Here is a 54,982-nt window from a genome sequence, read left to right on the forward strand (position 1 = left end):
TCACCAACACACCCCAAAATCCAGCGCGAAAGCGGGCTTCCAGCCGGCCTCGGCCTGCCCGGGGATGATTTTCGACGATATCATATACCAGCGCCTTCCTACCTCCAGGGTGCGGGCCAGCGCCTCATCGAACGCAAAGGGCGCGCCGCCGCCGCCCGTCACGACAAGCCCGCCGCCAGCTTCCGCGGCTGCCTTGACCTCGCCACCCTCCTCCGCGGATTGTCCAGCGAGCCTTAGCGGCGCGCCGGCGGATCACGGGAGAGGCCGCGCGTGGCCAGTTCCGCCTCATAGGCAGCCCAGCGCTCCGCCTCCTCGCGGCCGAGTCGGTACAGGTAGTCCCAGCTGTAGATGCCGCTGTCGTGCAGATCGTCGAAAACCAGCCGCACGGCGTAGTGCCCCACGGGCTCGACGCGCATGATGCCAACCGCGCGCCGGCCGGAAACGACCTTCTTCTGGCCAGGCCCATGCCCCTGCACCTCCGCGGACGGGCTTTCCACCCGGAGGTACTCGGCAGGCAGGGAGAAGGCGGCCCCATCGTCGAAGCGGACCTCGAGCCGCCTCTCCGCACGGAGCAGCCGGATCTCGACCGGGTTGGGCATCAGCCCTCCAGCTGACGCGCCTCGTCGGGCAGCATGATGGGGATGCCATCCCGGATCGGGTAAGCCAGGCCGGCCTGCTCGCTGACCAGCTCGCCCTTCTCCCGGTCATAGCGCAGCGGCCCTTTGGTGACCGGGCAGACCAGGATCTCCAGCAGGCGCGGGTCAACCGGGCCGCCAGGCTGGGCGGTGGAGGCGGCGGGGCTGTGTTCGTTCGGGTTCGTCATGTCGGGGGATTCCTGCGCCGCGACGCGCCGCGCGTCAACGTGTCTGCGTCAACTCGGCCGCTCAGAACCAGTGCCGGGGCCGACGCTGTCCATCCGCATCAGGGAAACCAGCATGGCCGCCCGCTGCCCGAGGTCCGGCGCTTCGAGCAGCGCCTGCTTCTCGGCATCGGTGAAGGGACAGACCATGCAGAGGGTGGTTACAAGGGTGGGCGTTGCGGTGCGCTCGATCGCGGCCCAGTCGGCCTCGATGCGCTGCGCCTGGAAATAGGCCCGCACCGCGCCAAGCAGTGCGGCCCGGTCTCCCGTGGTGGATGGCGGCTCGGTTCGGTCAATGGCATAGGGGCCATAATCCGCGCGGACCCGGCGATAGCCGCGCGGGCTATCCGGCAGCTCCTCCGCGACCCGGAAGCGGCTCACCCCGAGCAGGGTGACGAGGTAGCGGTCATCCTCCGTCTCGGCAAACGAAGCGATGCGACCCAGGCAGGCCACCCGGTAGAGGGTGGCGCGCCCCCCTGCCCGGGACTGCACCGGGTCGGGCAGCACCATGGCGAACATCCGCCCCGCCGCCAGCGCATCCTCCACCATGGCGAGGTAGCGCGGCTCGAAGACGTTCAGCGGCAGGCGGCCACCCGGAAGCAGCAGCGCGCCGGCGAGCGGAAAGACCGGAACCGTCGCCGGTAGCGGGGCCGCCCAGGAAAAGGCGGGGTCCATGCCCTGCCGGCCCCTGGCTCAGCTGAAAAGAAGGGTCGAGAGGCCGCGGCGCGCCTTCACGGTCGCCGGGTCGGTCGGTCCCCAGGCCTCGAAGAACTTCAGCAGCTGCTTGCGGGCAGCATCCTCGTTCCAGCTTCGGTCACGCTTGATGGCGTCGAGCAGCGCCTGCGCCGCCTCCGAGCGCTGGTCCATGGCGTTGAGCGCCACCGACAGCTCGATCCGCGCGGCATGGTCGTTAGGGTCGGCGGCCAGCCGGCTCTCGAACTCGGCCAGCCGGGCGCGCGCCTTGCGGCCCTCGGCCGCCAGCTCCAGGGCGCTGCGAACGCCGGCCACCTCGGCATGGTCGCGGATCTTCTGCGGCACCGCCTCGATCACCTCAAGGGCGCGCTCCTCCTCGCCCATGGCCATCAAGGTGCGGGCCAGCCCCGCCACCGCCTCCGCATTCTCCGGCTCCTGCTGCATCAGGGCGGCGAAGAGCTGAAGCGACGTTTCATGGTCCCCCTGCTCGGCCGCCTGCCGCGCCTCGGCCAGCAGGTCGGCCGAGGGCATCTGGCCGCCCGCCAGCTTCAGCAGGGTCTCGATGAAGCGCTTCAGCTCCGATTCCGGCAGGGCGCCCTGGAACAGGTCAGCGATCTGTCCCTGCCAGAACGCCACCACCGTGGGCACCGACTGCAGGGGCAGGCCCATCTGGGAAAGCTGCTGCACCAGCGCGCGGTTCTGGTCGATGTCGATCTTCACCAGCCGCACGCGGCCCTGCGCCGCGGCCACCACCTTCTCCAGCGCCGGGGTCAGCTGCTTGCAGGGGCCGCACCAGGTGGCCCAGAAATCCACCAGCACAGGCACTTCGCGGCTGGCATTCACCACGTCCTGCATGAAGGTCTTGGCGTCGCCGTCCTTGATGATGTCGGCGCCGCCCGGAGACGGGTGATTGGGGTCGAGGATCGTATCCATTGTGAAAGCACCGGTTCCGGAATTCCTGTCTGCATAAATGCGCCGCCGGCCGGCCGGCGCAAGGCGGAAGGCGCGTTTTGCCGGCGGCTCAGGGGGCGGGCCCGAGATCCAGCAGTTCCGGCTCGTGGCCCAGGGCGCGCAGGAAGCGCAGCAGGTCCTCCGGCGCCAGGGCGGTCGTGGCGGTGTTGGCCAAAGGGTGGAAATGCACGGCCTGCACCCCGTCCAGAAGGGCTCGGTCGATCGCCACCCGCACCCGCCCCGGCAGGGCGTTGACCAGCGCCAGCGGCGTCACCGCGCCGGGAAGCACGCCCAGTTCGGCAAAGAGCTCCGGCGCCGACCCGAACTGCCCGCGCGGCACCCCGAGCCGCCGCAGCAGCGCGTTGACGCTGGCCTGTCGATCCTCCTCCAGCACAACCAGCAGGTAAGGACCCGGCGCCTTGGGCCTGAGGAACAGGTTCTTGGCATGGGCTCCCGGCAGGCTCCCGCGCAGCGTCTTGCTCTCCGCCACCGTGCGCAGCGGCGGATGCTCCACAGTGCGCGCGGCGATGCCCAGCGCGGCCAGCCGGGCGAGCAATCCTTCCTGGGTTTCGGGCACACGGCCGCTGGACAGGGCGAGAGGCCCGGCTTCGGTGGTCTGCATCGGTCGCTCCTGCATGACTGAGCTGAACGCCGCCTGCGCCAGCGCACCCTGTGGTGCAGTCGTCTCGCGGTGGCGGAATTCGCGCGGTCAGCCGGCCAGGGCGGTTCTGTCAAGGCCAGGCGGCTGTCCTCCCCTTCCAGCGGCGGGAACGAGACAGGAGACGTGCCGAGTGCCGCAGCGAGCGCGCGCCGGCCCGGCACCCGGCCGCGCCCAAGGTGCCGGAAAACTCCCCGAAAGCGGCGGAAGAAGCCCCGCAAAGCCACCCCCTCCCCAAGCCAATCCATCCCTAAGCCACCTCATCCCCCGGGCGGCCGGCTCCCCGCCCCTCATCACGAGCGGAAGACGAAAAAATCCGCCTCCGACGCCTTGAGGGGGATTGCGGCCCGCCAAACTCCGTGACATATCCCCGCCCACGCCAGACGGAGCGCGGGCGTAGCTCAGGGGTAGAGCACAACCTTGCCAAGGTTGGGGTCGAGGGTTCGAATCCCTTCGCCCGCTCCAGTCGGACTTTCAACGCCATTCCCTTTTGGGCCGCCGACACCGCCACACGCGGCGTTCTGCCGTATCTGCGTGGATGGGGGTTGATACTTCGAGGTCGGAACGACCGGCTTTCCCACCTCCCCAGAGCCATTCTCTCTCCGAAGCTCGGGACTTGGGCGGTTGAGGCTACAAGCCTTAAACCCCGAGCCAAGGCCGATCTCCCGGCACGCCCCCCCGATTGGGGTTGGAATGAGACCGCTCGGGCGGTCGCCGTCCGGTTCCAACAGAGCCTCGCAAGGCCCGAGCCGCCCCGAGAAGATCCCCGAAATCGGGGTAGTCCGCCCTCCGCAATGGCTGCGGAACCCTCTCCCCCCTATTCGGTATTCCCCCGCCCGAGTTGCAGGGTGAAGCGGGATTGCCGGGACGGCAGCGGGCACAGCCTGAGGACAATGGGGCACCCTGCCGATTGACGACTATGGCCGCGCTCGCGCCACGTGCCCCAGGAACCCGCCCCTGTCCCGCACCCGCTGTGTCTCGGGTCCTCGGGCGTGGGGGGGTTTCAAACGGCCTGGTTCTTCTTGATGCAAGGCTGCTCTCCAGCGTTTCCCGGCCTCGCCATCTACGCGCCGTCCGCTCACTCGGACACGCGCTGCCAATCCTTGTCGGGATTGAACGCCTTGATCGCAGCCGCTTCGCGCTCCGTCGCGGGTCCGAGATCTTGCTCCCATACCACGCCGTCATGGCTGATCATGAAGGTCTTGATGCCGGTGGAACCGTAGCGGGCGGGGGCGGCGATGATGGCGAAGCCGCCCATCATCCGGCCGTTGACAACATAGTCCATCGCCCCGCCCGGCGCCGCCGGTCCCTGGCGTTCGAGGATGCGATAGACGTAGCCTTGGTAGGGCTCGGGCCTTTCGCCACGCTGCGCACGGTCATAGCCGCCGGCACTCGCCGCCGCGGCGAGCGGGCCGAGCGGGCTCTCGGGTTCACCTTCCGCCGCGGGCCAGTACAGCCCATCGCGATGGCCCGGGGTGGAGAAAAAGCGCCGCGCATAGGCGCGCAAGCCGCCTTGCCGCCCGGCCGTGCGCGCATAGTCCTGTTGGGCGTCGGCCATGGCGCGCAGCGTCTCGATCGTGTCGAGTTCGTTGTTCCCGATCCGCCGATCCACAATCTCCTGGGTCGCGGCGGCGGAATCGAAGCGCCAGGTGTTGCCGCGCCTGACCATCGGCAGCGGCATTTCCCAATCATCTGTACCCACTTGCAGCACGGCCTCATCCGGGCCGGGCTGGAGGATCTCGTTCCTCGCGTCATACGCCGTGATCACCTGGTCGCGCGCGGCGCGGTCGGCCACGCGGTCGCCGGAGCGAATCAACCGCGCTCCCGCCGTTCCCAGAATACCGAGCAAGGCACGCTCGTCATGCGCGCGCATGGCGGTGATCAGCGCGGTGAACCCCTCCTGCGGGGAGCGGAAGGCGCGCGGCGGGATCGGGCGGGGCGCCGCAGGCCGCGCCGGTTCGGCCGTGGGCTCCGATGCGGTGGCGGGTGGCTGCACCTGCGCGCCGGCGGGCGTGGCTGCAAGAACGCCGAGGAAGATCAAGGCTAGGCGGCTCGTCCTGTCCATTGCGTTGCTCCTCACCGGTGCCGCCGCCCGCCGCCGCCTCGCTGGGCAGGCGCCGCGTGCCGTTGCTGCGCCCGGGCCTGGGCCGCCGGCTGTCCCTGCCGAGCGGCTCTGCCGCGCGCGGCGGCGGCCCGTTCGCGGTCCCCATGCCCGACGCCGCGCAGGCCCTGCGGCGCCTGACGGCTGCCTGCCGGGCGGGCCTGCGGCCGCCCGCTCGGGCGGTGCTGCACCGTGGGCTTGTGGACCGCGGGCCGGGTAGCTCCGCCTTGTCCCCGATTGCCCTCAAGGCGGGGTCGGCTGGCGCCATCGCGTCCCGGCAAGTGGTCGCCGAGGTTCGGGTGGCTGGCGTTCGTCTGCTGAAGGCGCCCGCGAAACTGCTCGCGCGCCGCGGCACGGTCACCGCCAGCAGGACGATGGGCGCCCACGCGGTCCCGCACGCGATCGCTGCTGTAGTTCACGCCATGGCGGTGCGAGCCGTCGTGCTGCCAGCGATTGTTCGTGATCCGGTTGCGGTTCACGTTGATGTTGTTGAAGCGGTTCACGTCGATGTCGACATCGCCGCGTCCCCAGGCGGGCCGCGCCCATCCCCAGAGCGAGTCCACCACCGCGACGCCGCCCGCGAAGGCCATGCCGGTCAGGATAGCGTTGCCGACACCCCAGCCGGTGGGCGGGGGATAGTAGTAAGGCGGACTGCCGGGGTAGGGCCAACTGCCGTAGACGACGGACGGGTTGTAGGCTGGCACGTAAACCTGTCCCGGATCGGTCGGTGCGATGGCGATGGTCTGCTGCGGCGGCGGCACCGCGGCGCCCTGGGTTGGTGTGACGTTCACGTTCTGGGTCACGGTCACGGTTTGCTGCGGGCCACTCTGCAGCGATCCATTGGCCTGCGCGCGGCCGCGCAGGGTCTGGATCGCGTTCATCACGTCCTCCTGCTGGGCCAGCACGGCGTCGCCCACCTGCTGCGTCCAGTCGAGCTGGTCGTTCATCAGCGTCAGCACGTCAGGAAAGGGCACCAGCGACTTCACCGAAGGGTCCCAGGACTGGGCATTGAGCGCCTGCACCAGCGCATCGCCGCCCAGGGAACGATGGTCCTCCTGGCCGAGCCAGCGCTGCGCCTGCACGATCTCAAGAGGGTAGGTCGAGGCGGTCAGCACCTGCATCAGCAGGTCGTCCGGGTAGAGTGCGACGGGTGCGAGCAACTGCTCCAGCCGCTGCTGGCTCAAGCGATCCTCGTCAGCGGGCGCTGCCTGCGCCGCGCCGGCCGGGGCCGGTTGCGCCACGGCCCGCCCGACCGCAACGGGCCACGCGGCGAGCCCGACGGCCGTGGCGAACACCAGATGCAGCACGACAGGTCTGGCGCGCATCGCGGCCAATCCGCTGGCCCATCGCGCGCGACGCAGGAGATCCTCTCCGCATCCCATCAGTGAACCCCTCGCTGAAGTCCCTTCCGAAACGCCTCCTGCTGGCCCGATCTGGGCCTGGTTCCCGCCGGTGCTCATCGCGGAACCACGAAGACAAGGTTGGGCCTGATGCCCCAGTCGTTGCCACCATCCGGCTTCTCAGCGACGTGGCGCACACCGGCGCCGATCTGCTTGCGCGGGTCGCCGAGTGTCACGAGCTGGTCGACGCCAGCGTGAATCGGAACCGTCCATTGCGGGCGCGTCCGGCCGCAGGTGCTCCCGGTCTTGAGAAAGAAGGTTGCCTGCGCTGGCGCCACGCGAATGATAATCGGCGCTGTCGGCGAAAAGAGGAAGCTTTGCGTCACGCCGCCGCATCCGGCTCGGCAATCTGGATGGACGCGCTCATTGTACATGCCCGGCAGGAGGGTGCGGACGACGAGGTTCCGGTCCGAGGTGAGCGCGGACGGCACGGCCAGCTGGATGTTCAGCGTGTAGCGGAACACATCGCCGGTGCCACCGCCGAAGTCGGAGTTGGTCTGGAACGGCAGGCCGATCCGTGCAGCGGCCGGGTTGGCGAGCGCCGCGGCAAGACCCGCGCCACTCCGCGCCAGTGCGGGGGCGGCCGAGGCGGCACAGAGGAAAGCGACGGCGACTATCCGGGGCATCGGCATCATGTGGCGTCCTCACGCAAGCGGCGATCAACCCGGGAAGTTGCGCGGCCAGTCGCCGCGCATCGCGACGACCTGCCTGCCGTGCGCTGGTGCCCTGTCCAGTGCACGCATCGCCGGGAGGAGGGCCCGGCAGGATCACGGAATGAGAGCGGCGCGGTGCCACGCCGCGGCAGAGCCACCTGACCCGACGCGTCCGGGACGCGGCCCCGCCATGTGCCGGCCGCCGTCATTCCGCTTGCCGCCGTGGTGGCGGCGACGAGCCCATGAGCCCCTTGAGCCCCAATCCCCAGGAGGAGATCGCCTTCAGGAAAGGCAGCAACGGCACGTCGAGCAGCGCGACGCGGTCCGCCGCCAGGATGTGGAGCGATCCGGACATCGCCGTGGGCGAGCCTGGCACGAAGACCAGAAATCCACCGTCAGGGAACTCGTCCATCACCAAGGCAGGCGCCTGCGCGTCGTCGAAGGCGGCGATCGCCGGCCGCAGCGAACCGCCCTCCGCGCCGGCAAGCGGTCCATCTTCGGCGAAGGCCTTGAACAAGCGGTAGCCGGGGATCTTCTCGAACAACGCGGCTTCGAGAGCATGCCGGGCCGCCCGCCCGATCGCCGAGCGCACCATGTAGCCGACCGCGATGCAGATTGCGACGAAGAGCAGCGTGCCCATGACCATCGGATGCACGAACTGGCCGGCGAGCGGCGCCGTCGCGTCGCGCAGCGCGTGCAGTATGCCCAGCACGAGCAGCACGACGGCGCCGATCGGGACGACGACCATCAAACCGTCGATCACCACCCGCAGGAACGGTACTCGGTTCAGCGGTCGTTTGGTGCTCATGGTCACCATCCTTGCCGGTTAGACACCCCTGCCCATGCTGCCTGCGCTATCCATGATGCCATCCACGCTGAAGGAGGACGGGCATCTGGCCGATGATGAAGGCGGCGCAGCCGGCGGTGCAGGACTGCTTGGCAGAGTGGTCGCCCGAGCCCATGCGACGCACGCCGCGGGTGATCCAGATCATTCCGGGCGGCGGCGCGGTATCGGCGGACCATCGGGCCGCGCTCATGGGTGGCCCGTCAGGCATCCGAACCTCCCTCGCGCGATGCCGCGGCACTCGCCCCTGTCCATTGAATGGAGCAAGGACGATTGCCTTCTTCGGCGGTGCAACACATGGTTCCCCGGAACGCTCAGGTTCCAGGGACAACCCCTGGCAACCTTGCCGGATGACCCACGCATTCCACAATTTCCGCGTTTACAACTTTTCGTTGCGAGTTGCGATATGTTAGAAATCAGGCAGATCGGGTTTGGTTTCGTGGTGGCGCAGCACGGCCATCTGGCGCACGCGCGCGAAGTCTCCGCCATGTCTCCCTCCGCGCTGACGCGCGCGGTGCCAGTGATCGAGGACAAGCTGAGCCCGCCGCTGTTCGACCGGTCGCGCCGTGACTTCAAGCCTCCCCCTCTGCCGCGCAATCATCGCCAGGAGCGGCCAACTAGTAGCCAGGGCGAATGAACGGGTCGCGATCGTGGCGCAGCTCGGCAATCAACCCAGGGACCGGCGGATCTTCAGCGCAGGGCCGGCGGCATTCGACGCCGTCGCTGGCCTAGCCGTCGCCATGCTGCTGTCACGCCAACCCGCCGCGCAGGCATTGATCCTCGACCGGTCCGCGATGGATGCCCTCCACGCCCGGCTCGAACGGCGCGCCTCGCTTGCGGTCGCCGAGGTGATGGACCTCGACCGCCCCGATGAACGGGTCGCCGCCTCCCCGCGCCGTCACCCGTTTCTCGTCCTGGTCCGGCGTGGACATCCACTCCTGGCGCTCGCCTGAAGACCTCTCGCAAACGGAATCTTCCGCTTTCCGTTTCTCGCGTCGTCCTATGTCTCGACGCGGCTCGTGCCGCACCTGTCGCCGCCGCTCGGCCTGGCGCGCAGCCATCATGATCATCATCCGCTTCCCACCATCGTCGTGGAATGCCGGCGCCTCGCAGGCGATCGCCGTGCGGCTGGACGCGCTCCTTCCTGTACGACGCGTGGCGCTCTGTTTCACCTGCGCTCAGGCGCGGCGAGCCTGGTGCCGTGGCGGCCGACCTGGCTCAAGACGAAATTCATGGCGATGTGCCTGCGCGGCATGCGGCCGCGGGCGGCGTGCCAAGCGATGATCGAATGTCTGCTTGAGGCGGACGCCGCCTAGCTTGCCGCACCGGGCATCGCGCGGCGCTCAAGATGCCGCTCAGTGCACCTCATCACAGTGTTGCAGGGTTCCATGGATGCCGCATTTCCTGGAGCTGATTCGGCTGTACGTTACCTGGCCATCACACTTCTTCTCCGGATTGCCTGATGATCCGGAAAGAACCACCTGAGTTGGAGATCGGGGATGATTCTGATCGGCCAGTATGACTCGCCCTTTGTCCGGCGTGTCGCTATCGCCCTGCGGCTCTACCGCATTCCCTTTGAGCATCGTCCCTGGTCCACCTTCGGCGATGCAGATCGCCTGGCAGCTCATAATCCTCTGCGGCGTGTCCCAACCCTCATCCTCGATGATGGAGAGGTGCTGGTCGACAGCGTGACCATCCTCGACCATCTCGACGAGGCCGTCGGCCAGGACGCAAGGCTGATCCCCGCTTCCGGACCGGCACGCAGGGCCATGCTCCGGATCACCGCAATGGCGACCGGCCTCTGCGACAAGATGGTGGCCCTGGTCTACGAGACGCTGCTGCACGATTCTCCATCGCAGGCGTGGGTCTCGCGTTGCGAGGCGCAGATTTCAGGCGTGCTCGATGCACTGGAATCGCAGCAGGCGGCCTGCGCGCAACCCTTCTGGTCGGGTGCCGCGCCAGGTCATGCCGATATCGCGGTGGGATGCGCGATGCGCTTCCTCGCCGAGGCACATCCGGCGTTGCACACCCCGGACCGTCATCCGCATCTGGCAGCCCATGCGGCGAGGTGCGAAGCGCTGGAAGCCTTCAAGGCCATCGTGCAGGCCTTCAATCCTCCCGCCAGGCAATAAGGCCGCGGCGCCTCCTCACGGCTTCCGCGCCATGACCGGCAACGGCGCCGCGTGGCGCGGCCGCGCATCGATGGGGAAGTGCAGCGCGGCCGCAACGACGCCCGCCAGCGCCGTCGCCATCCACACCAGCGCATAGGACCCGGTCAGGTTGAACACGAGGCCCCCTGACCAGGAGCCGACGAAGGATCCCAGTTGGTGACTCAGGAAGCACAGCCCGAACAGCATGCCCAGGTGCCGTACCCCGAACAAGGTGGCGACCAGCGCGCTCGTCAGCGGGACCGTCCCCAGCCACATCAGCCCCATGGCTGCAGCGAAGATGAAGACCACGCCGCTCGTCTTCGGCGCCAGGAAGAACAGCAGGATCGCCGCGCCCCGCAGCAGGTACAGCCAACCCAGCACCTGCTGCTGCGGCAGCCGTCCGCCAAGCCATCCACAGGCCCAGCTCCCGATCATGTTGAACAATCCAATGACGGCGAGCGCCATGGCGCCGGCGCCCGATGGCAGGCCACACAGCATGAGGTAGGCGGGCAGGTGCGTGCCGATGAAGGCGAGCTGGAACCCACAGGTGAAGAAGCCAAGGGTCAGAAGGCGGAAGCCGCGATGCCGCATCGCCTCGCGCACGGCAGGCCGCCATGGCAGCTCGGCCGCGGCTGCCGCCGGAGCGGCAGGTGGACGACTGAGAAGAAGGCCGAGCGGCGCGGCCAGCAGCAGGCAGGCGGCGAGGGTGAGCAGCGAGGCGGCGGTGCCGGCATGCAGGCTGACACCCTGGGCCAAGGGGACGAACAGCGCCTGGCCGAGAGAACCGCCTGCGCTGGCGAGGCCCATGGCCATGCTGCGCCGCTCGGGCGCGACGGCCCGGCCAAGTGCCGCCATCACCACACCGAAGGTGGTGCAGCTGATCCCGATCCCCACCAGCAGCCCCATCCCGATCAGGAGCGCCGCGGTGGTGGCGGACAGCGCAACGAGAGCGAGGCCGGACGCATAGAGAACCGCGCCGGCGGCAACCACGGGCGCCGGGCCTAGGCGGTCCGCCGCCGCGCCCGCGAAGGGCTGGGCGAATCCCCATGCCAGGTTGTGAAGGGCGATGGCGAAGGCGATCAGCCCCAGCGGCTGCCCATAGCCTTGCGCCAGGGGCTCTAGATACAGGCCGAAGCTCTGCCTGGCCCCCATGGCGACGCTCATGATGGCGCCGCCGGCGACGATCGCGGCGGTCGCACCCATGCGCCCCGCGGCGTTCATGCGCCGCCGCCCGGCAGCAGATCGGCCAGCACCTGCATGACGCGCGGATCCGTGCTGCGGCTGACATTGAAGCGGAAGTGCCGGCTGGCCTGCCGCCCGGGACGAAAGAGTGGTCCACCGGCCAGGGCGAGCCCGCGGGACCCGGCCGCGGAGACCAGATCGTCCGGCGCGGTGCTGGGCGCCTCGGCCCACAGGAACATGCCGTCCTCGCCATCCGCGATGCCGAAGCCCAGCGCGCGGAGGCGCGTGGCGACGAGCCCCCTGGCGGCCGACAGCCGCGCACGCAGCGTGTCCAGATGCCGCCTGTACTGGCCGGAGGAAAGCAATTCGAGCAGCAGCCGCTCCTCCACGCCCGAGCCTGTCAGGGCCGTCGTCACCTTTGTCCGCAGCAGCGCCTGCGCACGTTCCCTCGACGCCGCCGCGAATCCGGTTCGCAGGCCCTGGCCGACCAGCTTGGTGAAGCTGCCGATGTGAATAACGGTGGCGCCCCCATCCATCTGCATGAGGCGCACGGCCTCGCCGCCATGCAGATCGCCATGCGCGTCGTCTTCCACGAGCAGGAGGCCGTACCGCTCGGCGATGCGAAGAAGGCGATGGAGATTGGCGGCCGCCGCCGTCCCGCCGGTCGGGTTGTGCAGCACGGGCTGCACGAAGAACGCCTTCGGCGCCTCCGTCCGGCAGGCACGCTCCAGCGACTCCAGGCATGGCCCGTCGGCGAGGCGCGACACCGGCACCAGACGCAGCCCACGCTGCTCCAGCATCGGAAACAGCATGAAATAGCCCGGGTCCTCCACCAGCACCGTATCGCCGGGCTGCAGGAAGGTCTGGACAACGAGCTGCAGGGCCTGGGAGCCGCCCGCCGTCATCACGATCGCCTCGGGCGCGGCGACGATGCCGCGCGCGCCCAGGCGCTGGCTGATGTGCTCGCGGATCTCCTGGCCGCCCTGCGGCGGTGCCGCGCGGCGCAGATGCGCAGGCAGGTTGCGGTTGAAGCGGGCGAGCACGCCGTTCTGCCAAGCGGATTCCGTCCAGCTTTCGGGCAGCAAGCCGCCGCCGGGGCACAGCACATCCTCCCGCGCTTCCAGCATCGCCATGGCGATGCCTTCAGCCAGGTTCGGGTCAGGGGCCGGAAGCGGCGCCGGCGGCGGCAATTCGGAAGGGCGGATGACGTAGACGCCTGATCCGGCTCGCGAGCTGGCCAGGCCGGTGGCGACGAGGCGCGCATAGCCCTCCACCACGCTATGGACACCGATCCCGCTCCGCCGCGCCAGGGCGCGGATCGAAGGCAGCCGGCTGCCATGCGGCAAGGTCCCGGCGCGGATCATGGCGGCCAGCTGGCTTGCGATCTGGTCGGCGAGTGGTTCCGGCGCGGCGCGGTCAACGGCGAGGGCGAGGCGCGCATGCCCTCCGAGAACAAGCCGGAGCGGCGGCTTGGTCGCGACGGCGGATCGCGGATCCCGGGCCATGCGTTGCCTCTGCGTCGTTGGTCCCCGCGAGCATCCTCAGGTCGGGCGCAACAGGCAAGGCACGGTTGCGGCCCGGCTCGGCCAACTGTGTCTCCCGTCCGACGGAACAGTTCGGGCTGTCCGTGCCTGGGCCGGGGGCGTCACGGCAATGGAGAGTACGCGCTTCCGCCCGGAGCATCCGATGACGATCTGGCCGCTTCTGGTATTCGTCGCCGTGTCAGCCTTCACGCCAGGAGCCGCCACCGTGATCGCCATCGCGTCCGGCGCCCGGTTCGGCTTCCTGCGCTCCCTGCCGCTCGTCGCGGGTCTGGGTGGCGGGCTCGGCCTGCTGGGGTGCCTGGTAGGCAGCGGCCTTGGGACGGCGCTTGTCATGGTGCCCTCGGCTCAGGGCGTGCTACGTGCCGTAGGCTCCGCCTATCTGCTCTGCCTCGCCTGGCGCATTGCGGGTGCAGGGCCGCCCCGCGGCGGCACGGCGAAGCCGGGCGGAATGCTGCTGGGCCTGCTCCTGACGCTGCAGAACCCGAAGGCCTGGGCCGTCACGCTCAGCGCGGCGGCATCCTTCTCCGACCTCGCGGATGGGCCCGCTGGACTGGCACTCCTGTTGGGCACGAGCTTCGGCGCCTGCGCGCTCCTTGCCTTGTCCTTCTGGTGCATCGCTGGCCAGGAGATGGGACGACGGCTGCGCAGGAGGGGACAATGGGCGGTCGTGAACGGCGTGCTGGGCGCGCTGCTGGCGGCATCCGTCATCCTTATCTGGTTATGAGCGATGCTGCCGCGACCCTTCAGGTGCGATCACCGTACCGGCGGAGCGGCGATTCAGTTCAGCTCGCGGCGGCTGGATCGTGGCCTGTTCGGGCTGGCATCGCGGCAGAGAATGCCGCCATGGAAATGCGCTTCACCACCACGGTCTCCACTGACACGGCCGGTTCCAGCGCAGGCCGCCTGGCGATCCCGGGGGATGCCTGGGCGCGGCTGAGGCACCAGCTGCGCTGCCATCGGGAGCGCCAGGGCTTGCTGGACATGGATGACCGGATGCTGCGGGATATCGGACCTGACCGATGCAGGGCCAGGCGGGAGCGGCGCAAATGGTGGTGGCAGGCGTGATCATCGCCGCCGAGGAAAGGCCTGTTCGGCGGATGAGCATGTCCCGCTTCGCCTTCCCTGGGGGACGCGCCAGGCTCAGGAGCAGGAGGGGGTCCGCATGTCGTCATCCAGGCTTGTCATCGTCACCGGCGGCAGCCGCGGCATCGGTGCCGCCATCGCCGTCGGCCTCGCCCGCGCGGGCTATCGCATCGCGATTGGTTGCCGGCATCCGGGCGAGGCGGGCGCGGTGCTGTCCGATGCCGCGCAGGCCGGCAGCGAAGCGGTGGCCATGCCCCTCGATGTGGCGAGCGAAGCCGACATCCGGCGCGTCTTCGACGAGGCGGAGATGCGCTATGGCGCGCTGCACGCGCTGGTGAACAATGCCGGCATCACCGGCCCGCTCGGGCGCTTCGCAGACCTCGACCCGGCTTGGATGCGGCGCGTCGCGGAGGTGAACCTGACCGGCACCATGCTCTGCGCTCAGGCCGCCCTGCGATGCTTCGGCAGGGCGGATGCGCGGGGGCGATCGATCGTGAATATCTCCTCGATCGCCGCGCATACGGGAAGTCCGGGCGAGTATGTGCACTATGCCGCCAGCAAGGCTGGTGTTGAAGCCTTCACGTTGGGCCTGGCGCGGGAGGTGGCGCCACTCGGCATCCGCGTGAACGCCGTCGCACCAGGCACGGTGAACACCGGCATTCATGCGCTGGCCGGTGATCCCGGCCGCCCCGCACGGGTCGCGCCGCGCGTGCCGATGGGAAGGGTGGGCGAGCCGGACGAGATCGCTGCGGCCGTGACATGGCTTGTCTCCGACGCGGCTTCCTACTGTACCGGAGCCGTGCTGCGAGCTTCGGGGGGATTATGACGTGAACAGGAGAAACCGCGTGGTATCCCGACCTTCAGTGCAGGCGGCCACGATCCCTCCGAGGGTACGACCCTCGAACTACCCGCCGGAATTCGCGGTCCGCGTGCAGGGCCGCACCAAGCGAGCCCTGGGCGATGCCTTCGGACTGCGGAATTTCGGCGTCAACCTCACCGAACTGGCACCCGGGGCGGCATCCGCGCTGCACCATGCGCATAGCCGCCAGGACGAGTTCATCTTTGTCCTGGAAGGCCAGCTCGTCCTCGTGACCGGCGACGGCGAGGAAACGGCGCTGCAACCCGGAGATTGCGCGGGCTTCGCGGCCGGGGGGCCTCCCCATCACCTGGAGAATCGCGGCACCGAGGCCGCATGCTTCCTGGAGGTGGGCGATCGGACCGAGGGGGACGATGTCTCCTATCCCACCGACGACCTCGCCGCCGTCAAGACCGAGGCAGGCTGGCGCTTCAGCCATAAGGACGGGAGACCGTACTGATGATGGCCGAAGCAAACGCGGCCCCAGGGGCTTCCGCAGCTCGCTCCCGAGACCTGCACCAGCGGACCGGCCCGCTCATCCTCGCCAACGCCTGGAGCATCGGCTCAGCCAGGAAGCTCGAAGCCATGGGCTTCGCGGCGATCGGGAGCAGCAGTGCGGCGCTGGCAGCCGGATATGGGCTGCCGGCCAACCAGGTCGAGCGAGAAAGGGTGCCATGCCACGCGGCGGCTCTGGCAGCGGCGACGCCGCGGCCCGCCCCGGCCGATCTCGAGGATGGCTTCAACACGCGCCCCGGCGATCGCGCCGAGCCGATCCGGCTCGCCGTCGCAGCCGGTTTGGCTGGCGGATCGATGGACGACGTCACCGGGGATGAAGCCCGTCCGATCCACGACTTCGGCATCGCTGCCGCGCGCGTCGCGGCCGCTGCCGGCGCCGCGAAGTCGAGCGGAACCGGATTCGTGCTGACCGCCCGGGCCGAGAACTTCGCCCGGGGTCGGCCTGAGCTGGACGATACCGTCGTCCGGCTGCGCGCCTCCGAAGCGGCAGGGGCCAATGTGCTGTTCGCGCCCAACCTCCCAACGCCGCAGGCCGTGCGCGCCGTTTGCGCTGCGGTCAGCCGCCTGGTGAACGTGCTGATGGGACCCTTGTGCCCGGATTGGACGCTGGAGGAACTCCGGGCGGAGGGCGTGCGCCGTGTCAGCCGGGGTCATGCGCTGGCGAAGGTGGCGGATGATGCCTGGACTGCGGCAGCCCGCGGCGTACTGGAGGAGGGGCGCTTCCGGTACAGGCGCGCCGTGGTCGAGCGCCTCGGGCCATGAGGCCCGGCGAGGGTGTCCGCATCCCGTGCACGGACGGCGTGCTGCTGGGCGGCCACATCTGGAAGGCGGAGGGCGCATTGCGGGGCGCGGTGGTGGTGAACCCGGCGACAGGCGTGCTCGCGCGATACTATCATCGCTATGCACGGTTCCTCGCGCGCCACGGCTTCGATGTCCTCACCTACGACTACCGGGGGATAGGCCGATCAAGGCCGCAGCGCCTGCGGGGCTGTGGCTATCGGTGGCGGGACTGGGGGATCCTGGATTTCGATGCCGCGCTACGCTTCCTCCGCACGTCGTGTCCAGGCGTGCCGCTCCTCGTTGTCGGGCACAGCATCGGCGGCTTCCTGCCCGGATATGCCGAATCGGCGCCAAGCATCTCGCGCATCCTGACCGTCGGCGCCCAGTACGCCTATTGGCGGGACTATGCCGCGCAGCGCCGGCGGATGCTGTTCCTGAGGTGGCATGTCGCCATGCCCCTATTGACCGCTGCCTTCGGCTACTTCCCAGGCCGGCACCTTGGCTGGCTTGAGGATCTGCCGGCCGGTGTCGCCAACGAATGGAGCTTCCGTGGCCCGCGGATCGAAAGCCGCCATGCGCCAGGCGAGCGAGCTGAGCTGATAAGGCGGTTCGCGGCGGTGAAGGCGCCCATCCTGGCCGTCGCCACCACGGATGACGAGTATGCGACGCCGGCCGCGGTGCGCCGCGCGCTGTCCTACTATCGCAGTGCGCGTCGTACCGTAGCCCTTCTGTCGCCGCGCGAGCTCGGCTTCGAGGCCATCGGGCATTTCGGCTTGTTCCACGCGCGCCATGAGGCGACGTTCTGGCGCAGCACGCTTGCATGGCTCAGGGATGGTGAAGACCCCTGGAAGGGCGAGCAGCTCTCTCCTTGCGGGACACGATGATGCAGAGCACGCCGGCAGGATCCCATAGATCGGCGACGCGAGGATCCTGGCTTTTCCACTTCGGCCCATCCGTAGCGAACGATCTTGCGCAAGGGCCGCTGGGCGCCACGGCAGGGCGTTCCCTCGCCGTTCGCGAATCTCGCCTCAACACGCACGGATATGCGACATCCCTGGCTCGTCGCTCCAGGGAGTTCCAGCTCGCAGTTCCCGCTGCCGCTGCCATCTCCTGGAGAAACACCGTTGGCTAGGGTGGGCTCGCTTCGGATTGCCCGCGCGTCGGCGCCGGTTCCCGTCTCTGGAGGCGCTGGGGCGAAGGCCATGCCGAAGGCCTGTGGAGCTTCGCCGCACCGTTGAAGAAGGTCTGCCGGTGCGCCCGCCTCGCCTTCAGCGCCTGCCCAGGCCCGCGGCCGCCACCGTGGCGTGGAACTCGCCAGGGCCCATGATGAGGAGCAGCCGGCCTTCCGAAGCTTCCCGCAACAGCGACAGCGGAATGGTCAGGGGCGTTATGCCGATGCCGAGACTGGCCACCGGCGCGACCATGACGGTTGAGGGGGCGGAGTTCCGGCCCTTGGCGATGATCGTCCCGATCGGCGTTTCGTCCATGCTCCAGACCTCGCGCCCCTGCAGGTTGTCTGGCAGTTGCGCGCGGGGCGCCGCCTTGGCGGGGCGCACGGCACAGGCGAGGAGCAGGGCAAGGGCGCCTCTGCGCGCGGCAGCGGCGATCGGTCTTTCCGGCAGCGAGGCCGAAAGGCAGGGCTGAACGAGCATGAGCGGGAGATCCCCCGCCCTGGCGAAATTGGCAAGAGAGCAGAAGCGGCGGAGCCCGGCCTTTCAGGCCAAACGACCAGCCGGCGCGGGCAGCCTCCCCGCCCAGGAAGCCTGGAGATGCGGAAAGGCTTCGAATCCCAGTGGAACCTGCCTCGGCACGGAGCCGGCGCGCATGGCTTCCACGGCTTCAACGCTCTGGAGCAGCGCAGCCATCTCATAGGGCTTTGGAAGATAGCCCAGCGCCACGTCCTGCGCCTGGCGGGCAGCCAGCACTTCCCCGCTCGCGAAGATGGCCACCAGACCCCAGCGCGCGAACAACTCCCGCGCCACTTCGATGCCGGAGCTGCCATCCTGCAGGTTGATGTCCAAAATAGCCAGCTCAGGGATATCCTCCCGGCACAAGTCCAGCGCTTCGCCCGCGGTTGCAGCCGGGCCGATGATCGCATGACCGGCCTCCTCGAGATGCTCGACCACAAGCGCAGCGATTAAGGCTTCATCTTCCACAATCAGGATTTTCATCTTTTCCGACTCGCTCAGCCCTTGCAAGCAACCGAGCCAGACAGAATGGGTTCTGTCCTACAATGCACGAATCCTTGTGAATGACTTCGCCCCATCATGGGGCTGGCGGAGCTTCCTGCCGCCACCGGCGCCAAAGGCCTGCTCCCGGCAGGCGAGGCTTCGCAGCGCCCTTCTTCCCCACTCCCCTTCTTCCCCGCCCCTCAGCCCCGGCCTCATCGGCAGCACGGCCCTTCAAGCGTCCGGGGCCGGCACGGCATGGGCCGGCGGCTGGTTGGCCAGGGCACGCCAGAGAGCGGCAAGCTCGCTGAGGGAGGTGACGATGGTCTGCCCCGCCGACTCGCGCCGCAGCTCCGCCAGCACCGGACTGTCCGGCGCCGCCTGCCACAGCCCAATGGCGATCTGCGCCTCCGGTAGCAGCTTTTCCCAACGCCGCGCCAGGTAGCGCAGGCTGGCCGCCGTGCTGCTTTCCTCCAGCACGGCGATGCAGCAGAGCCGCGCGGCGGCAGCCATTTCCGGCGGCGGCTCGACGCCTTCGGCGATCACCGAGGCCGGCAGCCCCTCGGCCTGCAGCGCCTGCGCCGCCATCGCCGCCGAGATGTCGTCCAGGCGGCCACGTGCCGACGTGCAGAGGCACAGCCCGGTGGAGGGATCGAGCGGCACCTCGGCGACCTCGTGCGGCAATTGCTCCAGCAGTTCGCCAAGGCGTGTGCGGATCTCCTCCAGCTGCTCGGTTTCCAGCACCTCGCGCGCCCAATCCTGGTCGGCGAGCACCAGCCCGGGCAACGCAACGGTGTCGTGATAGGCGATCAGCGATGGCTGCGCCCGCAGCTGCAGGCGCATCTGCTCCAGCAGGCGGGGCAGGTTTCCCTGCAACAGGTTCTGATAGAAACTTTCCTCCGGCCGCAGCGAAGGCCGGTCGCCGAGCATGACGTCGAGGAAGTCGAGGCTGGGCACGTGGCGCCCCAGCACCACCAGGCAGACCGTCAGCGGCACCGCCAGCAGCAGGCCGATGGGGCCCCAGATGAAAGTCCAGAAGGTTGCCGCGATGACCACCGCGACGGGCGAGAGGCCGGTGCTGTGGCCGAACACCATCGGCTCCACCACCTGGCCCATCAGCAGTTCCGCGGCCAGGAACAGCCCCGTCACCCAGAGCGCCAGTCCCCAGCCCGGATCCACCGCCGCGGCGAGCAGCAGCATCGGCGCGAGGGCGATGTAGGTGCCGAGGAACGGCACGAAGCGCATCAACCCGGCCAGGATTCCCCAGAGCGCGGGGCTGGGCAGGCCCAGCACCCAGAGCGCCAGGCCGATCGTCACGCCCACCCCCGTGTTCAGCGCCACCTGCGCCAGGAACAGGCGGGAAAGCCGGCGGGCGGCGTCGTTCAGCGCCACGGTGGTGCGATGGAGGTCGCGGCTGCCGGCGAGCCGGATCAGCCGGTCGCGCAGGTCCTCCCGGTAGAGCAGCACGAAAATGGCGAAGATCACCACCACGGCGGCCGTGGCGAGCGGCGCCAGCACCGAGCCTGCGACGCTCTGGATCACCTCCAGCGGCGGCGCCCCGGCCTCGGCGGCCGGGGCGGCCGGCACCCCGGCCTCGTAGCGCCCTCCGCCGTCGAGCATGTCGCGCAGGTTCTGCATCGCGGTCTGGGCCTCGTGCATCAGCTCGGCCAGGTGCAGCCCCTGCAGCTTGCTGCGCAGGTTCTCCGCGTAGGTGGAAAGGTTCCCCAGCAGGCTGCCGGCCTGCCGCGCCATCACCAGCCCCAGGCCCAGAACGGCGGCGGCGCTGAGCAGCACCGCCAGCACCACCGCCAGGACATGGGGCACGAAGGCGCGGCGCAGCATCACGACCACCGGTGCCAGCACGAAGGCGAGCAGCACCGCCAGCACCAGCGGCACGATCACCTCGCGGCCGAAGTAGAGGGCCGCGATGATCAGCCCCAGGGTGAGCAACCCCGGCCGCTGGTTGGGCGGGGCCGCGGAGGCGGAGGCCTCGGGATCGGTCATGGCCATGTCGTCATCAGCCTTTGCAGCCTCGTGGAGCTTGCGGCCATGGGGAGCATCTGCAACGCCGCGGCAGAGCCATTGGTTGATGGCGTCAGCTTCGCAATGACGAGGCGTGAACCCGGGGCCGTCGCTGCGCGTTACCTCAGGCCCCATCCGGAACCGACCGCCTTGCCCGACGCCACGACCTCGCCCGCGCCCGACACCGCCCCGCCCCATCGCGGCAGGCTGCGCCCTGCCCTGCTGGGCGCCGCGCTGCTGCTGCTGGTGGCCCTCGGGACGGGACTTGGCGGCTGGTGGGCCGCCAGCGCCAGCCGCGCCGCCATTGTCGCCGCCTCTTCGCATGTCCTGAACGCGGAGGCGCTGCTCTCGGCGCTGAAGGATGTGGAAACCGGGCAGCGCGGGTTCGTGCTGGTGGGCGACGCGGCCTATCTGGCCCCCTATCACGACGGGCGCGCGAAGGTGGAGGCGCTGCTGAAGGCGCTGGAGGGGAGCGCCATCCCGCCGGCGCCGGGCGCCACCGAGGGCGAGCTCACCGCCGGCTCGCTGCGCCGGCTTGCCGAGGCGAAGCTGGCCTGGACGGCCCGCGTGCTTGAAGTCCAGCGCGAGCGCGGCCGCGACGCGGCCCTTCGGATGGTGGCGACGCGCGAGGGCAAGGAGCTGATGGACACCGCGCGCACCGAGGTGGCCCGGGTGCAGCAGGCGGCACGCGACCGCCTGGGCCGGCTGATGGTGAGCAACGAACAGCGCTCCACCTGGCTCACCGTGCTCTCCCTGGTGTCCGCCCTCTCTGCCTGCCTGCTGCTGGCCCTCTATGCCCGCAACCGCCGCCGCGCCGAGCGCCGCGCCACCGCCTTGCTGGACGGGGTGATGGCGCATGCGCCCGTCGGCCTTGGCTTCCTCGACCGCGCCCTGCGGCTGGACCACGCCAACAAGGCCCTGGCCATGCTCGACGAGCGCGTGCTGGGCGCCCATGGCGGCCGCCTGCCGGAGGCGGTGCGCGAGCAGGTCGAGCCGCGGCTGCGGCTGGTGCTGGAGGGTGGCCAGGCGCAATCCGACATCGAGGTGATGCTGCGGCCCGACGGTCCCGACCGGCCGGCACGCCACCTGATGATGAGCTTCTTCCCCCTGGGCAACCGCGGCGAGCAGGCCGCCCTGGAAGGCGTCGGGCTGGCGGCCACCGACGTCACCGCGCGCCGGCGGATGGAGGAGCGGATCCGCCGCAGCGAGGCACGGATGCGCATGATCATCGACTCCGTGCCGCAGCTCGCCTGGATGACCGACGCCGAGGGCGCGGTGCAATGGTACAATCGCCGCTGGTACGAGTATGCCGGCGGCACGCCGGAGGAGATGCGCGGCTCCGGCTGGCAGGCGCTGCTCCATCCCGATCATGCGGAGACCGTCATCCAGCGCTTCGGCGAGGCGGTCGCCGCCGGCGAAGCCTGGGAGGACACCTTCCCGCTGCGCGGTGCCGACGGGCGCTTCCGCTGGTTCCTCTCCCGCGCCCTGCCGCTGCGCGACGCGCCGGATGCCGAGCTTCCGGAGGGCCGGCTGATCGGCTGGTTCGGCACCAACACGGACATCACCGAGATGCGCGAGGCGGAGGAATCCATGGCGCTCGCCAAGGCCGCGGCGGAGGAGGCGAACCGCGCCAAGAGCCAGTTCATCGCCAACATGAGCCATGAGCTGCGCACGCCGCTCTCCGCCGTCATCGGCTATTCCGAGATGCTGGAGGAGGAGGCCGAGGACCTCGAAGGCGCCGAAAGCTTCCGGGAGGACCTCGCGAAGATCCATTCCAATGCCCGGCACCTGCTTTCGCTGATCAACGACGTGCTCGACCTTTCCAAGATCGAGGCCGGCAAGATGGAGGTGCAGGCGGAGGATTTCGACGCCGCTGCCCTGCTGCGCGAGGTGGCCGGCACGGTGGACGCGCTGGTGCAGCGGAAGGCGAACACGCTGGCGGTGGAGATCGACCCCGAACTGCCGCCGATGCACTCCGACCCCGTCAAGCTGCGCCAGTGCCTGTTCAACCTGCTCGGCAACGCCGCCAAGTTCACCGAGAAGGGGCGCGTCACGCTCAGCGCCGCACCGGTGGCGGACCGTCCGGGCTGGATAGCCTTCCGCGTCACCGACACCGGCATCGGCATGACGCGCGAGCAGCTTGAGAAGCTGTTCCAGCGGTTCACCCAGGCGGACAGCTCGACCACCCGGCGCTTCGGCGGCACCGGGCTGGGCCTGGCCATCACCAAGGCCTTCGTCACCATGCTCGGCGGCCATGTCGACGTGGAAAGCGAGGCCGGCGAAGGCACCTGCTTCACCCTGCTGCTGCCGGCCGACCTCCGCGAGGTGCGCACCGAGGAGGGCGAGGCCGCGGTGCAGGCCGGCGAGGCCAGCCTGGCCGCCGAGGAGCAGGGCGGCGCCGGCCTGGTGCTGGTGGTGGACGACGACGTGGCGACGCGCGACCTGCTGGCGCGCTTTCTGCGCCGCGAGGGCTTCGCCGTGCGCACCGCCGCCGACGGCAAGACCGGGCTGGCCATGGCGCGCCGGCTCCGCCCCGCCGCCATCCTGCTGGACGTGATGATGCCGCGGCTGGACGGCTGGGCGGTGCTCTCCGCGCTGAAGGCCGATCCCGATCTGGCCGAGACGCCCGTGGTGATGGTGACCGTGGTGCAGGAGCGCGGCCTGGCCTTCTCGCTCGGTGCCGCCGACTACCTCAACAAGCCCGTGGAATGGGGCCGCCTGAAGCAGGTGCTGGACCGCTTCCGCATGCAGCCGGCATCCACCACCGCCCTGGTGATCGAGAGCGACACGGAGCAACGCGCCGAGCTGCGCCGCCTGCTGGAGCGCGAGGGCTGGACCGTGGAGGAGGCCGGGAACGCCGCCGGCGCCGCGCAGCGCATGGCGTCGCCCCCCCTGCCGGACCTGCTCCTCGTGGAAGTTCAGGGCAACGGCGCCGGGGATGGCTTCGCGCTGATCCAGGAGCTGCGCCGGCGGCCCGAGGGGCGCAGCCTGCCCATCATCGCGCTGACCGGCAGCGGCGTGGACGAGGCGGAGCTGCGCCGCCTGCGCGCCACCGTGCACGAGTTGACGCCGGGGGAAGAAGGCATCTCCGGAGAACTGGTCCAGGAGCTGCGCCGCATCGCGGCGGGCTCGCCTCGCCTGACCAACGCCACCACGGAAGGAGGAACGCGATGACAAAGATCCTGCTGGTCGAGGACCATGAGGAGCTGTGGGATTTCCTTTCGCGCCGCCTGCGCCGGCGCGGCTTCGAGGTGGCGCTGGCGCATGACGGGCAGGAAGGGCTCGACAAGGCGCGCGGCGAGAAGCCGGACGTCATCCTGCTCGACATGAACCTGCCGGTGATGGACGGCTGGACCGTCGCCCGCACCTTGCGGGGCGAGGAGGCGACGGTCCGCATCCCGATCATCGCGCTCACCGCCCATGCCATGGCCGGCGACCGCGCCAAGGTGATCGAGGCGGGCTGCGACGACTACCACCCGAAGCCGGTGGACTTCACCAAGCTGCTCTCGCAGATCGACGCGGCGCTGCTCGGCGAAACAGCGGAAGCCAGGGACGCCACGCCTGAAACCCCACCGGGATGACCGTGCCACTCCGGGCCCCGCCACCGCCCCGCAGGAAGCGCGGGAAGGGCCGGTGCCTTCCCGCGCGCCCTTAAACCTTCTTCAATCCTGCCTCGTTAAGCTCACCCTCCACAGGGGGAGCCGACGCGATGGACATGGGCAGCACGTTGATCGAAGCCGAGGGCGCCGGGCTTCAGGACGCCTTCGCCAACCTCGTGGCGGCGCATCACGCGGAAGCCTCCGTGCGGTTGCGCACGCTGATCGCCATCGGCAGCCTTGCCGGGCCGGAGGGGCGGCACGCCGTCGCCGAGGAACTGCGCACCGTCTTCGCGGAAATCCAGGCGGTCACCACCCTGGGCAACCGCCTCAATCTCGCGGCATGAGGCGCTTGCCTCAGCCTGCGTAAAGCCGCTCCGGGTTGCGCACCAGCACGCGCTCCCGGTCGGCCGGGTCGGGCGTCCAGGCCAGCAGCAGGTTCAGCAGCCGCCCGTCGTTCGGCATCCGCTCCGCGGGAATCTGCGGATGCGGCCAGTCGCTGCCCCAGACCACCCGCTCCGGCGCGGCACGCAGCACCGCCTCGTGCAGCGACCTGGCGTCGGCGTAGTCGGGGCCTTGCAGCGAAACGCGGTAGGGCGCCGACAGCTTGGCCCAGGCGCCATGCTCCCCCACCAGCCGCAACAACGCCCGGAAGCCGGGCGCCTCCGGCCCCTGCCGCGCATCGCTCTCGCCGAAATGGTCGAACACCACCGGCAGGCGGGCGGCAAGCCGCGCCAACCGCTCCTCTTCCGCCGGCAGCGCCCGCGCATCGGCCCAGAACTGCGCGTGCCAGCCCAGTTCCAGCAGGGTAGGCAGGAGCGCCTCCACCGCATCCCAACCGACGCCGCGCCGGTAGTCCGGCCGGTGCTCGGGATGGAACAGGTGGAAGCGCAGGCCGCGCACGCCGGCCTCGTGCCAGCCGCGCAGGGTGGCCGCGTCGGTGCCGGCGGGCGTGATGGCGACGCCCCGCAGCCGCTCCGGTGCCGCCGCCAGGGCCGCAAGCATCGCACGGTTGTCGAGGCCATGCGCGTTGGCCTGCACCACCACCCCGCGCGCCAGACCCAGCGCGTCCAGGTGGCGGAGGAAATGCGCCGGCGGCGCATCGGGCGGCGTGTAGCCGCGCCCCTCGGCATAGGGGAACCGGTCCGAAGGGCCGAAGATATGCGCGTGGCAATCCCAGCCGCCGGGTGGGGGCGCCGGGGAGACCGGCTCGGGACGTGGATCCGGGCCAGGGGTGGGAAGGGTCACGGGGAGCTCACTCGACGTGGATGTTGCCGTCGCGCACCACGCGGTGCCACTTGTCCCACTCGCCGCGCAGGAAGGTGGTGAACTCTTCCGGCGTGTTGGGGCGGGTGCCGACGTTCAGCTCGGCCAGCCTTGCGGCAACCGCCGGCGCCCGGATGGCGGCGTTCATCGCCTCGTTCAGCCGCGCGACGACGGCATCCGGCGTGCCGGTGGGCACGAAGGCCCCGTTCCACTCGTAGGCAACGGTGTCGGGCAGCGTGTCCGACATCGGCGGCACGTCCGGCAGCGAGGTCAGGCGGCCGCTGCCGGTGTGGCAGATCGCGCGCAGCAGGCCGCCCTTCACATGCGTCATGGCTCCCGAGGCGTTGGCGAAGCCGTAGCGGATCTGGCCGCCGATCACGTCGGTCGCCAGCGGGCCGCCGCCGCGATAGGGCACGTGGTTGACCTCGATGCCCGCCGCCAGCCGGAACAGCTCCAGCGCCATGTGCTGCGCCGATCCGGTGCCGGAGGAGCCGATGTTCAGCCCGCCCGGCGTTGCCTTTGCCGCGGCGATCAGCTCCGGCAGGGTCCTGGCCGGTGCCGCATTGGTGGCGATCAGCAGGTTCGGCACCACGGCCGCCAGGAACACCGGGCGCAGGTCGCGCCAGAGGTCGAAGGGCAGGTCGGAGCGCAGCGCCGGATTGATCACCTCCGGCGTGGCGTCGTAGAGCACCGTGTAGCCGTCCGGCTCCGCGCGCGCGGCGGCGGCGGCGCCCACCGCGCCGGCGGCACCGGGACGGTTCTCGATGACGAAGGAGGCCTTCATGGCCTCCGCGATGTGGTTGAACAGGATGCGCCCCACCGTGTCGGCGCCGCCACCCGGCGGCCAGGGCACGATGACGCGCACGGTGCGGTTGGGCCAGTCCGCCGCCGGCTGGGCAAGGGCGGGCGCGGCGAGCACCGCCGGTGCGGCCAGCATCAGGCCGCGCCGGCCGATCCCCCGGCCGGGCATGGTGGAGCGGATCATGGGCTTCCTCCGGTTCTTGTTGCGGAAAGGATCGCCTCCCCCGCCGGCGCTGTCCACCCGGGGATCGGGCGGCCGCAGGCGCCGGCCGCCCTCCCCCCACCCGGCCCGGACGGCAGGATGGCCGCTCAGGTGAAGAACCATTGCTCCGGGTGCCCGCCCCAGGGGGTGCGGCAATGCTGCGAGATGGCGGTGCGGGCGGGCACGTTCTCCAGCTTCCGGTTCACCACCCGCACACCCATGAAGGCGGGTGAAAGGCCGACCAGCCCGATTCCCCATTGCTGGTCCACCGCCAGCTTCCAGATCTCCTTCGCCGTCTCGTTGCGCTCCGCCTCCTTCTGGCTGGTGGCGGCGCGCATCAGCGCGAAGGCGCGCTGCATCTCCGGCTCCGCCGGCTGCTTTCCCTGCGCGCCGTTGGAGGCGTACCAGGCGGCATAGGCGTTGCTCATGACGCCGCCCAGCGGATCCACCGGCAGCACGTAGCGCGGGAAGAGGTAGAGGTTCTCCGTGCCGTTGTTGGTCCAGAGCGCGATCTGGTGCTGGTCGGCATAGGCGCGGGTGTACCAGAGGCTCCGCTCCATCACCTTGACGTCGGCGGTGATGCCGATCTTGCGCCAGTGCTGCACCACCATCTCGGCCTGCTGCGGCCAGGTGGGCGAGAGCGTCTGCGCCACCGCGATCTCCAGGCGCAGCCGCTGCCCGTTGTCGCCGCGCAGGCGGAAGCCCTCGCTGTCCTTCTTCAGGCCGATCTTGTCGAGCAGCGCGACGGCCTGCGCCGGATCGTGGGTGGACCACTTCCGCCGCCATTCCTCGCCCGGGCTCTGCGGCATGCTTTCATCCGGGATCACCGAGCCCGGCGTGCCGAGGCCGAGCCAGAACGCCTCGTTGAGCTGCTCGCGCTCGATGCCGAGCGCCAGGGCGCGGCGGAAATCGGCGTTGCGCAGCCACTTCCCGATCTCGGCGTCCTCCGAGTAGGTCAGCGTGGGATAGAGCGCGGAGTCGGCGCCGTTGAAGCCGAGGTCGAGATGCACGCGGTAGCCGCTGCGGTCCTGGTTCTCCAGCAGCACGGGCAGCTTGCCGAGGTCGATGAAGCGCTCCTGGTAGTCGTACTCGCCGGCCACGGCGCGCAGGTTCACCACCTCCGGGTTCTCGGCCAGCGTCATCTGCACGCGGTCAATGTAGGGAAGCTGCTGCCCTTCGCTGTCGACCGCATAGAAGTAGGGGTTGCGCTCCAGCACCCAGAGCTGCGTGTTGATCGGCTGCACCATGCGCCAGGCGCAAAGCGTCGGCACCTCGCGGTTCAGCCGCCAGTCCGACCTGAACTTGAAATGCTCCACCCAGTTGCCGAAGCCGGCCGCCTTGGCCTGCCGCGTCAGCTCCTCCACCGGGGTGTATTTCGGCAGGTACTTCTTGAGGTAGTGCATCGGCGCGTAGAGCGCGTAGGTGCGGCCGTCGGATTGCAGCCGCGTGCTGCCGCCGCCGACCAGGGTGTCGCCGGCCAGCATCTGCGGGAAAAGGAAGTAGGGCTCCTCGAACTCGAAGCGGATGGTGGCCTCGTCCACCTTCACCATCCGGCCCGGCTTGCCGTTGGAGGCCAGCTCCGGCGCCGGGGCGGGGACCAGGTCGCGGTTGCTGTAGAGGTCCTCGAACCAGAACATCCAGTCGTCGGCGGTGCAGGGCGAGCCGTCGGACCAGCGCAGTCCGCGCCGCAGGTGCAGGGTGATCTGCCTTCCGTCCTCGCTCACCGCCCAGTCCCGCACCAGGCAGGGCCGCAGCTCGGTGCCGGCTTCATTGAAAAAGAGCGGCTTGTCGGCGGACATCAACCGGTTGCCGTTCTCGCTGTCGCCGGGGCCGATGAAGCCGCGACGCCAGGTGCCGCCATACCTGCCGGTGCTGCGCAGCGGCTTCACCACCATGACGTCCTGTGGCAGGCGCTGCTCGACCGGCGGGAGGCGGCCGGCGCGCACCTGCTCGGCGAGCACCGGCGCCTCCTTGAACTGCTTCGGCCGCTGCGCCGGATCCGTGAGGATTTCCGGCCCCTCCAGCTTGCCCACCAGCCCGGAATCATGGAAGCCGCCGCTGGACTGCGCAGATGCGCTGCCCGCCCAGCCGGCGAGCGCGACAAGCCCCAGCTCCCTCCGTCGCAGCATGATGTCCTCCCCTGTTTCTTGTTTACCCGACGCCCAGGAGGTCGAGCTCCCGGGCACGATGACAACTGACCCAGCGTCCCGACTCTGTTGCCGCAAGCTCTGGCCGCTCCACGCGGCAACGCTCGACGGCATAAGGGCAGCGGGGATGGAAGGCGCAGCCGGGTGGCGGGTTGGCGGGGTCGGCCACCTCGCCGCGGGCGGCCTCGCGGCGCTGCTGCCGCGCCGGGTCGGGCGCCGGCACGGCGGCGAGCAGCGCCTCGGTGTAGGGATGGCGGGGGGCACGGTAGAGCGCGTCGGTCGGCGCGATCTCGACGATCCGTCCAACATACATCACCGCCACGCGGTCGCTGACATGCCGCACCACGCTGAGGTCATGCGCGACGAACAGCATGGAAAGGCCGAGCCGGTCCTGCAGGTCGAGCAGCAGGTTGATGATCTGCGCCTGCACGGAGACGTCGAGCGCCGAAACCGGCTCATCGGCCACCACGAGCTGCGGATGCAGCGCCAGGGCGCGGGCGATGCCGATGCGCTGCCGCTGGCCGCCGCTGAAGGCGTGCGGGAAGCGGGAGCGCGCGGCGGGCGGCATCTGCACCAGTTCCAGCAGCTCCATCAGGCGCTCGCGCCGCTCCGCCGCCGGAACGCCGTTCACCTTGAGCGGCTCGGTGATGATGTCGCCCACCATCATCCGCGGGTTCAGCGAGGCATAGGGGTCCTGGAAGATCATCTGGATGTGCCGCCGCAGCGGCCGCATCTGCCGCTTCGGCAAGGTGGCGAGATCGACCTCCTGCCCCTCCTCCGGCGCGAAGCGGATCGAGCCCGCGCTGGGCCTCAGGGCGCGGAGGATGCAGCGCGAGACGGTGGTCTTGCCGCAGCCGCTCTCGCCCACCAGGGCCAGGGTTTCGCCGCGGGCGATGTGGAAGCTGACGCCGTCCACCGCACGCACCCGCCCGACCTCCCGGCGCAGCAGGCCGGCGCGGATCGGATAGTGCTTCCGCAGGTCCTGCACCTCCAGCACGTTCATGCCGCCTCCTCCTCCCGGAAGCAGCTCGCGCCCGGCCGCCCGGTCGGCACGGGCGCCGGGATGCGCTCCATGCAGACGGCACCGAGCCGCTCGCCGCAACGCGGATGGAAGGGGCAGCCGGCCGGCCGCATGCCGGGATGCGGCACCGCGCCGCCAATGGTGGAGAGCCGCTGGCGCGGCGCCGCCAGGATGCTCGGCACCGCGCGCAGCAGGGCGCGGGTATAGGGATGGCGCGGTGCGGCGAAGAGCTGCCGCACCGGCGCGAACTCGACGACGCGCCCGAGATACATCACCGCCACCTCGTCGGCCATTTGCGCGATCACGCCCATGTCGTGCGTGATCAGCATGAGGGAGATCCCTTTCTGCGCCTGCAGCCGCTTCAGCAGGGCCAGGATCTGCGCCTGGGTGGTGACGTCGAGCGCCGTGGTCGGCTCGTCGGCGATGACGATGTCGGGGTCGCCCGCCAGGGCCATGGCGATGCCGACGCGCTGCCGGAGCCCGCCGCTCAGCTCGAAGGGATAGGCGTCGATGCGCGTCTCGGGACGGGGAATGCCGACCTCGCGCAGCAGTTCGACGGCGCGCGCGCGCGCCTCGGCGGCGGAAGCCGTGCTGTGCTGCCGCACCGCCTCGATGAGCTGGTTGCCGACGGTGTAGTGCACGCTGAGCGCCGTCATCGGCTCCTGGAAGATCAGCCCGATGCGGCCACCGCGCACCGCCCGCATCTGCCGCGAATCCGGGTCGAGCCTCGCGAGGTCGGCTTCCTCCGGCGTGCCGGGGTCCAGCAGCAGGCGGCCGCCGCTGATGATGCCCGGCCGCTCGACGAGCCGCAGGATGGAGCGCGCCGTGACGCTCTTGCCGCAGCCGCTCTCGCCGACGATGCCCAGCGTGCGGCCGGCGTGCAGGTCGAAGCTCACGCCATCCAGCGCGCGCACCACGCCCTGCTCGCTGCCGAACTGCACGGCGAGGTCGCGCACCGCCAGGACGACGCGCTCAGCCATAGGGGTCTGCCGCATCGCGCAGCCCGTCACCGAGGAAGTTGAACGCCAGGATCACCACCGTCACCGGCACGGCCGCCAGCAGCAGCCAGGGCGCGCCGGAAAGCACCTGGATGTTCTGCGCGTCCTGCAACAGGATGCCCCAGCTCACCGCCGGCGGGCGCAGGCCGAGGCCGAGGAAACTCAGCGATGTTTCGCTGATGATCATCGCCGGCAGGGCGAGCGTCGTCGCCGCGATGACATGGCTGGCGAAGGAAGGCAGCATGTGGCGGAAGATGATGCGCCCCTGGCTGGCCCCCGCAAGCTCCGCCGCGACCACGAAGTCCTCCTCGCGCAGCGCCAGGAAGCGGCCACGCACCACGCGGGCGAGGTCCGTCCAGCCGATCAGCGAGATGATGAGGGTGATGGCGAAATAGACCTGCGTCACGCTCCAGGTATTGGGCAAGGCGGCCGCCAGCCCCATCCAGAGCGGAATGGTGGGCACCGAGCGCAGCAGCTCGATCAGGCGCTGGATCAGCGTGTCCACCCAGCCGCCGTAAAGGCCGGAGATGCCCCCCAGCAGCACGCCCAGGAACAGGCTGAGCAGCACGCCCGCGAGGCCGATGGAAAGCGAGACGCGCGTTGCCACCATCATGCGCGAATAGAGATCGCGCCCGAGCTGGTCCGTGCCGAAAAGAAAGATGCCCTCGCCCGCCTTTGCGCCCTGCACGCCGAAGAGGTGGATGTTGGTCCGGAAGAGGCCGAGCAGGTCGTAGTCGTAGCCGCGCACGAAGAGGCGCACCGGCAGCTTGCGGGATTCGTCCGGCGCGTAGCTCAGCTTGAAGGTACGCATGTCGCGCACGCCGCGCAGGCCATAGGCATGCGGGTTGAAGCCGTTCTCGTCGAAGAGGTGGATGCCCTGCGGCGGAATGAAGCTCCGGCGGGCATCCGTGGCATGCGGGTCGTTGGTCGCCAGGAGGTCGGCGAAGGCGGCGACGGCATAGAACAGCGCGACGATGACAAGGCTCGCCAGCGCCAGCTTGTGCCGGCGGAAGCGCCACCAGGTGAGTTGCAGCTGCGTCGCCTCGGCGAAGCGGGCCTCCGCCTTGCTGGCCGGCGGATCGCCCGCGGCGGTGGCGCTCATCAGCGTCCCTCCAGCCGGATGCGCGGGTCGATCCACATCAGCAGCATGTCCGAGATCAGCGTGCCGAACACGGTCATCACCCCGAGCAGCATGACGATGGCGCCGGCCAGGAACATGTCCTGCGCCACCAGCGCCTGCAGCAGCAGCGGCCCCACCGTGGGCAGGCCGAGCACCAGCGAGACGATGATGCTGCCGGAGACGAGATAGGGAAACAGGTAGGCGATCGAGCTGGCGAAGGGGTTGAGCGCCGCCCGCACCGGATATTTCAGAATGGCGCGGCGTTCGGTCAGGCCCTTGGCGCGGGCGGTGACGACATAGGGCCTGCGCAGCTCGTCCAGCAGGTTGGCGCGCATGATGCGGATGAGCTGCGCGGTGCCCGCAAGCGCCAGCACTGCGGCCGGCAGCGGCAGGTGCTTCGCCAGATCCCAGGCGCGCGCCAGGCTCCAGGGCGCCTGCACGTATTCCGCCGAGAACAGCCCGCCGACGTTCAGGCCGAGATAGCGGAAGCCGAAATACATCAGGATCAGCGCCAGCAGGAAGTTCGGCATGGCGAGCCCGATGAAGCCCAGCATGGTGAAGACGTAATCGCCGAAGGAATACTGCCGCACCGCCGAGTAGATGCCGATCGGCAGCGCGATCACCCAGGTCAGGAACAGCGCGGCGACGGAAACCACCATGGTGAGCCAGAGTCGGTCTCCGATCACCTCGGTGACCGGCCTGCGCCACATCATCGAGACGCCGAAATCGCCCTGCAGGACACGGCTCATCCAGTTCCAGTACTGCACAAGCACCGAGCGGTCGAGACCGTACTCATGCCGCATGGCCGCCGCCTGATCGACGGAGATCGAGCTGCCGCTCGCGGCAAGGTTGGCGATATAGGCATCGACGAAGTCGCCCGGCGGCAGCCGGATGATGACGAAGGTGAGAACGGAGATGAAGAGGCAGGTGACGAGCGCGAAGCCGAGTCGTCGCAGCACATAGATCAGCATGGGCGACGGCCCCGGCGATCCGGGTGCCCAACCATGGCGTTTTCCTCCGGTCTTCCATTCTTCGACGAAAGCCCGGCGGCATTAGACAGGGCATGATACGAGGTGGCAACGCTTTTCTGCCGCCGGAATTGTTGGCCGATGCCGCCGTGAAACCGTGCGGCGCTTCCACCCAGATGCGGCATCTTCGCTGCCGCGCTTTCCTGCGCTGCCCTCGCTGCCTCGCCCGCCGCTGCCAGCATTGACAGACAATCGTCCCGGCCTCCAAACTTGCTGCGGCGCCGGCCTGGCCGGGAAAGCGCTGCGGGCTATCCGCAGCCTGCCGCCAGGCGGCCGATTCTTGCTTTTCCGGCCAGCACAAACGGGAGGATCTGGGTGGATAATCACGGAATGGACGTGGCGCCAAGCGACACGGCCACCTGGCCGGACGCGCTCTTCGACCTGCTGAAGGCGCATCAGGTCCGGCAGGTCGCCTTCGTGCCGGATGCCGGCCACTCCAGGCTGATCCGGCGCTGCCAGGCGGACCCTTCGATCAAGGCCATCTCGCTGACCACCGAGGAAGAAGGCATGGGCCTGCTGCTCGGTGCCTGGCTCGGCGGCGAGCGCGGCGTGCTGCTGATGCAGAGCTCGGGCGTGGGCAACTGCATCAACATGCTTTCACTCAGCATCCTGCACCGCACGCCGATGCCGATGCTCGTCACCATGCGTGGCGACTTCGGCGAGTTCAACCCGGCCCAGGTGCCGATGGGCAACGCCACCCAGGCCGTGCTGGAGGCCATGGGCACGCTGGTGCGTCGCGCCGACCATGCCGAGGACATCGTGCCCACCGCCGACGCCACGCTGCGGCTGGCCTTCAACACCTTCCGCCCGACGGCGACGCTGATCGGCCAGCGTGTGCTTGGCGCCAAGACCTTCGGCAAGGAGTAAGCCATGCCACCCGAATCCTCCGGCACGCTCCACCGGCGCGAGGTCGTCTCCACGCTCCTGTCCGGGCGCGGCGAACTGGTGGTGATCGCAGGACTGGGCGCACCCGCCTGGGACATCACGGCCGTGGGCGACCATCCGCGCAACCTGCCGCTCTGGGGCGGCATGGGCTCGGCCGCCATGATCGGGCTCGGGCTCGCCCTGGCGCAACCCTCCCTCCCTGTGCTGGTGATCACTGGCGACGGCGAGATGCTGATGGGCATCGGCGCGCTTGCCACCATCGCCGTCGCGCGGCCCCTGAACCTTTCCGTCGTGGTGCTGGACAACGAGCATTATGGCGAGACCGGCATGCAGCCGACCCATACCGGCGCCGGCGTCAACCTCGCCGGCATGGCCGAAGCCGCCGGTATCCCGCGCGTCCTCAGCATCCGGCGGGAGGATGAGGTCGCGCCCCTGCGCGCGGCGATCCACGAGAAGTCCGGCCCGCTTTTCGCGCAGGTCAAGATCGACGCCGAGACGCTCAAGCTTGTCCTGCCACCCCGCGAGGGGGCGCTGCTGCAGGCACGCATGCGGGAGTCGATCCTCGGTCTCGAGGCGCATCTCGCCTGACGGCCGGCGGCGGGACGATCCAGGCGCCCTCCTGCATCCCCGCCGCCGCCCAGGCCTGCCCGCGTGGCACCTCCGGCATGCGGCAACCTTCCGGCGATCCCTGCGATAACCACAGCATGCATGCGGCCGCCGGGAGGTTTGGAAACGCCTTCCGCCGGACGGCATGGCATCCCGCAGTCGCAGGAGCAGAAGCATGGCCGGCACACAGATCAACGATCCCCCGAAGCCCCCGCTGCCCAAGCAGCAGCAGGACATGCCCGGCTCCACAGGGAAGATGGACCCGAAGCCCGACCATGGCGAGGACAGCTACAAGGGCAGCGGCCGCCTGCAGGGCCGCGCGGCGATCATCACCGGCGCCGATTCCGGCATCGGCCGGGCCGTGGCCATCGCCTTCGCGCGCGAGGGCGCCGACGTCCTGATCTCCTACTACAACGAGCACGATGACGCGAAGGAGACGGCGCGCTGGGTCGAGCAGGCCGGCCGCAAGGCCGTTCTGGCGCCGGGCGACGTGAAGGACGAAGGCTATTGCAAAGGCCTCGTCGAGCAGGCGCTGAAGGAATTCGGCAGGCTCGACATCCTCGTCAACAACGCGGCGCACCAGGCCTCGTTCAGCAGCATCGAGGACATCAGCGCGGAGGAATGGGACGTCACCTTCCGCACCAACATCCACAGCCAGTTCTACCTGTGCAAGGCGGCCATCCCGCGGATGAAGCCGGGCAGCACCATCATCAACACCAGCTCGATCAACGCCAAGAACCCCTCCCCCTCGCTGCTGGCCTATGCCACCACCAAGGGTGCGATCGCCAACTTCACGGCAGGGCTGGCGCAGCTCGTGGCGGAGAAGGGGATCCGGGTGAACGCCGTGGCGCCGGGGCCGATCTGGACGCCGCTGATCCCCTCAACCATGCCGGCGGACCATGTCGCCGAGTTCGGCAAGAACACGCCGATGGGGCGGCCGGGGCAGCCGGTGGAGCTCGCCTGCGCCTATGTCATGCTGGCCGCGCCGGAGTCGAGCTACATCACCGGCGCGCTGATCCCGGTCACCGGCGGCCGCCCCATGCTCTGAGGCGGCGCGCCAGCGCCTGGCTAGGCCGCCAGTCCCCGGTTGCGCAGCAGCGCGGCCGTGCTCGGCGGCCGGCCGCGGAAGGCGATGTAGAGCTGCATCGGGTCCCGCGTGTCGCCGGCGCCGAGCAACTGCCGCAGCCGTGCGGCGATGGCAGGGTCGAAGGCATCGCCAGCGGCCTCGAAGGCCTCGAACCCGTCCGCGTCCAGCACCTCCGACCAGAGGTAGGAGTAGTAGCCGGCGGCATACCCGCCCCCGGCGAAAAGGTGTTGGAAATGCGCCGGGCGATGGCGCGGGCCGACCTCCGGCGGCATGCCGGTGCGCGCCAGGAAGTCCCGCTCGAAGGCCTCGATGTCGAGGCCTTCCGGCGCGGGGTGGCGTTGCAGCGCCATGTCGATCAGCGCCGAGCCGGTGTACTCCACGCTGGCGAAGCCCTGGTTGAAGTTGCGGGCGGCGAGCAGCCGCTCGATCATCCGCTCCGGGATCGGCGCGCCGGTTTCGTGGTGGCGCGCATAGCGGCGCAGCGTCTCCGGCAGCGCGATCCAATGCTCGTAGATCTGCGAGGGCAGCTCGACGAAGTCCCGCCGCACCGAGGTGCCGGACTGCGCGGGGTAGCGCACCCGGCTGAGCAGCCCGTGCAGCGCATGGCCGAACTCGTGGAACAGCGTCTCGGCATCATCGAAGCTCAGCAGCGTCGGCGTGGAACGAGCAAAATTGTTGTTGTTGACGACGATCGGCGAGACCGGCTCGTCCATCGCCTCCTGGTCGCGGTAGCTGCTCATCCAGGCGCCGGAGCGCTTGTCGGGCCGCGCAAAGGGATCGGCGAGGAACAGGCCGACATGCCCTTCCGCGTCGCGCACCTCGTAGATGCGCACGTCCGGGTGGTAGGCCGGCAGGTCGGGGCGTGGCACGAAGCTCAGGCCGAAGAGTCGCGAGGCCGTGTCGAAGGCGGCCTGCTGGACGTTCTCCAGGACGAGGTATTGCTTCAGCGCGGTCTCGTCGAGGTCGTAGTCGGCGCGGCGCACCTTCTCGGCGTAGTAGCGCCAGTCCCAGGGTTGCAGCGGCCCCTCCAGGCCTTCGGCCCGCGCCATCTCCAGCAGCCGGTCGCGCTCCGCCGCCGCCTTGCGCCGGGCGGGCTCCCACACCTCGGCCAGCAGCCCCTCCGCCGCCTCCACCGAGCCCGCCATGCTGTCGGCCAGGCGAAACTCGGCGAAGCCGGGATAGCCCAGCAGCTTCGCGCGCTCGCGCCGCAGCGCCAGGATCTCCGGGATCAGCGGGCGGTTGTCATGCGCGCCGGGATGCGTGCCGCGCGCCACCCAGGCCGCATGCGCCGCCTGCCGCAGGTCGCGCCGGGCGGAGAAGGTCAGGAAGGGCTCGATCAGCGAGCGCGACAGGGTGATGGCGTAGCCCGAGAGGCCTCGCTCCGCCGCCGCCTCGGCCGCGCCGGCGCGCAGGAAGTCCGGCAGCCCGTCCAGCTCCGTCTCGGCGAGCGGCAGGTGCCAGGCCTTCTCGTCATGCAGCACGTTCTGGCCGAAGGCGGTGTGCAGCACCGCCAGCCGTTCGGTGATCGCGGCCATCCGCGCCTTGCCCGCCGCGTCCAGCGCCGCGCCGCTGCGGATGAAGCCGAGATGCGTGCGCTCCAGCAGCCGGCGCTGGTCCTCCGCCAGGTCCAGCGCATCACGTTGCGCGTGCAGGGCGTCGACGCGCGCGAAGATCGCCGGGTCCAGCGCCACCCGCATTCCGTGCTGGGCGAGGCGCGGCGACCAGTCGCGGTCCAGCGCCTCGATCGTGTTGGCGAAGCTGGGCGCGGCCGGATGGGCGCCGATGGCGGCGATCTCGTCCAGATGCGCCCGCATCGCCTGCTCGAAGGCGGGCGGGAAATGCTCGGGCCGGATGGCGTCGAAGGGCGGCAGGCCGAAGGGCGTGGTCCAGGGGGCGAGGAGCGGATTGTCAGCGGTCATGCCCGGAATCGGGGCAGAAGGGCAGGCTCCGGTCAAGCGCCGGCGGGTGCCGCCACCCACGGCGCACGCGAGCGTGCGGCGCGGGGGCCGCTGGTCCGGGCGGGCCTCAATCCGGGAAGAAGCGGTTCGCCGGGCGCGGCAGGCCGAGGTGGTCGCGCAGCGTCCGCCCCTCATAGGCGCGGCGGAACAGGCCACGCCTTTGCAACTCCGGCACCACCTGCCCGACGAAGTCGTCCAGCCCGCCGGGCACATGGGAGAACATCACGTTGAACCCGTCGCAGGCCTCGCTCAGCAGCCATTCCTCCATCTGGTCGGCGATGCTGGCGGCGGTGCCCACCATCGCCAGCCCGGCATAGCCGCCCAGCCGCTGCGCCAGTTGCCGCACCGTCAGCCCTTCCCGCTGCGCCAGGGCGATGGCGCGCTCCCGCCCGCTGTGGCTGGCGTTGCTGGGCGGGATTTCCGGCAGCGAGCCGTCCGGATCGAAGCGCGAGGCGTCGTGGCCGAGCGCGATGGAGAGCGCGGCGATGCCGCTCTCGTAGTAGACGAGGCTGTCCAGCCTGGCCCGCTTGGCGCGTGCCTCCTCCGGCGTCCCGCCGACCACGACAAAGGCGCCGGGCAGGATCTTCAGCTGCTCCGGCGCGCGGCCGAGCGCCGCCAGGCGACCCTTCACGTCGCGGTAGAAGCGCTGCCCGTCCGCCAGGGTGGGCGTGGCGGCGAAGATCACCTCGGCGGTCTCGGCGGCGAGCTGGCGCCCGGCCTCGGAGGCGCCGGCCTGCACGATCACCGGCCAGCCCTGGATGGGCCGCGCCACGTTGAGCGGGCCACGCACCCGGAAGTGCTCGCCCCGGTGGTCCAGCACGTGCAGCCTGTCCGGGTCGAAGAACAGGCCCTGCTCCTGGTCTCGGAGGAAGGCGTCGTCGGCCCAGCTGTCCCACAGCCCCGTCACCACGTCGAAGAACTCGCGGCCACGACGGTACCGCTCCCCGTGCTCGACATGCTCCTCCAGCCCGAAGTTCAGCGCCGCGTCGGGGTTGGAGGTGGTGACGACGTTCCAGCCAGCACGGCCGCCGCTCAGGTGATCGAGCGAGGCGAACTTGCGGGCGACGTGGTAGGGCTCGTTGAAGGTGGTCGAGGCGGTGGCGATCAGCCCGATCCGCTCGGTCACCGCCGCCAGCGCCGGCAGCAGCGTCAGCGGGTCGAAGGAGGTGACGGTGTGGCTGCGCTTCAGCGCCTCCATCGGCATGTTCAGCAGCGCCAGGTGGTCGGCCATGAAGAAGGCGTCGAAGCAGCCCTGCTCCAGCGTCTGCGCGAAGCGCTTCAGGTGCGCGAAGTTGAAGTTGGCGTCGGGGAAGGCGCCGGGGTAGCGCCAGGCGCCGGTATGGATGGTGGTCGGGCGCATGAAGGCGCCGAGGTGGAGCTGTCGCGACGCGGCCATGGGAGGGCTCCGGTGGCAAGGGGAGGCCAGAAGCTGCGCCCGCCGCCCCGCCGCGTCCAGAGCCGCCCTCCCCGAGTTGCGCTCCCGGCCCGCAGGCGTTGAATGGCGGGGCACAGCAGGACGGATTCGCCATGCCCGACGCCCAGACCGACCCCCGCACCGATCCCGAGATGGCCGCCTTCCAGGCGATGATGGACGCGCGCGCCAAGGACTTCCCGCCAATCCGGATGGAGCGCCCCTTCGACGCCGCCCGCGCCAGCAACGACGCGCTGAACCTGACGCTCGGCGGCGGGCCCGGGATGGCGGAAAGCCGCGACATCTGGCTGCCGGTGCGCGGCCGCCGCATCGCCTGCCGGCTGCACCGCCCCGTGGCCGCCGAAGGCCCGATGCCGGTGCTCATCTACCTGCATGGCGGCGGCTGGGTGTGGAACAGCATCGACACGCATGACCGCACCATGCGCCAGTACGCCGCCGCCTCGGGCTGCGCCGTGCTCGGGCCGGACTATGCGCTGAGCCCGGAGGCGGTTTTTCCGCAGGCGCTGGAGGAATGTGCGGGCGTGGCACGGCTGGTGGCCGCGCGCGGCGGGGAATGGGGGCTGGATGCGGCGCGCATGGTGCTGGGCGGCGATTCCGCCGGCGCCAACCTCGCCCTCGGCGCCGCCCTGCTGCTGCGCGAGCAGGCGCCGGAGGTCACGCTGCGCGGCCTGCTGCTCGGCTATGGCGTCTATGACAGCCGCCTCGACACCCCCTCATACGAGGAGTTCGCCACCGGCTACGGCCTGACGCGGGAGCGGATGCGCTTCTACTGGGATGCCTATGCGCCGCAGCAGGCGGACCGCTTCAATCCCTTCGCCGCGCCGCTGCGCGCCGACCTGCGCGGCCTGCCGCCCGTGCACATGACGCTGACCGAGCTGGACGTGCTGGCCAGCGAGAACTTCGCCATGGCCGAGCGGCTGCGCGCGGCGGGCGTGGCGGTGGAGGAGGCGCTGTTCCCCGGCACGGTGCACGGCTTCCTGCGCGCAGGCGGGCATGTGGGCGCCGCCGACCGGGCCTTCGCCAAGGCGGGCGAGTGGCTGCGGCGCGTCGCCGCCTGAGCCGGGAGGGGCGCTGCCCCTCCCACGCCCGCCCCGCCAGGACCCTGGCCAAACCTGTAGTTTGGCCTGGACCTCCCATCCGCTGGCGGCGCCCTCAGGCGCGCCGCACCCCCCAGGAATAGGGCATGCTGCCCTGCACGAAGCCGGTGAGATCCGTGCGATAGGCGGTGCGGGAGACGAACTGCCCGAGCGGAATGGTCGCCACCTCGTCCTGCGCCATCTTGTTGATCTCGTCGGCTAGGTTCTTGCGCGTGCCCTCGTCCGGCGCCTCCAGCCAGGACTGGATCATCGCCTCGATCTTCGGGCTGCTGAACCAGCCGAACCAGCCCTGCCGCCCCGTGCCCTTCACCAGCGAGGAAACGCCGGGATTGGCATAGGCCATGGCCGAGCCATAGGTGTGGAAGATGCTCCAGCCGCCCTTCTCCACCGGCTCCTGGCTGGCGCGGCGCTGCACCACCGTGCCCCAGTCGGTCTCCGCCAGCTCGACATTCATGCCGAGCCGCTGCAGCACGTCCGCGGTGAGCTGCCCGTGCGGGCCGATCAGCGGGAAGTCGGTGGGGTTGATGATGACCACCTTTTCGCCGGCATAGCCGGATTCCGCCAGCCTCGCCTTGGCGCGGTCCAGGCTGCGCGGCGGCCGCGCCAGCTCCGAGAGGTCCTCGGTGCCATAGGGCGTGCCGCAAGGGAACAGGCTGTGGCACTCCCGCCAGAGCGACTTGTCCTGGCCGATGGTGACCTGCATGTAGTCGGGCTGGTTGACGGCCAGCGCCACCGCCTGCCGCACCTTCAGCTTGTCGAAGGGGGGGTGCAGGTTGTTCAGCCGCATCAGGCTCAGGAAGCCTGCGGGGAAGAGCGTGTCGAGCTTGATGCTGCGGTTGCGCTGCAGGATGGGCTGGAGGTCGTTCAGCGGCTGCTCGAGCCAGTCCACCTCGCCCGCCTGCAGCGCCGCGGCGGCGGTGGCGGGATCGGGCATGATGTGCCACTCGACACGGTCGAAATGCGCCACCTTGCCGCCGCTGGCCCAGTCCGGCGCCTCCTGGCGCGGCTGGTAGCCCTCGAACCTGGTATAGACCGCCCGGCTGCCGGCGACGAACTCGTCCGCCTTGAAGCGGAAGGGGCCGGAGCCGACGATTTCCTTGAGCTGGGTGTTGGCGTCGGTCTTCGCCACCCGCTCCGGCATGACAAAGGCGACGTTGGCGTCCGGCTTGGCGATGGCGTCCAGCAGCATCGGGAAGGGGCGGGTCAGGCGGATCTCCACCGTGCGGTCGTCCGCCGCGCCCCATTTCTCCACCACCTTTGCCAGCAACTGCCCGAAGGGGTCGCGCTTGGACCAGCGCTCCAGGCTGGCGGCGGCATCGGTGGCGCGCACCGGCTCGCCGTCATGGAACTTCAGCCCCTCGCGCAGCCGGATGCGCCAGACCCGGCCGTCATCCGAGACGGTATGCCCCTCCGCCATCTGCGGCTGCGGCTTCTGCGCGCCGTTCACCGCGTAGAGCGTGTCGTAGATGTGGTAGCCGTGCATCTGGGTGACGATCGCCGAGGTCCAGATCGGGTCGAGCGCCGTCAGATTGGCCTGGGGAACGAAGCGCAGCGTCCCGGCGCGGCTGTTCTGGCCAAGGGCGGGCCTGGCGAGAGAAGGCAAGGCGAGGGCGAGACCGCCCAGCCCGGCCCCCTGGAGGAGCGTGCGGCGTTGCATGGCTGTTTCCTTCCCTGTTCCCGTCAGCGGGTAGGGCGAGGCTAGGCAGCGCGGCGCAGGAGGGTCAAGGCACAGCGGGGAGTTGGCTCTCCAGCCACACCTTGCCCGGCAACGTCGAGAACCTGGTCATCACCGGCACCTCCTGGACCGCCGGCACCGGCAACGCGCTGGCCAACCGCATCATTGGCAACGACAGCCCCAACACCCTCGACGGCCGCGCCGGCAACGACGTGCTCACCGGCGGCGGCGGCAACGACACCTTTGTCATCGCCAAGGGCATGGGCCACGACGTCGTCACCGACTTCGAGGGCGCCGGCCGCAGCGGCGGCGACACCCTGCTGCTCAGGGCTTCGGCGCCGGCGCCACCCTCACCCGCGAGCAGGGCTTCGTCTTCGCCATCCACGCCGCCGACGGCTCGACCGAGCACGTCACCCTCCAAGGCGTCGCCTCCCTCGCCCAGGGCGACGACCGTTCAGCCCGAACCGCGCGCATCCGACGTACCGGCGACGAGAGGAAGGGGGAAAAGGCGAGGCCTCTTCTCCCTTTCCGCAGCCTGGCCGATCGCGCGGCAAATTGTCCCACAAGGGCGCCGGGGTGGGGCGACGTGGAGGGTGCCCATTGCTAGGAAGGAGGTGTCAGCGCTCTCCAGCCGCAGGACCCTGGTGCACGAACTTTCCCAGCCTCCCGCCCCGCAGGACCTGCTCCGCCCGGTTGCCCGACTGCTGCGCCCTCTGGTGCGCCTGCTGATCCGCAGCGGCGTGACCTTTCCGATCCTGGCGGAACTGCTGCGCACGCTCTATGTCCAGGTGGCCGCCGAGGCGCTGGAGCGGGAAGGCGCCCGCAGCGACAGCCGCATCAGCCTGCTGACCGGCGTCCATCGCAAGGAGATCCGCCGGCTGCGCGAGCAGGGCGAGGCGCGCACCGAAGTGCCGGCGGTGGTGACCGTCGCCAGCCAGGCCATCGCGCGCTGGCTGGGCCTGCCGCAATACACGGATGCGGCCGCCCGCCCCCTGCCGCTGCCCCGCACCGCGCCGGCCGGCACGCCCTCCTTCGAGGCGCTTGTCGCCTCCGTCACCACCGACGTGCGGCCACGCGCGGTGCTGGACGACTGGCTGAGCCAAGGCCTTGTCTCGCTCGATGCCGATGGCCGGGTGGTGCTGAAGCAAGGTGCCTTCCTGCCACCCCCCGGCAGCGCGGAGCAGCTCTACTACTTCACGCGGAACCTGCGTGACCACCTGGCGGCGGCCAGCATCAACGTGGCCAGCCCCAAGCCGCCCTTTTTCGAGCGTGGGCTGCACTATGACCGGCTGCCGCCGGAGCTGGCCGCGCGGCTGGAGGCGCAGTGGCGCGCGGCGGGGCAGCAGATGCTGGTTGAGCTGAACCGGCAGGCCCTGGCCTGGCTGGACGCCTCCGGCGAGGAATCCCCGGGAACCCCGACGCGGCGGGTCAACCTCGGCGTCTATGTTTATGCCGAGGATGAGCCGCCGGCGGCCGCGGCACGCTAGCCATGCGCCCTGCCCCCTTCCTGCTGCTGGCCCTGCTGGCCGGCTGCGCGCCCGCCCTTTCCGGTCTCATGCCGCCGGCGGCGGAGGCACCCGCCCTCTGCCAGGCTGGCCCTGACGGCGGCCCGCCCGGCCCCCTCGCCGATCGCGCCCCTTTCTTCAGCGGCGAGGATGGCGAGGATCGCGGCATCGGCGGAACCGGCATCAGCGGCACCGTCTCCGGCTTCGCCAGCATCTGCGTCAACGGGCTGGAAGTGCAGTACGACACTGCCGGCAGCGGCCTGCATGTCGGCGACCGGGTGGTGATCGAGGCGAGCGGCTCCGGGGAGCGGCTCACGGCACACAGCGTCGCGGTGCGGCATGAGGTATCCGGCCCCGTGGAGGCGGCCGGGCCTGGCGGCGTGCTGCAGGTGGCCGGGCAGCGGGTCCTGGCTGGCCAGGCTGCCGGCGCGGCATTCTTCCCAGGCCTGGGGGAATGGGTGGCGGTGAGTGGCTTCCGCCGGCCGGACGAAGCCATTCTCGCCACCCGGATCAGCCGTCGCGCGCCCGGGACGGTGCTGGTGCGAGGGACCGCCACGGTCGGGCAGGATGGCTGGAAGGTGGCGGGCCTGCGCCTGCATGCGCCCCCCGGCTTCTCCCGCTGGACCGGGCCGGTCACCCTCCGCGGCACCTATGCCAGCGGCACCCTCGAGGTCGAGCAGGCGAGACTGGACCTGCTGCGTGCCAACCCGGCCCTGCGCTTCGGCGCCGCGCAGCGACTGGTGCTCGAAGGCTATGTTTCCATCCAGGATGGGCAGCTGGCCCTGGGCGCGTTGCGGGCTCCACTCGCCGCAACGCTGCGCCTGCCCGACGTCTCCGGCGAATGGGCCGTGGTGGACCTGCGGCGCCAGCCGGATGGCGGCTTCATCGCCGTTGACCTCCGCCAGCAGGGCGACGGCCACGCTGGCGCTGCGCCGCCACAGGGCGTGCCAGGCGGCCGTTTCGGCGCTCCACGGTCCAGTCACCCGCAGGGGGCGCAAGCGCGGCACGGGCACGCACCGCCGGTCGAGACGGGCGGCGGCCTGGCTGGCCATCGGGGTGACGCCGGCGGCGCCGACGGCCCGCATGACAGGGGCGCCCGATCGGCGGGGGGAGGCGGTGGGGGGAACGAAGGCTTCGGCGGCTTTGGTGCCGCGGGTGGCTTTGGCGAAGGTCCTGGCGGCGGCCTGGGGGGAGCCGGAGGGGGGCCAGGAGGGCCACGCTGACTTTTTGGCCGCGCCTTTCTCCTCACGAGGAGGGGCGGCCCTGCGTATCGGTACGGTTAGGGGAAAATCAGGCCTTCGGCATCATCGGCATGGCCTCACGCCGAGCCCGGAACCGCCTCCTCCGCCCAGGCGAGCAACCCGCCGCAGGCCGGGCAAGGCGCCGTGCCATAGCGGTCGCAGATGCAGAGGTCGCCGCCGCAGTAACAATCCACCACGCCTGTGTTGAGGCAGGCATCGCACCAGAGCGGCGTCGTGCTGGCGCGCGCCTGCAACGTCTTCCACAGGCCGGCCGCATGGCCCGGCCGCGCCGGCTCCGGGCGGTCGGGCCTGTCGCTCTCGGCCCGCGCCAGCCCTGGCGCGGACGTATTCCCGATACGTCGGCTTCTCATGTTTTCCTCTTCAGAGTGGCGGTCCGCAAAACTCGGTCGGCTCGGCATGGGCTCGGCATGGTCCAGGGGTTCCGAAATTGCCGCAGCACGCGACGGACGCCTGGCACCTCACCATCATCGCAGATGATGTGGCAAATTTTCCCACGCCGGAGGAGTGGGGCGGGAACCCGATCTTCGCTGCCCTCGCCCTCTGCACAGGGCAGCCTGCGTCCAACCCGGCGCCTTGGCAAGGATCATCCGCATGCGGTGACACTCAACCAAGGAGCTACCACGAACGAAGTTCGATCTCGTTCCGCCGTCCGCACCCTCATCCATGATCCTTCGCCGGGCACAGGCGGCGCGACGTCCCGGCCTTGCACCCCAACGCCCTGCCTTGGTCAATGAGGATGAACGTCGCGGGCCAAAGGAGGTTGCGTCCCGGAGGGCGGCGGCATGTCCCTCCTCATCCCCGCTCCTCCGCGAAGCCGCCGCCTGCAACCATGGGCAGGATCAATCCTTACCCTTTCGGACTGGCCCACCCGCTTCCCGGGCGAGGTCGCTGCGCCGTTTGATGGACAGCCGAAAGCGCAACTCCATACTCTGGCGGGCCGAGGCGGAACGTGCCTGAACGAGCGAAGCATGTCTCAAGGGGGAGAACGCCATGCCGGAGGAGAAAGGGCGAGACAAGGAGAGGCCGCAGCCTGCCGGCGGGGAACGAAGCGGCGGTGATGCGGCCGGGCCCGGGCCCGCCGGCTTTGATGCGCTGCTCGGCCTCTGGTCCGCCTGGATGGCGCCGGACGGGCGCGCCCCGGAGGGAGCCGCCGCGCAGCCTTCCAGGGCCACGCTGCCCAGCGACGCCCTGGCCGGCCAGTTCCTTGCCACCGGCATGCGGCACCTGACCAAGCGGCTCAGCCAGGACCCGCTGCTGCGCGCGGTCGATCATCTGTGGAACGCCAACCCGCTGCGCCAGGTCATTCCGGTGGACTGGGCCGAGATCGCCCGCGCCCTGCGCATCGTCTGGCTGCGCTCGCTGGGCGATCCCGGCAAGGCACTGACCGCCACCATCGAGCTGAACGCCGCGCTCTGGCGCAGCGCCGCCGACAGCTGGACGGAGGCCGGGCGGCGCTGGCTGGAGGGCTCCCAGGCCGCCGCCACGCCGCCTCAAGGCAACGACAAACGCTTCGCGGCGCCGGAATGGCACAACAACCCCGCCTACCGGACGCTGAAGGAAGCCTATCTCCTGGCCTCGGACTGGCTGCTCCGGCAGGGCGAGGCGGAGGACATGGAGCCGGCCGAGCGGCAGCGCATCGGCTTCCATCTGCGGCAGTTCGTGGACGCCACGAGTCCCTCGCTGCTGCTGATCTCCAACCCCGCCGCCCTGCGCCGGGCCATGGAAACCGGCGGCGCCAGCGTGGCCGACGGCACCCGCAACCTCATGAACGACCTGCAGGCCGGCCGCCTGAGCATGGTGGATGCCTCGGCCTTCGAGCCCGGCCGCAATCTCGCCCTCTCGCCCGGCAAGGTGGTCCACCGCAACCGGCTGATCGAGCTGATCCAGTACGCGCCGACCACCGAGACCGCGCATGCCACGCCGCTGCTGATCCTGCCGCCCTGGATCAACAAGTACTACATCCTGGACCTGCAGCCGAAGAACAGCATGGTGCGCTACCTGACCGAGCAGGGCTTCACCGTGTTCATGGTTTCCTGGAAGAACCCGGACGCCGCGATGGATGGCATCACCATCGAGGACTACATGGAGCTTGGCCCGCTGGAGGCCTGCACGGTGGCCCGCGAGATCACCGGGGCCGCCCAGGTGAACGTGATGGGCTACTGCATCGGAGGTACGCTGCTGGCCATGGTGCTGGCCTGGCTGGCCGCGAAGAAGGACAAGCGCTTCAACGCCGCCACCTTGATGGTGTCGTTGCAGGACTTCGCCAAGGTGGGCGACACCGCGGTGTTCATGGAGGACAGCGGCATCGACCTGATCGAGCGGCAGATGATGGAGCGCGGCTATCTGGACAGCCGCGAGATGTCCAACATGTTCAACCTGCTGCGCTCCAACGACCTGATCTGGGCGAATGTCGTCAACAACTACCTGATGGGCGAGAAGCCGCCCGCCTTCGACCTGCTCTACTGGAACAGCGACGGCACCCGCATGGCGCGGACGGCGCACAGCTGGTACCTGCGCAACACCTATCGCGAGAACAACCTGATCGTGCCGAGCCGGATCCAGTTGAAGGGCGAAGCCGTCGACCTCGGCCGCATCCGCAACGACATCTATGCCGTTGGCGCGGAGAAGGACCATATCGTGCCTTGGGACGCCGCCTGGCGCATCACCCGGCTGGCGGGAGGAAAGGTGCGCTTCGTGCTCGCCTCCAGCGGCCACATCGCCGGGATCATCAACCCGCCGGGCGGCAAGGGCTTCCACTGGACCACCGATGCGTCCGCGCCGGTGCCTCCGACCGCGGGCGAGTGGCGGCTGGCCGCCACGCAGCAGGCCGGGAGCTGGTGGCCGGACTGGGCAGCGTGGCTGGCCGAGCGCTCCGGGCCACGCGGCGCCCCCCCGGGCCTGGGCAACGCGGCCCACCCGCCGCTGGAGGACGCGCCGGGCCGCTACGTGCTGGAGAAGTAGGCGCCGGAGGAGGAGGGAAGCCCTGTGAAGTTCAACATCGAGATCGACTGCACGCCGGAGGAGGCGCGCACCTTCTTCGGCCTGCCGGACGTCAAGCCCATGCAGGCGGCGGTGATGCAGAAGATGGAGCGGCAGATGCTGGATGCCCTGGCCAGCATGGCGCCGGAGGCCCTGATGAAGGCCTGGGTCCCGGCCACGCCCTGGACGCCGGGCCAGATGCAGGAAGCGATGGCCAACATGCTGAACGCTTCCTTCGGGCGACCCCGGAAGGAGTGAGGCGCCGCGACCCGGCGGCGACATCGAGGCGGGAGGGGGCACCGCCCCTCCCGGCCAGGTCGCGCCTTACTGGTCGCGGATTTCCATCTGCATCTGCCGGTTCGTCGCCAGCGCCAGCAGCGTGCAGATCACGCCGGAAAGCAGGTAGCCGCCGACCGCGGCCAGCCCGAGCCACTGCGAAAGGGCCAGCACCACAAGCGGCGCGAAGCCGGCGCCCACCAGCCAGGCGATGTCCGAGGTCAGGGCAGCGCCGGTGTAGCGGAAGCGGCGGGCGAAGTTCGAGGCCACCGCGCCGCTCGCTTGGCCGAAGGAGAGGCCGAGCAGGGCGAAGCCAAGCAGGACGAAGCTGGTATGGCCGGAGGAACCCTGGCTCAGCAGGAAGGGGCCGAGAAAGGCGAAGCCGCCGATCAGCACCGCGCCGCCCGCAAGCAGCCGCCGCCGGCCGATCCGGTCGGCGATCCAGCCGGACAGGATGACGGTCAGCAGCATGATCGCGGCGCCTGCGGCCTGCACCATCAGGAACTCGGCAATGCCGCGGTCGGTGCGCAGCGCGATCCAGGCCAGCGGAAAGACGGTGACGAGGTGAAACAGCGCGAAGCAGGCGAGCGGCACGAAGGCGCCGACCACGAGGTTGCGGCCGCTCACCGTCACCACGTCCGAGATGTGGGCGGGCTGCAGCTCGTCCCGCTGCAGCAGGGCCGCGAATTCCCGCGTGGCCACCAGGCGCAGCCGCGCGAACAGCGCCACGACGTTGATGGTGAAGGCAACAAAGAAGGGATAGCGCCAGCCCCAGCTCTGGAAGTCGGCTTCCGGCAGGGAGGATACCAGGAAGGCGAAAAGCCCGGCGGCCAGCAGGAAGCCGAGCGGCGCGCCAAGCTGCGGCACCATGGCATACCAGCCCCGCCGCTTCTGCGGGGCGTTCAGCGCCAGCAGGGAGGCCAGGCCATCCCAGGCGCCACCCAGCGCCAGCCCCTGCGCGAAGCGGGCCAGGCCGAGCAGCACGATCGTGGCGGCGCCGAACACCTCGGGCGCCGGCAGCATGCTGATCGCGGCCGTGGAGCCGCCCAGCAGGAACAGCGCCACCGTCAGCTTCACGCCGCGGCCATGCCTTCGGTCCAGCGCCATGAAGAGGGAGGAGCCGAGCGGCCGGGCGATGAAGGCGAGCGAGAACAGGGCGAAGGAGTAGAGCATCGCCACGGTCGCGTCGGTGTCGGGAAAGAGGAAGCGCGGGAAGACCAGCACCGAGGCGATGGCATAGACGAAGAAGTCGAAGAACTCGGACATGCGTCCGATCACGACCCCGATCGCGATCTCGCCGGGCGAGACCGCGTGATGGTCGGCATTGGCCAGCCGCGCATCGCGCTCGAGTTCGGCCGAGTTCGGCAATCCCTGATTGTAGCTGCTCGTGATCAAGCCCTGTCCTCCAGACTTCGACCCGCTGGATGCCGCCGCTCCGCTGGAGGTTGCGGGCGCTCCGGCCGATCCGTGCGGCGCCCGCCCTCCGCGGCCCGGCGCTGAAGCCCTGGGGCCATCCGAGCGCAAAGCCTTTAGCGTCCGGCCGTAGCACGGGCAATCCGCGGCTGGCGATAGGACAAAGTGTCCAATCCCCGCATGCCGCTGGCGCGCCTATGTACCGCCGCACTGCAACATGGCTCCCTGATTGAACGGCATGTCCCGCAAGATCCTGCGCATCCTGCCCCTGATGGCCCTCGCGGCCATTCTCTCCGGCTGCAAGATGACCATCCTCAACCCTTCGGGCGACATCGCCGCGCAGCAGCGCGACCTGATCGTCTACTCGACGGTGCTGATGCTGCTCATCATTGTGCCCGTCATCCTGCTGACCCTGTTCTTCGCCTGGCGCTACCGGGCCTCGAACACCAAGGCCAAGTATGATCCGGAATGGAATCATTCGACCGGCCTGGAGGTCGTCATCTGGTCGGCGCCGCTCGCCATCATCGTGGCGCTGGGCGCGCTGACCTGGGTCAGCACGCACCTGCTCGATCCCTACCGGCCGCTTTCGCGCATCGACGCCAGCACGCCGCTGCGCGACGAGGTGCGGCCGCTGGAGGTGGACGTCGTCTCGCTCGACTGGAAGTGGCTGTTCATCTACCCCGAGCAGGGGATCGCGACGGTCAACGAGCTGGCGGCGCCGGTGGATGCGCCGATCAACTTCCGCCTGACCTCCTCGACGATGATGAACTCATTCTCCATCCCCGCCCTGGCCGGGATGGTCTACACCATGCCCGGCATGGTCACGAAGCTGCACGCCGTGATCAACGAGCCCGGCGTCTACCAGGGGCTTTCGGCCAACTACAGCGGCCATGGCTTCTCGGACATGCACTTCAAGTTCCATGGCCTGAGCCAGACCGACTTCAACGCCTGGGTGGCCGAGGCGAAGGCTTCCGGCGAGCGCCTCGGGCGGCAGGAGTACCTGGCGATGGCGCAGCCCAGCACCAGGGAGCCGGTCCGCCGCTTCGGCAGCGTGGATCCCGAGCTGTACGGCGCCATCGTCGAGCGCTGCGTGGAGCCGGGCAAGATGTGCATGAGCGAGATGGCCCGCATCGACGCGCAGGGCGGCGCCGGCATGGCCGGCACCCTGAACGTGGTGACCAAGCGGGTCCAGCATGCCGCCGCCGGCCGTCCGGGCGAGGACGCGCGGGGCGCCGAGCGGCGCTACGTGCTGTCCTTCTGCACGATCGACCAGCCCTATGGCGCCACCGGCTCGGACGCCGCGCCGCGTCCCGCCTCCCCTGGAACGACAGAGTAACGCCATGTCCAGCAATCCGGACTTCTGGAGCTTCGTCTTCGGGCGGCTCTCCTGGGAATCCTTCCCGCTTCACGAGCCGATCCTGGTGGTCACCTTCCTGGCGGTGGCGCTGGGCGGCGCCGCGATGCTGGGCGCCCTGACCTACTTCCGGGCCTGGGGCTACCTGTGGCGCGAGTGGCTGACCAGCGTGGACCACAAGCGCATCGGCATCATGTACATCGTGCTGGCGCTCATCATGCTGCTGCGTGGCTTCGCCGACGCGCTGATGATGCGGGCGCAGCAGGCGATCGCCTTCGGCGGCTCCGAGGGCTACCTGCCGCCGCACCACTACGACCAGATCTTCACCGCCCACGGCGTGATCATGATCTTCTTCGTCGCCATGCCGCTGGTGACGGGGCTCATGAACTTCGTGGTGCCGCTGCAGATCGGCGCGCGCGACGTCGCCTTCCCCTTCCTGAACAATTTCAGCTTCTGGATGACCGTCTCGGGCGCCGTCATCGTCATGATGTCGCTGTTCGTGGGCGAGTTCGCGCAGACCGGCTGGCTGGCCTATCCGCCGCTCTCGGGGCTGGAGGGCAGCCCCGGGGTGGGCGTCGACTACTACATCTGGGCCCTGCAGGTCGCCGGCATCGGCACCTTGCTCTCGGGCGTCAACCTGATCGCCACCATCGTCAAGATGCGGGCGCCGGGCATGACCATGATGAAGCTGCCGGTCTTCACCTGGACCGCGCTCTGCACCAACGTGCTGATCGTCGCCTCCTTCCCGGTGCTGACCGCCGTGCTGGTGCTGCTGTCGCTCGACCGCTACGTGGGAACCAACTTCTTCACGAACGACCTCGGCGGCAACCCGATGATGTACGTGAACCTGATCTGGATCTGGGGCCACCCGGAGGTCTACATCCTGATCCTGCCGGCCTTTGGCGTCTTCTCCGAGGTCACCTCCACCTTCTGCAGCAAGCGCCTCTTCGGCTACACCTCGATGGTCTACGCCACCGTGGTGATCACCATCCTGTCCTACCTGGTGTGGCTGCACCACTTCTTCACGATGGGGTCGGGCGCCAGCGTCAACTCCTTCTTCGGCATCACGACGATGATCATCTCGATCCCGACGGGCGCGAAGATCTTCAACTGGCTCTTCACCATGTTCCGCGGCCGCATCCGGTTCGAAGTGCCGATGATGTACACCGTGGGCTTCATGGTCACCTTCGTGATCGGCGGCATGACCGGCGTCATGCTCGCGGTGCCCCCGGCCGACTTCCAGCTGCACAACAGCCTGTTCCTGATCGCCCATTTCCACAACGTCATCATCGGCGGCGTGGTGTTCGGCATGTTCGCGGGCATCGCCTACTGGTTCCCCAAGGCCTTCGGCTTCAAGCTGGACCCGTTCTGGGGCAAGATGTCCTTCTGGTTCTGGCTGATCGGCTTCTGGGTCGCCTTCATGCCGATCTACGTGCTCGGCCTGATGGGCGTGACCCGCCGCCTCAACCATTTCGACGACCCCTCGCTGCAGATCTGGTTCGTCGTCGCCGCCTTCGGCGCGGTGCTGATCGCCTGCGGCATCGCCAGCTTCCTGATCCAGCTGGTGGTGAGCTTCATGAAGCGCGAGCAGCTGCGCGACCTGACCGGCGACCCCTGGGGCGGCCGCACGCTGGAGTGGTCCACCTCCTCGCCGCCGCCGGTCTACAACTTCGCCTTCACGCCCATCATCCATGACCATGATGCGTGGTGGGACATGAAGCAGCGCGGCTACACCCGCCCGCTGCACGGCTTCCGCCCGATCCACATGCCGAAGAACACCGGCACCGGCATCATCCTGGCCGGCCTGTCGATCGCCTTCGCCTTCGGCATGATCTGGTACATGTGGTGGCTGGCGGCGCTGAGCTTCGTGGCAATGGTTGTCATCTCCATCGGCCACACCTTCAACTACCACCGGGACTTCCACATCCCCTCCGAGGTGGTGGACCGCACCGAGCGGACCCGCACCGCTCTGATGGCGGGAGAGTAAGCCCATGTCCGCACCCACCCTGCACGCCGCCACCCCCGCGGAGGAAGTGGCCTTCTACGTGGCGGAGGAGGAGCACGCGCATTCCGGGGCCAGCACCATGCTGGGCTTCTGGATCTACCTGATGAGCGACTGCCTCATCTTCGCCGTGCTCTTCGCCACCTATGGCGTGCTCGGCCGCAGCTACGCGGCCGGGCCGTCCGGGGCCGACCTGTTCGACCTGCCGCTGGTGGCGCTCAACACCGCCATGCTGCTGTTCTCCTCCATCACCTATGGCTTCGCCATGCTGGAGATGGAGCGCAACAGGAAGGGCATGACGCTGCTCTGGCTGGCCATCACCGGCCTGTTCGGCGCCGCCTTCATCTTCTTCGAGCTCTACGAGTTCGCGCACCTGATCGCCGAGGGCGCGGGGCCGCAGCGCAGCGCCTTCCTGTCCTCCTTCTTCACCCTGGTCGGCACGCACGGCCTGCACGTCACCTGCGGCCTGATCTGGCTGGTGACGCTGATGGTGCAGGTCGCGCAGCGCGGCCTGATCGAGGACAACAAGCGGCGCCTGATGTGCCTGAGCCTGTTCTGGCACTTCCTGGACGTCATCTGGATCGGCGTCTTCTCGTTCGTCTACCTGATGGGAGTGCTGCAATGAGCCCCGACACCCTCGCGCAGCACCACAACCCTGGTCACGGGCACGGGCACGGGCACGGGCACGCGCATGGCGATGGCGCCGGACACGGCACGCTGAAGGGCTATCTGACCGGCTTCGCCCTCGCCGTCATCCTGACGGCCATTCCCTTCTGGCTGGTCATGGGCGACGTGTTCGCGAACCCGCAGGTCACGGCCTTCGGCATCATGGCGCTGGCCGTGGTGCAGGTGATCGTGCACATGGTCTACTTCCTGCACATGAACACGCGCTCGGAAGGCGGCTGGACCATGCTGGCGCTGATCTTCACGATCGTGATCGTGGCCATCACGCTGAGCGGCTCGCTTTGGGTGATGTACCACCTCAACGCCAACATGATGCCCATGCCGGCCCACGACATGCGCGGAATGCCCTGAGGATGCCCGCGCCAGGCCCCGCGGCGGCGGCGGAGGAGGCCGGGCGACCCCGCTCGCCGCGCCTCCTCGCCCTGCTCGGGGCGCTGGCGGTGCTTGGCGTCATCATCCTGGTGGCGCTGGGCAACTGGCAGGTCGCGCGCCGTGCCTGGAAGCTCGACCTGATCGCCCGGGTGGACGCCCGGGTCCATGCGGCGCCGGTGCCGCCCCCCGCGCCCCCCGAGTGGCCGCAGGTGTCCGCCGCGCGTGACGAGTACCGCCACGTCCGCGCCGCCGGCCGGTACCTCCCCGGCAACAGCACGCTGGTGCAGGCAAGCACCGTCCTGGGCGCCGGCTACTGGGTGCTCACCCCTTTCCGGACGCAAGGGGGCTTCACCGTGCTGATCAACCGCGGCTTCGTTCCCGGCGACCGGGAGGAAGCCACCGGCCATCTCGGCGCGACGCCCGCGGGCACCGTTGCCGTCACCGGCCTGCTGCGCCTCGGTGAGCCGGGCGGTGCCTTCCTCCGCGGCAACGTGCCGGCGGAAGGCCGCTGGTACTCGCGCGACGTGGCGGCCATCGCCGCCAACCAGGGGCTGGGAGAGGTGGCGCCCTACTTCATCGACGCCGAGGCGGGTCCGGACCCCCGCGCCTACCCGGTCGGCGGCCTCACCGTCATCTCCTTCCCCAACAACCACCTGGTGTACGCGATCACCTGGTATGCCTTGGCGCTGATGCTGGCCGGCACCACCTTCTATGCCGCGCGCGAGGAATGGCGCATCCGCCGGGGCAAGCGCCCCTGAGCAGCCCGGCCGCCGGCCAGACCGTTGGAGAGGAGGGAGATGGCAGTGAGCGAGACGGCGCCCGCGGCCCGCTGGCGGCGCCTGCTCGGCGCACTCTGGGGGTTCCCCTTTCAGGGAGACGGGCTTCCCGCCGGACCCGCCGGCGGCCGCACCGCCCTTCCCTCCCCCGATGCCACCGGCAGCAAGAACATGCTGCAGCTGATCCAACTGCGCTGGCTGGCGGCGGTTGGGCAGGTGATCACGATCGGCTTCGTGCAGCTCGTGCTGGAGGTGGACCTGCCGCTGCTGCCCATGGCGGCGGTGGTGGTGGCGCTGGCGCTGCTGAACCTGCTCAGCCTGCTGCGCCTGCGGCTGCGCGCTCCCGTCGGTCAGGCCGAGCTTTTCGTGGTCCTGCTGCTGGACGTGGCGGCGCTGACCGTGCAGCTCTATCTCAGCGGCGGGGTGACCAACCCCTTCATCTCGCTTTTCCTGCTGCAGGTCACCATGGCGGCGGTGCTGCTGCAGATCCGCTGGGCCTGGGCCATGGCGGCCATCACCACGCTCTGCTTTCTCGGCCTGTCCCTGGCGCACCGGCCGCTGGTCCTGCCCTCCGCCCTCAGCGCCGATCCCTTTCGGCTGCACCTCCAGGGGCTGCTGGTCTGCTTCATCCTGGATGCCGCGCTGCTGGTGGTTTTCGTCACCCGCGTCAGCGGCAACCTGCGCGCGCGCGACGCACGGCTGGCGGATCTCCGGCGGCAGGCGGTCGAGGAGGAGCACATCGTGCGCATGGGCCTGCTCGCCTCCGGCGCGGCGCATGAGCTGGGCACGCCGCTGGCGACCATGTCGGTCATCCTGGGCGACTGGCGACACATGCCGGCGCTGCGCGACAGTCCCGACCTGCAGGACGACATCGAGGAGATGCAGGTGCAGCTGCGCCGCTGCAAGGAAATCATCAGCGGCATCCTGCTCTCGGCCGGAGAAGCCCGCGGCGAGGCCGCGGCGGTCACCACCCTCGACGC

At 69.9% G+C, this 54,982-nt stretch carries 53 protein-coding genes, 1 tRNA gene and 1 pseudogene (1 of these 55 cut by a window edge); 28 read left to right on the forward strand and 27 right to left on the reverse strand.

Features of this window, described 5'->3' with window-relative positions; all coding sequences use genetic code 11:
• On the forward strand, positions 1 to 237 hold a 237-nt coding region (locus E0493_RS23495), incomplete at its 5' end, for a hypothetical protein (RefSeq protein WP_235913841.1).
• Here the strand turns inward: E0493_RS23495 and E0493_RS16830 are convergent.
• The 5 genes from E0493_RS16830 to E0493_RS16850 all read right to left on the reverse strand — a co-directional run bounded on the left by E0493_RS16830 (position 234) and on the right by E0493_RS16850 (position 3,125).
• Complete coding sequence (locus E0493_RS16830; RefSeq protein WP_160938411.1) at positions 234 to 599, reverse strand: gamma-butyrobetaine hydroxylase-like domain-containing protein; 366 nt, start codon at positions 597 to 599, stop codon at positions 234 to 236. The genes E0493_RS23495 and E0493_RS16830 overlap by 4 nt on opposite strands.
• Entirely contained in the window at positions 599 to 823 is a 225-nt protein-coding gene (locus E0493_RS16835) for a Trm112 family protein (RefSeq protein ID WP_160938412.1), read from the reverse strand. The genes E0493_RS16830 and E0493_RS16835 overlap by 1 nt, the downstream gene beginning before the upstream one ends.
• Positions 824 to 871: 48 nt before the next feature.
• On the reverse strand, positions 872 to 1,534 hold the full coding sequence (locus E0493_RS16840; RefSeq protein WP_160938413.1) for an LON peptidase substrate-binding domain-containing protein: 663 nt from the start codon (positions 1,532 to 1,534) through the stop codon (positions 872 to 874).
• Positions 1,535 to 1,552: 18 nt separating this feature from the next.
• On the reverse strand, positions 1,553 to 2,485 hold the full coding sequence (locus tag E0493_RS16845; protein WP_160938414.1) for a thioredoxin family protein: 933 nt from the start codon (positions 2,483 to 2,485) through the stop codon (positions 1,553 to 1,555).
• Between the two features lie 88 nt (positions 2,486 to 2,573).
• Positions 2,574 to 3,125, reverse strand: coding sequence for a prolyl-tRNA synthetase associated domain-containing protein (locus tag E0493_RS16850; RefSeq protein WP_202397176.1), 552 nt, complete (start codon positions 3,123 to 3,125; stop codon positions 2,574 to 2,576).
• Between the two features lie 426 nt (positions 3,126 to 3,551).
• Between E0493_RS16850 and E0493_RS16855 the strand changes: the two genes are divergently transcribed.
• A tRNA-Gly gene (locus tag E0493_RS16855) sits at positions 3,552 to 3,626 on the forward strand.
• A 613-nt stretch (positions 3,627 to 4,239) separates the two neighbouring features.
• Here the strand turns inward: E0493_RS16855 and E0493_RS16860 are convergent.
• The 4 genes from E0493_RS16860 to E0493_RS16875 form a co-directional block, all read right to left on the reverse strand.
• Complete coding sequence (locus E0493_RS16860) at positions 4,240 to 5,226, reverse strand: DUF2950 domain-containing protein (protein ID WP_202397177.1); 987 nt, start codon at positions 5,224 to 5,226, stop codon at positions 4,240 to 4,242.
• An 11-nt stretch (positions 5,227 to 5,237) separates the two neighbouring features.
• On the reverse strand, positions 5,238 to 6,587 hold the full coding sequence (locus E0493_RS16865; protein WP_160938415.1) for a DUF3300 domain-containing protein: 1,350 nt from the start codon (positions 6,585 to 6,587) through the stop codon (positions 5,238 to 5,240).
• 131 nt (positions 6,588 to 6,718) lie between these two features.
• Positions 6,719 to 7,297: a hypothetical protein gene (locus E0493_RS16870; protein ID WP_160938416.1), complete on the reverse strand. Its 579-nt coding sequence runs from the start codon at positions 7,295 to 7,297 to the stop codon at positions 6,719 to 6,721.
• A 223-nt stretch (positions 7,298 to 7,520) separates the two neighbouring features.
• On the reverse strand, positions 7,521 to 8,123 hold the full coding sequence (locus tag E0493_RS16875; RefSeq protein WP_160938417.1) for a DUF502 domain-containing protein: 603 nt from the start codon (positions 8,121 to 8,123) through the stop codon (positions 7,521 to 7,523).
• A 34-nt stretch (positions 8,124 to 8,157) separates the two neighbouring features.
• Here E0493_RS16875 and E0493_RS16880 point away from each other — a divergent pair, with 34 nt between their 5' ends.
• Positions 8,158 to 8,796: a helix-turn-helix domain-containing protein gene (locus E0493_RS16880; protein ID WP_160938418.1), complete on the forward strand. Its 639-nt coding sequence runs from the start codon at positions 8,158 to 8,160 to the stop codon at positions 8,794 to 8,796.
• Between the two features lie 112 nt (positions 8,797 to 8,908).
• Here the strand turns inward: E0493_RS16880 and E0493_RS16885 are convergent, their stop codons facing one another.
• Entirely contained in the window at positions 8,909 to 9,232 is a 324-nt protein-coding gene (locus E0493_RS16885) for a hypothetical protein (RefSeq protein WP_160938419.1), read from the reverse strand.
• 426 nt (positions 9,233 to 9,658) lie between these two features.
• Between E0493_RS16885 and E0493_RS16890 the strand changes: the two genes are divergently transcribed.
• Complete coding sequence (locus E0493_RS16890) at positions 9,659 to 10,291, forward strand: glutathione S-transferase family protein (protein ID WP_160938420.1); 633 nt, start codon at positions 9,659 to 9,661, stop codon at positions 10,289 to 10,291.
• Positions 10,292 to 10,306: 15 nt separating this feature from the next.
• Here the strand turns inward: E0493_RS16890 and E0493_RS16895 are convergent, their stop codons facing one another.
• Together E0493_RS16895 and E0493_RS16900 are read right to left on the reverse strand one after the other, a co-directional pair.
• On the reverse strand, positions 10,307 to 11,512 hold the full coding sequence (locus E0493_RS16895; protein WP_235913842.1) for an MFS transporter: 1,206 nt from the start codon (positions 11,510 to 11,512) through the stop codon (positions 10,307 to 10,309).
• Positions 11,513 to 11,526: 14 nt separating this feature from the next.
• Positions 11,527 to 12,996: an aminotransferase-like domain-containing protein gene (locus E0493_RS16900; protein ID WP_160938422.1), complete on the reverse strand. Its 1,470-nt coding sequence runs from the start codon at positions 12,994 to 12,996 to the stop codon at positions 11,527 to 11,529.
• Positions 12,997 to 13,177: 181 nt separating this feature from the next.
• Here E0493_RS16900 and E0493_RS16905 point away from each other — a divergent pair, with 181 nt between their 5' ends.
• From E0493_RS16905 to E0493_RS16925, 6 genes are all read left to right on the forward strand, one after another.
• Positions 13,178 to 13,759, forward strand: coding sequence for a LysE family translocator (locus tag E0493_RS16905; protein WP_160938423.1), 582 nt, complete (start codon positions 13,178 to 13,180; stop codon positions 13,757 to 13,759).
• A 119-nt stretch (positions 13,760 to 13,878) separates the two neighbouring features.
• The gene (locus E0493_RS23155; protein ID WP_202397178.1) at positions 13,879 to 14,100 is read left to right on the forward strand and encodes a hypothetical protein; all 222 of its coding nucleotides are present in this window, start codon (positions 13,879 to 13,881) and stop codon (positions 14,098 to 14,100) included.
• A 97-nt stretch (positions 14,101 to 14,197) separates the two neighbouring features.
• A complete protein-coding gene (locus E0493_RS16910) occupies positions 14,198 to 14,944 on the forward strand; it encodes an SDR family NAD(P)-dependent oxidoreductase (protein WP_160938424.1) in 747 nt (248 codons plus the stop codon).
• Between the two features lie 103 nt (positions 14,945 to 15,047).
• A complete protein-coding gene (locus E0493_RS23500) occupies positions 15,048 to 15,434 on the forward strand; it encodes a cupin domain-containing protein (RefSeq protein WP_160938425.1) in 387 nt (128 codons plus the stop codon).
• On the forward strand, positions 15,434 to 16,252 hold the full coding sequence (locus tag E0493_RS16920; RefSeq protein WP_202397180.1) for an isocitrate lyase/phosphoenolpyruvate mutase family protein: 819 nt from the start codon (positions 15,434 to 15,436) through the stop codon (positions 16,250 to 16,252). Before E0493_RS23500 ends, E0493_RS16920 begins: the two co-directional genes overlap by 1 nt.
• Entirely contained in the window at positions 16,249 to 17,154 is a 906-nt protein-coding gene (locus tag E0493_RS16925) for an alpha/beta hydrolase family protein (RefSeq protein WP_160938426.1), read from the forward strand. The genes E0493_RS16920 and E0493_RS16925 overlap by 4 nt, the downstream gene beginning before the upstream one ends.
• Positions 17,155 to 17,538: 384 nt before the next feature.
• Here E0493_RS16925 and E0493_RS16930 read toward each other — a convergent pair whose 3' ends face one another.
• From E0493_RS16930 to E0493_RS16940, 3 genes are all read right to left on the reverse strand, one after another.
• Complete coding sequence (locus E0493_RS16930) at positions 17,539 to 17,922, reverse strand: hypothetical protein (protein ID WP_160938427.1); 384 nt, start codon at positions 17,920 to 17,922, stop codon at positions 17,539 to 17,541.
• 63 nt (positions 17,923 to 17,985) lie between these two features.
• Positions 17,986 to 18,441, reverse strand: coding sequence for a response regulator (locus E0493_RS16935; protein ID WP_160938428.1), 456 nt, complete (start codon positions 18,439 to 18,441; stop codon positions 17,986 to 17,988).
• Between the two features lie 231 nt (positions 18,442 to 18,672).
• Entirely contained in the window at positions 18,673 to 20,442 is a 1,770-nt protein-coding gene (locus E0493_RS16940) for an AI-2E family transporter (RefSeq protein ID WP_160938429.1), read from the reverse strand.
• A 168-nt stretch (positions 20,443 to 20,610) separates the two neighbouring features.
• Between E0493_RS16940 and E0493_RS16945 the strand changes: the two genes are divergently transcribed.
• The 3 genes from E0493_RS16945 (at position 20,611) to E0493_RS16955 (ending at position 24,403) form a co-directional block, all read left to right on the forward strand.
• Positions 20,611 to 23,634, forward strand: a complete 3,024-nt coding sequence (locus E0493_RS16945; protein ID WP_160938430.1) for a response regulator — start codon at positions 20,611 to 20,613, stop codon at positions 23,632 to 23,634.
• On the forward strand, positions 23,631 to 24,041 hold the full coding sequence (locus E0493_RS16950) for a response regulator (RefSeq protein ID WP_160938431.1): 411 nt from the start codon (positions 23,631 to 23,633) through the stop codon (positions 24,039 to 24,041). The genes E0493_RS16945 and E0493_RS16950 overlap by 4 nt, the downstream gene beginning before the upstream one ends.
• A gap of 128 nt (positions 24,042 to 24,169) precedes the next feature.
• Positions 24,170 to 24,403 carry a hypothetical protein gene (locus E0493_RS16955; protein ID WP_160938432.1) on the forward strand — a complete coding sequence of 78 codons (234 nt, stop codon included), beginning with the start codon at positions 24,170 to 24,172 and terminating at the stop codon, positions 24,401 to 24,403.
• 10 nt (positions 24,404 to 24,413) lie between these two features.
• Here E0493_RS16955 and E0493_RS16960 read toward each other — a convergent pair whose 3' ends face one another.
• The 7 genes from E0493_RS16960 to E0493_RS16990 all read right to left on the reverse strand — a co-directional run bounded on the left by E0493_RS16960 (position 24,414) and on the right by E0493_RS16990 (position 32,582).
• A complete protein-coding gene (locus tag E0493_RS16960) occupies positions 24,414 to 25,304 on the reverse strand; it encodes an amidohydrolase family protein (protein WP_160938433.1) in 891 nt (296 codons plus the stop codon).
• 7 nt (positions 25,305 to 25,311) lie between these two features.
• Positions 25,312 to 26,307: a Bug family tripartite tricarboxylate transporter substrate binding protein gene (locus E0493_RS16965; RefSeq protein ID WP_160938434.1), complete on the reverse strand. Its 996-nt coding sequence runs from the start codon at positions 26,305 to 26,307 to the stop codon at positions 25,312 to 25,314.
• Between the two features lie 125 nt (positions 26,308 to 26,432).
• Positions 26,433 to 28,454: an ABC transporter substrate-binding protein gene (locus E0493_RS16970; protein WP_160938435.1), complete on the reverse strand. Its 2,022-nt coding sequence runs from the start codon at positions 28,452 to 28,454 to the stop codon at positions 26,433 to 26,435.
• A gap of 22 nt (positions 28,455 to 28,476) precedes the next feature.
• Positions 28,477 to 29,475 carry an ABC transporter ATP-binding protein gene (locus E0493_RS16975; protein WP_160938436.1) on the reverse strand — a complete coding sequence of 333 codons (999 nt, stop codon included), beginning with the start codon at positions 29,473 to 29,475 and terminating at the stop codon, positions 28,477 to 28,479.
• A complete protein-coding gene (locus E0493_RS16980) occupies positions 29,472 to 30,473 on the reverse strand; it encodes an ABC transporter ATP-binding protein (RefSeq protein ID WP_160938437.1) in 1,002 nt (333 codons plus the stop codon). The genes E0493_RS16975 and E0493_RS16980 overlap by 4 nt, the downstream gene beginning before the upstream one ends.
• Complete coding sequence (locus E0493_RS16985) at positions 30,466 to 31,593, reverse strand: ABC transporter permease (RefSeq protein WP_160938438.1); 1,128 nt, start codon at positions 31,591 to 31,593, stop codon at positions 30,466 to 30,468. Before E0493_RS16985 ends, E0493_RS16980 begins: the two co-directional genes overlap by 8 nt.
• Positions 31,593 to 32,582 (reverse strand): ABC transporter permease, encoded by a 990-nt coding sequence (locus E0493_RS16990; protein WP_160938439.1) that lies wholly within the window; start codon positions 32,580 to 32,582, stop codon positions 31,593 to 31,595. The genes E0493_RS16985 and E0493_RS16990 overlap by 1 nt, the downstream gene beginning before the upstream one ends.
• A gap of 387 nt (positions 32,583 to 32,969) precedes the next feature.
• On the opposite strand from E0493_RS16990, the gene E0493_RS16995 reads away from it, so the two are divergent.
• The 3 genes from E0493_RS16995 to E0493_RS17005 all read left to right on the forward strand — a co-directional run bounded on the left by E0493_RS16995 (position 32,970) and on the right by E0493_RS17005 (position 35,178).
• Positions 32,970 to 33,506, forward strand: a complete 537-nt coding sequence (locus E0493_RS16995; RefSeq protein WP_160938440.1) for a thiamine pyrophosphate-binding protein — start codon at positions 32,970 to 32,972, stop codon at positions 33,504 to 33,506.
• Positions 33,507 to 33,509: 3 nt separating this feature from the next.
• Complete coding sequence (locus E0493_RS17000) at positions 33,510 to 34,112, forward strand: thiamine pyrophosphate-dependent enzyme (protein WP_160938441.1); 603 nt, start codon at positions 33,510 to 33,512, stop codon at positions 34,110 to 34,112.
• 193 nt (positions 34,113 to 34,305) lie between these two features.
• Complete coding sequence (locus E0493_RS17005) at positions 34,306 to 35,178, forward strand: SDR family oxidoreductase (RefSeq protein WP_160938442.1); 873 nt, start codon at positions 34,306 to 34,308, stop codon at positions 35,176 to 35,178.
• Between the two features lie 20 nt (positions 35,179 to 35,198).
• Here the strand turns inward: E0493_RS17005 and E0493_RS17010 are convergent, their stop codons facing one another.
• Both E0493_RS17010 and E0493_RS17015 read right to left on the reverse strand, forming a co-directional pair.
• Positions 35,199 to 37,136: a M3 family metallopeptidase gene (locus E0493_RS17010; protein WP_160938443.1), complete on the reverse strand. Its 1,938-nt coding sequence runs from the start codon at positions 37,134 to 37,136 to the stop codon at positions 35,199 to 35,201.
• A 106-nt stretch (positions 37,137 to 37,242) separates the two neighbouring features.
• Complete coding sequence (locus E0493_RS17015; protein ID WP_160938444.1) at positions 37,243 to 38,571, reverse strand: LLM class flavin-dependent oxidoreductase; 1,329 nt, start codon at positions 38,569 to 38,571, stop codon at positions 37,243 to 37,245.
• 131 nt (positions 38,572 to 38,702) lie between these two features.
• On the opposite strand from E0493_RS17015, the gene E0493_RS17020 reads away from it, so the two are divergent.
• Positions 38,703 to 39,665: an alpha/beta hydrolase fold domain-containing protein gene (locus tag E0493_RS17020; protein ID WP_160938445.1), complete on the forward strand. Its 963-nt coding sequence runs from the start codon at positions 38,703 to 38,705 to the stop codon at positions 39,663 to 39,665.
• 94 nt (positions 39,666 to 39,759) lie between these two features.
• Here the strand turns inward: E0493_RS17020 and E0493_RS17025 are convergent, their stop codons facing one another.
• Positions 39,760 to 41,361, reverse strand: a complete 1,602-nt coding sequence (locus E0493_RS17025) for an ABC transporter substrate-binding protein (protein WP_160938446.1) — start codon at positions 41,359 to 41,361, stop codon at positions 39,760 to 39,762.
• Positions 41,362 to 41,462: 101 nt separating this feature from the next.
• Between E0493_RS17025 and E0493_RS23505 the strand changes: the two are divergent.
• From E0493_RS23505 to E0493_RS17035, 3 genes and pseudogenes are all read left to right on the forward strand, one after another.
• Positions 41,463 to 41,573: pseudogene (locus E0493_RS23505) on the forward strand (hypothetical protein); the annotation flags it as partial.
• Positions 41,574 to 42,023: 450 nt separating this feature from the next.
• Complete coding sequence (locus tag E0493_RS23165) at positions 42,024 to 42,866, forward strand: DUF6502 family protein (protein WP_367614536.1); 843 nt, start codon at positions 42,024 to 42,026, stop codon at positions 42,864 to 42,866.
• A gap of 2 nt (positions 42,867 to 42,868) precedes the next feature.
• Entirely contained in the window at positions 42,869 to 44,107 is a 1,239-nt protein-coding gene (locus tag E0493_RS17035) for a DUF5666 domain-containing protein (RefSeq protein ID WP_160938448.1), read from the forward strand.
• A gap of 95 nt (positions 44,108 to 44,202) precedes the next feature.
• Here E0493_RS17035 and E0493_RS17040 read toward each other — a convergent pair whose 3' ends face one another.
• Positions 44,203 to 44,496, reverse strand: coding sequence for a hypothetical protein (locus tag E0493_RS17040; protein ID WP_160938449.1), 294 nt, complete (start codon positions 44,494 to 44,496; stop codon positions 44,203 to 44,205).
• Positions 44,497 to 45,136: 640 nt separating this feature from the next.
• Between E0493_RS17040 and E0493_RS17045 the strand changes: the two genes are divergently transcribed.
• Positions 45,137 to 47,107, forward strand: coding sequence for a PHA/PHB synthase family protein (locus tag E0493_RS17045; RefSeq protein ID WP_202397181.1), 1,971 nt, complete (start codon positions 45,137 to 45,139; stop codon positions 47,105 to 47,107).
• Between the two features lie 24 nt (positions 47,108 to 47,131).
• On the forward strand, positions 47,132 to 47,383 hold the full coding sequence (locus E0493_RS17050; RefSeq protein ID WP_160938450.1) for a DUF6489 family protein: 252 nt from the start codon (positions 47,132 to 47,134) through the stop codon (positions 47,381 to 47,383).
• Positions 47,384 to 47,449: 66 nt separating this feature from the next.
• Here E0493_RS17050 and E0493_RS17055 read toward each other — a convergent pair whose 3' ends face one another.
• Positions 47,450 to 48,796 carry an MFS transporter gene (locus E0493_RS17055; RefSeq protein WP_160938451.1) on the reverse strand — a complete coding sequence of 449 codons (1,347 nt, stop codon included), beginning with the start codon at positions 48,794 to 48,796 and terminating at the stop codon, positions 47,450 to 47,452.
• A 256-nt stretch (positions 48,797 to 49,052) separates the two neighbouring features.
• Here E0493_RS17055 and cyoA point away from each other — a divergent pair, with 256 nt between their 5' ends.
• The 6 genes in view from cyoA to E0493_RS17085 are tightly spaced (at most 45 nt apart) and all read left to right on the forward strand, a layout consistent with a single transcriptional unit that may run on beyond the window.
• A complete protein-coding gene (cyoA, locus tag E0493_RS17060; protein WP_160938452.1) occupies positions 49,053 to 50,150 on the forward strand; it encodes a ubiquinol oxidase subunit II in 1,098 nt (365 codons plus the stop codon).
• Between the two features lie 4 nt (positions 50,151 to 50,154).
• Complete coding sequence (cyoB, locus tag E0493_RS17065; RefSeq protein ID WP_160938453.1) at positions 50,155 to 52,155, forward strand: cytochrome o ubiquinol oxidase subunit I; 2,001 nt, start codon at positions 50,155 to 50,157, stop codon at positions 52,153 to 52,155.
• A gap of 4 nt (positions 52,156 to 52,159) precedes the next feature.
• Positions 52,160 to 52,795, forward strand: coding sequence for a cytochrome o ubiquinol oxidase subunit III (cyoC, locus tag E0493_RS17070; RefSeq protein WP_160938454.1), 636 nt, complete (start codon positions 52,160 to 52,162; stop codon positions 52,793 to 52,795).
• On the forward strand, positions 52,792 to 53,205 hold the full coding sequence (gene cyoD / locus E0493_RS17075; protein ID WP_160938455.1) for a cytochrome o ubiquinol oxidase subunit IV: 414 nt from the start codon (positions 52,792 to 52,794) through the stop codon (positions 53,203 to 53,205). Before cyoC ends, cyoD begins: the two co-directional genes overlap by 4 nt.
• A 2-nt stretch (positions 53,206 to 53,207) precedes the next feature.
• Complete coding sequence (locus E0493_RS17080; protein WP_160938456.1) at positions 53,208 to 53,984, forward strand: SURF1 family protein; 777 nt, start codon at positions 53,208 to 53,210, stop codon at positions 53,982 to 53,984.
• A 45-nt stretch (positions 53,985 to 54,029) separates the two neighbouring features.
• On the forward strand, positions 54,030 to 54,982 hold the 5' portion of the coding sequence (locus E0493_RS17085; protein ID WP_367614533.1) for an ATP-binding protein. It continues 445 nt past the right edge of the window; the window shows 953 of its 1,398 coding nt (coding positions 1-953); its start codon is at positions 54,030 to 54,032; its stop codon lies off the right edge, out of view.

The organism is Teichococcus coralli (assembly GCF_009829925.1).
In the GTDB taxonomy this organism is placed as follows: Bacteria; Pseudomonadota; Alphaproteobacteria; order Acetobacterales; family Acetobacteraceae; genus Pseudoroseomonas; species Pseudoroseomonas coralli.

What these genes read in the sequence shown, in the direction of transcription:
- E0493_RS16830 (WP_160938411.1), bottom strand. Translation starts at nt 599, where the DNA reads ATGCCCAACCCGGTCGAGATCCGGCTGCTCCGTGCGGAGAGGCGGCTC.
- E0493_RS16835 (WP_160938412.1), bottom strand. Translation starts at nt 823, where the DNA reads ATGACGAACCCGAACGAACACAGCCCCGCCGCCTCCACCGCCCAGCCT.
- E0493_RS16840 (WP_160938413.1), bottom strand. Translation starts at nt 1,534, where the DNA reads ATGGACCCCGCCTTTTCCTGGGCGGCCCCGCTACCGGCGACGGTTCCG.
- E0493_RS16845 (WP_160938414.1), bottom strand. Translation starts at nt 2,485, where the DNA reads ATGGATACGATCCTCGACCCCAATCACCCGTCTCCGGGCGGCGCCGAC.
- E0493_RS16850 (WP_202397176.1), bottom strand. Translation starts at nt 3,125, where the DNA reads ATGCAGACCACCGAAGCCGGGCCTCTCGCCCTGTCCAGCGGCCGTGTG.
- E0493_RS16860 (WP_202397177.1), bottom strand. Translation starts at nt 5,226, where the DNA reads ATGGACAGGACGAGCCGCCTAGCCTTGATCTTCCTCGGCGTTCTTGCA.
- E0493_RS16865 (WP_160938415.1), bottom strand. Translation starts at nt 6,587, where the DNA reads ATGCGCGCCAGACCTGTCGTGCTGCATCTGGTGTTCGCCACGGCCGTC.
- E0493_RS16870 (WP_160938416.1), bottom strand. Translation starts at nt 7,297, where the DNA reads ATGATGCCGATGCCCCGGATAGTCGCCGTCGCTTTCCTCTGTGCCGCC.
- E0493_RS16875 (WP_160938417.1), bottom strand. Translation starts at nt 8,123, where the DNA reads ATGAGCACCAAACGACCGCTGAACCGAGTACCGTTCCTGCGGGTGGTG.
- E0493_RS16880 (WP_160938418.1), top strand. Translation starts at nt 8,158, where the DNA reads ATGCTGCCTGCGCTATCCATGATGCCATCCACGCTGAAGGAGGACGGG.
- E0493_RS16885 (WP_160938419.1), bottom strand. Translation starts at nt 9,232, where the DNA reads ATGATGATCATGATGGCTGCGCGCCAGGCCGAGCGGCGGCGACAGGTG.
- E0493_RS16890 (WP_160938420.1), top strand. Translation starts at nt 9,659, where the DNA reads ATGATTCTGATCGGCCAGTATGACTCGCCCTTTGTCCGGCGTGTCGCT.
- E0493_RS16895 (WP_235913842.1), bottom strand. Translation starts at nt 11,512, where the DNA reads ATGGGTGCGACCGCCGCGATCGTCGCCGGCGGCGCCATCATGAGCGTC.
- E0493_RS16900 (WP_160938422.1), bottom strand. Translation starts at nt 12,996, where the DNA reads ATGGCCCGGGATCCGCGATCCGCCGTCGCGACCAAGCCGCCGCTCCGG.
- E0493_RS16905 (WP_160938423.1), top strand. Translation starts at nt 13,178, where the DNA reads ATGACGATCTGGCCGCTTCTGGTATTCGTCGCCGTGTCAGCCTTCACG.
- E0493_RS23155 (WP_202397178.1), top strand. Translation starts at nt 13,879, where the DNA reads ATGGAAATGCGCTTCACCACCACGGTCTCCACTGACACGGCCGGTTCC.
- E0493_RS16910 (WP_160938424.1), top strand. Translation starts at nt 14,198, where the DNA reads ATGTCGTCATCCAGGCTTGTCATCGTCACCGGCGGCAGCCGCGGCATC.
- E0493_RS16920 (WP_202397180.1), top strand. Translation starts at nt 15,434, where the DNA reads ATGATGGCCGAAGCAAACGCGGCCCCAGGGGCTTCCGCAGCTCGCTCC.
- E0493_RS16925 (WP_160938426.1), top strand. Translation starts at nt 16,249, where the DNA reads ATGAGGCCCGGCGAGGGTGTCCGCATCCCGTGCACGGACGGCGTGCTG.
- E0493_RS16930 (WP_160938427.1), bottom strand. Translation starts at nt 17,922, where the DNA reads ATGCTCGTTCAGCCCTGCCTTTCGGCCTCGCTGCCGGAAAGACCGATC.
- E0493_RS16935 (WP_160938428.1), bottom strand. Translation starts at nt 18,441, where the DNA reads ATGAAAATCCTGATTGTGGAAGATGAAGCCTTAATCGCTGCGCTTGTG.
- E0493_RS16940 (WP_160938429.1), bottom strand. Translation starts at nt 20,442, where the DNA reads ATGACCGATCCCGAGGCCTCCGCCTCCGCGGCCCCGCCCAACCAGCGG.
- E0493_RS16950 (WP_160938431.1), top strand. Translation starts at nt 23,631, where the DNA reads ATGACAAAGATCCTGCTGGTCGAGGACCATGAGGAGCTGTGGGATTTC.
- E0493_RS16955 (WP_160938432.1), top strand. Translation starts at nt 24,170, where the DNA reads ATGGACATGGGCAGCACGTTGATCGAAGCCGAGGGCGCCGGGCTTCAG.
- E0493_RS16965 (WP_160938434.1), bottom strand. Translation starts at nt 26,307, where the DNA reads ATGATCCGCTCCACCATGCCCGGCCGGGGGATCGGCCGGCGCGGCCTG.
- E0493_RS16970 (WP_160938435.1), bottom strand. Translation starts at nt 28,454, where the DNA reads ATGCTGCGACGGAGGGAGCTGGGGCTTGTCGCGCTCGCCGGCTGGGCG.
- E0493_RS16975 (WP_160938436.1), bottom strand. Translation starts at nt 29,475, where the DNA reads ATGAACGTGCTGGAGGTGCAGGACCTGCGGAAGCACTATCCGATCCGC.
- E0493_RS16980 (WP_160938437.1), bottom strand. Translation starts at nt 30,473, where the DNA reads ATGGCTGAGCGCGTCGTCCTGGCGGTGCGCGACCTCGCCGTGCAGTTC.
- E0493_RS16985 (WP_160938438.1), bottom strand. Translation starts at nt 31,593, where the DNA reads ATGAGCGCCACCGCCGCGGGCGATCCGCCGGCCAGCAAGGCGGAGGCC.
- E0493_RS16990 (WP_160938439.1), bottom strand. Translation starts at nt 32,582, where the DNA reads ATGCTGATCTATGTGCTGCGACGACTCGGCTTCGCGCTCGTCACCTGC.
- E0493_RS16995 (WP_160938440.1), top strand. Translation starts at nt 32,970, where the DNA reads ATGGACGTGGCGCCAAGCGACACGGCCACCTGGCCGGACGCGCTCTTC.
- E0493_RS17000 (WP_160938441.1), top strand. Translation starts at nt 33,510, where the DNA reads ATGCCACCCGAATCCTCCGGCACGCTCCACCGGCGCGAGGTCGTCTCC.
- E0493_RS17005 (WP_160938442.1), top strand. Translation starts at nt 34,306, where the DNA reads ATGGCCGGCACACAGATCAACGATCCCCCGAAGCCCCCGCTGCCCAAG.
- E0493_RS17010 (WP_160938443.1), bottom strand. Translation starts at nt 37,136, where the DNA reads ATGACCGCTGACAATCCGCTCCTCGCCCCCTGGACCACGCCCTTCGGC.
- E0493_RS17015 (WP_160938444.1), bottom strand. Translation starts at nt 38,571, where the DNA reads ATGGCCGCGTCGCGACAGCTCCACCTCGGCGCCTTCATGCGCCCGACC.
- E0493_RS17020 (WP_160938445.1), top strand. Translation starts at nt 38,703, where the DNA reads ATGCCCGACGCCCAGACCGACCCCCGCACCGATCCCGAGATGGCCGCC.
- E0493_RS17025 (WP_160938446.1), bottom strand. Translation starts at nt 41,361, where the DNA reads ATGCAACGCCGCACGCTCCTCCAGGGGGCCGGGCTGGGCGGTCTCGCC.
- E0493_RS17035 (WP_160938448.1), top strand. Translation starts at nt 42,869, where the DNA reads ATGCGCCCTGCCCCCTTCCTGCTGCTGGCCCTGCTGGCCGGCTGCGCG.
- E0493_RS17040 (WP_160938449.1), bottom strand. Translation starts at nt 44,496, where the DNA reads ATGAGAAGCCGACGTATCGGGAATACGTCCGCGCCAGGGCTGGCGCGG.
- E0493_RS17045 (WP_202397181.1), top strand. Translation starts at nt 45,137, where the DNA reads ATGCCGGAGGAGAAAGGGCGAGACAAGGAGAGGCCGCAGCCTGCCGGC.
- cyoA (WP_160938452.1), top strand. Translation starts at nt 49,053, where the DNA reads ATGTCCCGCAAGATCCTGCGCATCCTGCCCCTGATGGCCCTCGCGGCC.
- cyoB (WP_160938453.1), top strand. Translation starts at nt 50,155, where the DNA reads ATGTCCAGCAATCCGGACTTCTGGAGCTTCGTCTTCGGGCGGCTCTCC.
- cyoC (WP_160938454.1), top strand. Translation starts at nt 52,160, where the DNA reads ATGTCCGCACCCACCCTGCACGCCGCCACCCCCGCGGAGGAAGTGGCC.
- cyoD (WP_160938455.1), top strand. Translation starts at nt 52,792, where the DNA reads ATGAGCCCCGACACCCTCGCGCAGCACCACAACCCTGGTCACGGGCAC.
- E0493_RS17080 (WP_160938456.1), top strand. Translation starts at nt 53,208, where the DNA reads ATGCCCGCGCCAGGCCCCGCGGCGGCGGCGGAGGAGGCCGGGCGACCC.